60 protein-coding genes and 4 pseudogenes (1 of these 64 only partly in view) are annotated in these 54,380 nt (G+C 69.4%); 25 read left to right on the top strand and 39 right to left on the bottom strand.

What is annotated here, in order from left to right; all coding sequences use genetic code 11:
* Positions 1-473: 473 nt before the first annotated feature.
* Entirely contained in the window at positions 474-761 is a 288-nt protein-coding gene (locus tag OHT74_RS39615; RefSeq protein ID WP_328623061.1) for a hypothetical protein, read from the bottom strand.
* A gap of 612 nt (positions 762-1,373) precedes the next feature.
* Here OHT74_RS39615 and OHT74_RS39610 point away from each other — a divergent pair.
* Complete coding sequence (locus OHT74_RS39610; RefSeq protein WP_328623060.1) at positions 1,374-1,649, top strand: isoamylase early set domain-containing protein; 276 nt, start codon at positions 1,374-1,376, stop codon at positions 1,647-1,649.
* Positions 1,650-1,845: 196 nt separating this feature from the next.
* A complete protein-coding gene (locus tag OHT74_RS39605) occupies positions 1,846-2,247 on the top strand; it encodes a cofilin family protein (protein WP_266674738.1) in 402 nt (133 codons plus the stop codon).
* Positions 2,248-2,374: 127 nt separating this feature from the next.
* Here OHT74_RS39605 and OHT74_RS39600 read toward each other — a convergent pair whose 3' ends face one another.
* Positions 2,375-2,824 (bottom strand): SRPBCC family protein, encoded by a 450-nt coding sequence (locus OHT74_RS39600; RefSeq protein WP_328623059.1) that lies wholly within the window; start codon positions 2,822-2,824, stop codon positions 2,375-2,377.
* A gap of 999 nt (positions 2,825-3,823) precedes the next feature.
* Here OHT74_RS39600 and OHT74_RS39595 point away from each other — a divergent pair.
* Together OHT74_RS39595 and OHT74_RS39590 are read left to right on the top strand one after the other, a co-directional pair.
* A complete protein-coding gene (locus OHT74_RS39595; RefSeq protein WP_328623058.1) occupies positions 3,824-4,165 on the top strand; it encodes a hypothetical protein in 342 nt (113 codons plus the stop codon).
* Positions 4,166-4,774: 609 nt separating this feature from the next.
* Positions 4,775-5,380, top strand: a complete 606-nt coding sequence (locus OHT74_RS39590) for a GNAT family N-acetyltransferase (RefSeq protein ID WP_328623057.1) — start codon at positions 4,775-4,777, stop codon at positions 5,378-5,380.
* A gap of 348 nt (positions 5,381-5,728) precedes the next feature.
* Here OHT74_RS39590 and istB read toward each other — a convergent pair whose 3' ends face one another.
* The 5 genes and pseudogenes from istB to OHT74_RS39565 form a co-directional block, all read right to left on the bottom strand.
* Entirely contained in the window at positions 5,729-6,526 is a 798-nt protein-coding gene (istB, locus tag OHT74_RS39585) for an IS21-like element helper ATPase IstB (RefSeq protein ID WP_193469777.1), read from the bottom strand.
* Positions 6,523-8,161 (bottom strand): annotated as a pseudogene (gene istA / locus OHT74_RS39580) (IS21 family transposase). The gene istB and the pseudogene istA overlap by 4 nt, the downstream one beginning before the upstream one ends.
* Before the next feature lie 487 nt (positions 8,162-8,648).
* Positions 8,649-9,986 carry an IS630 family transposase gene (locus OHT74_RS39575; protein ID WP_328623056.1) on the bottom strand — a complete coding sequence of 446 codons (1,338 nt, stop codon included), beginning with the start codon at positions 9,984-9,986 and terminating at the stop codon, positions 8,649-8,651.
* Positions 9,987-10,031: 45 nt separating this feature from the next.
* Entirely contained in the window at positions 10,032-10,643 is a 612-nt protein-coding gene (locus OHT74_RS39570; RefSeq protein WP_328623055.1) for a hypothetical protein, read from the bottom strand.
* A gap of 55 nt (positions 10,644-10,698) precedes the next feature.
* Positions 10,699-11,430, bottom strand: coding sequence for a DUF4839 domain-containing protein (locus OHT74_RS39565; RefSeq protein ID WP_328623054.1), 732 nt, complete (start codon positions 11,428-11,430; stop codon positions 10,699-10,701).
* A gap of 390 nt (positions 11,431-11,820) precedes the next feature.
* Here OHT74_RS39565 and OHT74_RS39560 point away from each other — a divergent pair.
* Positions 11,821-12,153, top strand: a pseudogene (locus OHT74_RS39560) (transposase family protein); the annotation flags it as partial.
* 553 nt (positions 12,154-12,706) lie between these two features.
* On the opposite strand, the gene OHT74_RS39555 reads toward OHT74_RS39560, so the two are convergent.
* The 5 genes from OHT74_RS39555 to OHT74_RS39535 all read right to left on the bottom strand — a co-directional run bounded on the left by OHT74_RS39555 (position 12,707) and on the right by OHT74_RS39535 (position 16,004).
* A complete protein-coding gene (locus tag OHT74_RS39555; protein ID WP_328623053.1) occupies positions 12,707-12,910 on the bottom strand; it encodes a hypothetical protein in 204 nt (67 codons plus the stop codon).
* Between the two features lie 72 nt (positions 12,911-12,982).
* Positions 12,983-13,861: a Scr1 family TA system antitoxin-like transcriptional regulator gene (locus OHT74_RS39550; protein ID WP_328623052.1), complete on the bottom strand. Its 879-nt coding sequence runs from the start codon at positions 13,859-13,861 to the stop codon at positions 12,983-12,985.
* A gap of 14 nt (positions 13,862-13,875) precedes the next feature.
* Positions 13,876-14,406 carry a DUF6879 family protein gene (locus OHT74_RS39545; RefSeq protein WP_328623051.1) on the bottom strand — a complete coding sequence of 177 codons (531 nt, stop codon included), beginning with the start codon at positions 14,404-14,406 and terminating at the stop codon, positions 13,876-13,878.
* Complete coding sequence (locus tag OHT74_RS39540) at positions 14,375-14,620, bottom strand: hypothetical protein (protein WP_328623484.1); 246 nt, start codon at positions 14,618-14,620, stop codon at positions 14,375-14,377. The genes OHT74_RS39545 and OHT74_RS39540 overlap by 32 nt, the downstream gene beginning before the upstream one ends.
* 820 nt (positions 14,621-15,440) lie before the next feature.
* Positions 15,441-16,004, bottom strand: a complete 564-nt coding sequence (locus tag OHT74_RS39535) for a hypothetical protein (protein WP_328623050.1) — start codon at positions 16,002-16,004, stop codon at positions 15,441-15,443.
* 54 nt (positions 16,005-16,058) lie between these two features.
* On the opposite strand from OHT74_RS39535, the gene OHT74_RS39530 reads away from it, so the two are divergent.
* On the top strand, positions 16,059-16,316 hold the full coding sequence (locus OHT74_RS39530; protein ID WP_266671858.1) for a hypothetical protein: 258 nt from the start codon (positions 16,059-16,061) through the stop codon (positions 16,314-16,316).
* A 214-nt stretch (positions 16,317-16,530) separates the two neighbouring features.
* Here OHT74_RS39530 and OHT74_RS39525 read toward each other — a convergent pair whose 3' ends face one another.
* The 3 genes from OHT74_RS39525 to OHT74_RS39515 are packed head-to-tail and all read right to left on the bottom strand — an operon-like array spanning position 16,531 to position 19,733.
* A complete protein-coding gene (locus OHT74_RS39525; protein WP_328623049.1) occupies positions 16,531-17,385 on the bottom strand; it encodes a PEP/pyruvate-binding domain-containing protein in 855 nt (284 codons plus the stop codon).
* A complete protein-coding gene (locus OHT74_RS39520; protein ID WP_328623048.1) occupies positions 17,382-19,091 on the bottom strand; it encodes a PEP-utilizing enzyme in 1,710 nt (569 codons plus the stop codon). Before OHT74_RS39520 ends, OHT74_RS39525 begins: the two co-directional genes overlap by 4 nt.
* A gap of 18 nt (positions 19,092-19,109) precedes the next feature.
* Positions 19,110-19,733 (bottom strand): TetR/AcrR family transcriptional regulator, encoded by a 624-nt coding sequence (locus OHT74_RS39515; RefSeq protein WP_328623047.1) that lies wholly within the window; start codon positions 19,731-19,733, stop codon positions 19,110-19,112.
* A gap of 132 nt (positions 19,734-19,865) precedes the next feature.
* Here OHT74_RS39515 and OHT74_RS39510 point away from each other — a divergent pair.
* Positions 19,866-20,006: pseudogene (locus tag OHT74_RS39510) on the top strand (transposase); the annotation flags it as partial.
* On the opposite strand, the gene OHT74_RS39505 reads toward OHT74_RS39510, so the two are convergent.
* The 5 genes from OHT74_RS39505 to OHT74_RS39480 form a co-directional block, all read right to left on the bottom strand.
* Positions 19,950-20,750, bottom strand: coding sequence for a hypothetical protein (locus OHT74_RS39505; RefSeq protein ID WP_328623510.1), 801 nt, complete (start codon positions 20,748-20,750; stop codon positions 19,950-19,952). The pseudogene OHT74_RS39510 and the gene OHT74_RS39505 sit on opposite strands and share 57 nt — an antisense overlap.
* A gap of 514 nt (positions 20,751-21,264) precedes the next feature.
* The gene (locus OHT74_RS39500) at positions 21,265-21,801 is read right to left on the bottom strand and encodes a GNAT family N-acetyltransferase (RefSeq protein WP_266671846.1); all 537 of its coding nucleotides are present in this window, start codon (positions 21,799-21,801) and stop codon (positions 21,265-21,267) included.
* A gap of 298 nt (positions 21,802-22,099) precedes the next feature.
* A complete protein-coding gene (locus OHT74_RS39495) occupies positions 22,100-22,864 on the bottom strand; it encodes an SAM-dependent methyltransferase (RefSeq protein WP_266671844.1) in 765 nt (254 codons plus the stop codon).
* A 334-nt stretch (positions 22,865-23,198) separates the two neighbouring features.
* Positions 23,199-23,411 (bottom strand): winged helix-turn-helix transcriptional regulator, encoded by a 213-nt coding sequence (locus OHT74_RS39490; protein ID WP_266671842.1) that lies wholly within the window; start codon positions 23,409-23,411, stop codon positions 23,199-23,201.
* 1,121 nt (positions 23,412-24,532) lie between these two features.
* Positions 24,533-25,639, bottom strand: a complete 1,107-nt coding sequence (locus OHT74_RS39480; RefSeq protein WP_328623046.1) for a mechanosensitive ion channel family protein — start codon at positions 25,637-25,639, stop codon at positions 24,533-24,535.
* A 182-nt stretch (positions 25,640-25,821) separates the two neighbouring features.
* Between OHT74_RS39480 and OHT74_RS39475 the strand changes: the two genes are divergently transcribed.
* The 6 genes from OHT74_RS39475 to OHT74_RS39450 all read left to right on the top strand — a co-directional run bounded on the left by OHT74_RS39475 (position 25,822) and on the right by OHT74_RS39450 (position 30,025).
* Positions 25,822-26,010: a hypothetical protein gene (locus OHT74_RS39475; protein WP_266671836.1), complete on the top strand. Its 189-nt coding sequence runs from the start codon at positions 25,822-25,824 to the stop codon at positions 26,008-26,010.
* A gap of 4 nt (positions 26,011-26,014) precedes the next feature.
* Positions 26,015-26,764, top strand: coding sequence for a restriction endonuclease (locus OHT74_RS39470; RefSeq protein ID WP_266671834.1), 750 nt, complete (start codon positions 26,015-26,017; stop codon positions 26,762-26,764).
* A gap of 392 nt (positions 26,765-27,156) precedes the next feature.
* Entirely contained in the window at positions 27,157-27,522 is a 366-nt protein-coding gene (locus OHT74_RS39465) for a PRC-barrel domain containing protein (RefSeq protein ID WP_328623045.1), read from the top strand.
* Positions 27,523-27,604: 82 nt separating this feature from the next.
* On the top strand, positions 27,605-27,778 hold the full coding sequence (locus OHT74_RS39460; protein ID WP_328623044.1) for a CsbD family protein: 174 nt from the start codon (positions 27,605-27,607) through the stop codon (positions 27,776-27,778).
* Positions 27,779-27,958: 180 nt separating this feature from the next.
* Entirely contained in the window at positions 27,959-29,209 is a 1,251-nt protein-coding gene (locus OHT74_RS39455) for a cytochrome P450 (RefSeq protein WP_328623043.1), read from the top strand.
* Positions 29,210-29,308: 99 nt separating this feature from the next.
* Positions 29,309-30,025, top strand: coding sequence for a hypothetical protein (locus tag OHT74_RS39450; RefSeq protein WP_328623042.1), 717 nt, complete (start codon positions 29,309-29,311; stop codon positions 30,023-30,025).
* 36 nt (positions 30,026-30,061) lie between these two features.
* Here OHT74_RS39450 and OHT74_RS39445 read toward each other — a convergent pair whose 3' ends face one another.
* Together OHT74_RS39445 and OHT74_RS39440 are read right to left on the bottom strand one after the other, a co-directional pair.
* Positions 30,062-30,472, bottom strand: a complete 411-nt coding sequence (locus tag OHT74_RS39445) for a DUF5133 domain-containing protein (protein ID WP_328623041.1) — start codon at positions 30,470-30,472, stop codon at positions 30,062-30,064.
* Positions 30,473-30,972: 500 nt separating this feature from the next.
* On the bottom strand, positions 30,973-31,401 hold the full coding sequence (locus tag OHT74_RS39440; protein ID WP_266671824.1) for a CBS domain-containing protein: 429 nt from the start codon (positions 31,399-31,401) through the stop codon (positions 30,973-30,975).
* 275 nt (positions 31,402-31,676) lie between these two features.
* Here OHT74_RS39440 and OHT74_RS39435 point away from each other — a divergent pair, with 275 nt between their 5' ends.
* From OHT74_RS39435 to OHT74_RS39425, 3 genes are all read left to right on the top strand, one after another.
* The gene (locus tag OHT74_RS39435; RefSeq protein WP_266671822.1) at positions 31,677-31,850 is read left to right on the top strand and encodes a CsbD family protein; all 174 of its coding nucleotides are present in this window, start codon (positions 31,677-31,679) and stop codon (positions 31,848-31,850) included.
* A gap of 116 nt (positions 31,851-31,966) precedes the next feature.
* Positions 31,967-33,088, top strand: a complete 1,122-nt coding sequence (locus tag OHT74_RS39430) for a glutamate--cysteine ligase 2 (protein ID WP_328623040.1) — start codon at positions 31,967-31,969, stop codon at positions 33,086-33,088.
* A gap of 184 nt (positions 33,089-33,272) precedes the next feature.
* Positions 33,273-34,100, top strand: coding sequence for a ribonuclease BN (locus OHT74_RS39425; RefSeq protein ID WP_328623039.1), 828 nt, complete (start codon positions 33,273-33,275; stop codon positions 34,098-34,100).
* Between the two features lie 711 nt (positions 34,101-34,811).
* Here the strand turns inward: OHT74_RS39425 and OHT74_RS39420 are convergent.
* From OHT74_RS39420 to OHT74_RS39380, 9 genes are all read right to left on the bottom strand, one after another.
* A complete protein-coding gene (locus OHT74_RS39420; protein ID WP_328623038.1) occupies positions 34,812-35,498 on the bottom strand; it encodes an HAD family hydrolase in 687 nt (228 codons plus the stop codon).
* 70 nt (positions 35,499-35,568) lie between these two features.
* Complete coding sequence (locus OHT74_RS39415; RefSeq protein WP_328623037.1) at positions 35,569-36,366, bottom strand: TIGR03557 family F420-dependent LLM class oxidoreductase; 798 nt, start codon at positions 36,364-36,366, stop codon at positions 35,569-35,571.
* Positions 36,367-36,442: 76 nt separating this feature from the next.
* Complete coding sequence (locus OHT74_RS39410) at positions 36,443-36,931, bottom strand: flavin reductase family protein (protein WP_328623036.1); 489 nt, start codon at positions 36,929-36,931, stop codon at positions 36,443-36,445.
* Positions 36,932-37,072: 141 nt separating this feature from the next.
* Positions 37,073-38,440 (bottom strand): mycothione reductase, encoded by a 1,368-nt coding sequence (locus OHT74_RS39405; RefSeq protein WP_328623035.1) that lies wholly within the window; start codon positions 38,438-38,440, stop codon positions 37,073-37,075.
* 78 nt (positions 38,441-38,518) lie between these two features.
* Positions 38,519-39,640, bottom strand: a complete 1,122-nt coding sequence (locus OHT74_RS39400) for an LCP family protein (protein ID WP_328623034.1) — start codon at positions 39,638-39,640, stop codon at positions 38,519-38,521.
* Positions 39,641-39,914: 274 nt separating this feature from the next.
* Complete coding sequence (locus tag OHT74_RS39395) at positions 39,915-40,268, bottom strand: PRC-barrel domain-containing protein (RefSeq protein WP_266671811.1); 354 nt, start codon at positions 40,266-40,268, stop codon at positions 39,915-39,917.
* A 34-nt stretch (positions 40,269-40,302) separates the two neighbouring features.
* Complete coding sequence (locus OHT74_RS39390) at positions 40,303-40,626, bottom strand: plasmid stabilization protein (protein ID WP_328623033.1); 324 nt, start codon at positions 40,624-40,626, stop codon at positions 40,303-40,305.
* 85 nt (positions 40,627-40,711) lie between these two features.
* Complete coding sequence (locus tag OHT74_RS39385; RefSeq protein ID WP_328623032.1) at positions 40,712-40,939, bottom strand: hypothetical protein; 228 nt, start codon at positions 40,937-40,939, stop codon at positions 40,712-40,714.
* Positions 40,940-41,216: 277 nt separating this feature from the next.
* Positions 41,217-41,456, bottom strand: a complete 240-nt coding sequence (locus tag OHT74_RS39380; protein WP_328623031.1) for an STAS domain-containing protein — start codon at positions 41,454-41,456, stop codon at positions 41,217-41,219.
* Positions 41,457-42,089: 633 nt separating this feature from the next.
* Between OHT74_RS39380 and OHT74_RS39375 the strand changes: the two genes are divergently transcribed.
* The 4 genes and pseudogenes from OHT74_RS39375 (at position 42,090) to OHT74_RS42305 (ending at position 43,646) form a co-directional block, all read left to right on the top strand.
* Positions 42,090-42,365 carry an isoamylase early set domain-containing protein gene (locus OHT74_RS39375; RefSeq protein WP_328623030.1) on the top strand — a complete coding sequence of 92 codons (276 nt, stop codon included), beginning with the start codon at positions 42,090-42,092 and terminating at the stop codon, positions 42,363-42,365.
* 165 nt (positions 42,366-42,530) lie between these two features.
* On the top strand, positions 42,531-42,758 hold the full coding sequence (locus OHT74_RS39370) for an ectoine synthase (protein WP_328623029.1): 228 nt from the start codon (positions 42,531-42,533) through the stop codon (positions 42,756-42,758).
* Between the two features lie 289 nt (positions 42,759-43,047).
* Positions 43,048-43,425, top strand: a pseudogene (locus OHT74_RS42310) (phytanoyl-CoA dioxygenase family protein); the annotation flags it as partial.
* A gap of 62 nt (positions 43,426-43,487) precedes the next feature.
* Positions 43,488-43,646, top strand: a complete 159-nt coding sequence (locus tag OHT74_RS42305; RefSeq protein WP_331736505.1) for a hypothetical protein — start codon at positions 43,488-43,490, stop codon at positions 43,644-43,646.
* A 211-nt stretch (positions 43,647-43,857) separates the two neighbouring features.
* Here OHT74_RS42305 and OHT74_RS39360 read toward each other — a convergent pair whose 3' ends face one another.
* The 3 genes from OHT74_RS39360 to OHT74_RS39350 form a co-directional block, all read right to left on the bottom strand.
* Positions 43,858-45,129 (bottom strand): IS256 family transposase, encoded by a 1,272-nt coding sequence (locus OHT74_RS39360; protein ID WP_328623005.1) that lies wholly within the window; start codon positions 45,127-45,129, stop codon positions 43,858-43,860.
* Positions 45,130-45,197: 68 nt separating this feature from the next.
* On the bottom strand, positions 45,198-46,160 hold the full coding sequence (locus OHT74_RS39355; protein WP_328623028.1) for a 3-oxoacyl-ACP synthase III family protein: 963 nt from the start codon (positions 46,158-46,160) through the stop codon (positions 45,198-45,200).
* Entirely contained in the window at positions 46,157-47,044 is an 888-nt protein-coding gene (locus OHT74_RS39350) for an SDR family NAD(P)-dependent oxidoreductase (RefSeq protein WP_328623027.1), read from the bottom strand. The genes OHT74_RS39355 and OHT74_RS39350 overlap by 4 nt, the downstream gene beginning before the upstream one ends.
* A 530-nt stretch (positions 47,045-47,574) precedes the next feature.
* Between OHT74_RS39350 and OHT74_RS39345 the strand changes: the two genes are divergently transcribed.
* The gene (locus tag OHT74_RS39345; RefSeq protein ID WP_266671798.1) at positions 47,575-48,039 is read left to right on the top strand and encodes a hypothetical protein; all 465 of its coding nucleotides are present in this window, start codon (positions 47,575-47,577) and stop codon (positions 48,037-48,039) included.
* A gap of 258 nt (positions 48,040-48,297) precedes the next feature.
* Here the strand turns inward: OHT74_RS39345 and OHT74_RS39340 are convergent, their stop codons facing one another.
* Entirely contained in the window at positions 48,298-48,591 is a 294-nt protein-coding gene (locus OHT74_RS39340; RefSeq protein WP_328623026.1) for a hypothetical protein, read from the bottom strand.
* Between the two features lie 738 nt (positions 48,592-49,329).
* The gene (locus tag OHT74_RS39335) at positions 49,330-49,746 is read right to left on the bottom strand and encodes a RidA family protein (RefSeq protein ID WP_266671793.1); all 417 of its coding nucleotides are present in this window, start codon (positions 49,744-49,746) and stop codon (positions 49,330-49,332) included.
* Between the two features lie 224 nt (positions 49,747-49,970).
* On the opposite strand from OHT74_RS39335, the gene OHT74_RS39330 reads away from it, so the two are divergent.
* The 3 genes from OHT74_RS39330 (at position 49,971) to OHT74_RS39320 (ending at position 52,085) form a co-directional block, all read left to right on the top strand.
* Entirely contained in the window at positions 49,971-50,840 is an 870-nt protein-coding gene (locus OHT74_RS39330; RefSeq protein ID WP_266671791.1) for a TauD/TfdA family dioxygenase, read from the top strand.
* 30 nt (positions 50,841-50,870) lie between these two features.
* On the top strand, positions 50,871-51,674 hold the full coding sequence (locus tag OHT74_RS39325) for a PAS domain-containing protein (protein ID WP_328623025.1): 804 nt from the start codon (positions 50,871-50,873) through the stop codon (positions 51,672-51,674).
* Positions 51,675-51,941: 267 nt separating this feature from the next.
* The gene (locus OHT74_RS39320) at positions 51,942-52,085 is read left to right on the top strand and encodes a hypothetical protein (RefSeq protein WP_328623024.1); all 144 of its coding nucleotides are present in this window, start codon (positions 51,942-51,944) and stop codon (positions 52,083-52,085) included.
* A gap of 3 nt (positions 52,086-52,088) precedes the next feature.
* Here OHT74_RS39320 and OHT74_RS39315 read toward each other — a convergent pair whose 3' ends face one another.
* A complete protein-coding gene (locus tag OHT74_RS39315) occupies positions 52,089-52,271 on the bottom strand; it encodes a transposase (protein WP_328623023.1) in 183 nt (60 codons plus the stop codon).
* A 373-nt stretch (positions 52,272-52,644) separates the two neighbouring features.
* On the opposite strand from OHT74_RS39315, the gene OHT74_RS39310 reads away from it, so the two are divergent.
* The gene (locus tag OHT74_RS39310) at positions 52,645-52,983 is read left to right on the top strand and encodes a hypothetical protein (RefSeq protein ID WP_266671775.1); all 339 of its coding nucleotides are present in this window, start codon (positions 52,645-52,647) and stop codon (positions 52,981-52,983) included.
* A 209-nt stretch (positions 52,984-53,192) separates the two neighbouring features.
* Here OHT74_RS39310 and OHT74_RS39305 read toward each other — a convergent pair whose 3' ends face one another.
* Both OHT74_RS39305 and OHT74_RS39300 read right to left on the bottom strand, forming a co-directional pair.
* A complete protein-coding gene (locus tag OHT74_RS39305) occupies positions 53,193-54,029 on the bottom strand; it encodes an alpha/beta fold hydrolase (protein WP_328623022.1) in 837 nt (278 codons plus the stop codon).
* A protein-coding gene (locus tag OHT74_RS39300) for a TetR/AcrR family transcriptional regulator (RefSeq protein ID WP_266671771.1) crosses the window boundary here: on the bottom strand, positions 54,026-54,380 show its 3' portion. 239 nt of this gene lie beyond the right edge of the window; only the last 355 of its 594 coding nucleotides appear in the window; the start codon falls outside the window, past its right edge; its stop codon occupies positions 54,026-54,028. The genes OHT74_RS39305 and OHT74_RS39300 overlap by 4 nt, the downstream gene beginning before the upstream one ends.

Here is a 54,380-nt window from a genome sequence, read left to right as displayed (position 1 = left end):
GCCGTGGCGAGGCCGGCCCAGCGACCGACGTCAGGCCGTCCGGCAACGTTCTGAGCGACCGCGTACTGGAAGCATGTGAGGGTCAGAAGGGCAACCTGCGTCAGGACCCGCAGCCAGGTTTCGACGACTTCTGGGGGCTCTTCAGGGCCCGCGAGGATCCCCAGGTAGACCAGGACCCTCTTACCGGGGTTCAGGCGCGGCTCTTCGGGGCGCGTCCGCGCGGTGGGTTCCGGTGCCGGGAGGAGACGCGCGGGTCCGGCCCTGTGGAGCACGCGTGCCACAGATGCCAGTGCAGCTCGCCGGTGGGCATCCGTGCTGGCAGCCGGCTTGTCCAAGACGATATTGGACGCGGATTGGCCAAGGTCCGCAACCGAAACGGCAATACCGACCACACGACCTCGTGAAAAGGCTGCCCGAGCACGCGACGGGATCTAGAACGGCACGTGTCCCACACCGTCCCGGCCTGGCTAGGCTCACGGGGGACCAGCTCGGCGGTGGCCGTCCGCGGCCGGTGGAGGGTGATGCTTCGGCCCCGTCACGCGCTCGGACAGATCATGGCCCGTGACCGCGCGGGCGTAGGCGTACAGGGCGGCGATCACTTCGGTACGGGTACGGCGGCCGGCGAGGACCTCCATCTGGTAGCCGTCCTCCATAGCGACGAAGCTGGCGGCGAGCAGGCGGGGCGGGTCCTGGAGGACGAAGTGGCCCTGGGTCTCGCCCTGGACCAAGATCCCTGAGCACACGGCGATCTGACGCTCCATCAGCGTGCTGTCGAGTGCGGCGGCCTTGGCGTCGCGCAGGCAGCGGGGCCAGTACTCGAGGAGCAGCCGGGTCAGTGCGTCGTCGGGTCCGCTGGCGACGCGCCCTTGCGACCCGGCACCACCCGGGCGCTGCGTAAGACGACTTACGCACCCCCCTCACCCCCAGCGCCGCCGCACCCCTGTCCTCCGGCTCAGATGCCTCGGGCCGACCGCCGGCAGGTGCGTAGCGACCGGGCAGAACCAGCCCCACCAGCCGTGCTTTAGAGTTCAGCCCCGTACGGCCGGATGACTCGCGGCCGTTGTCGACCATGGCCCGCCGCGCACCCCGCCCGTGCGGTGGCCCTCCCAGAGGGGCCGGCCGCCAACCCCGTGCGCGGCCGACCCCCACCTTCGCGGCGCCTCAGCCGGTCATCCGCCGCTACCGCCCCGATCGGCCTGGCCCTCCTGTCTGCGCGCTCGATGGCGTGCCAGACGACGTTGCGGGAACAGGCTGCTCCGCGACCGGGCGGGTGACCTGCGCCCCACCGACGGCCGTGTACCGCGGAACCCGGCTCGCGTACGCGCAAGGATGCATGGACTCGTTCCCCGTCTTCTTCGCCACTGGAGTGTTCAGTGCTCGAACGCAAGCAGACCAAGGGCCACACCCAGGTCACCTTCATCCTCCCCGAAGACACCCCTGACGGGCCGGTCAGCGTCGTCGGAGACTTCAACCACTGGAACCCCGCCGCCCACCCCCTCGAGCCCCGCGGCGACGGCACCCGCGCCGCCAGCGTCACCCTGCCCGCCCACAGCACCCACTCCTTCCGCTACCTCGCCGCCGGCGACTACTGGTTCAACGACGAACACGCCGACAGCCACGACGGCACCAACAGCCACATCCGCACCTGACCAACGACCCAGACCTACCCGTCCCCGGCCGGCCAGGCGCAGCCGGCGTTCCGGGGCGCCTGCGCTCTCGTCGTTGCACCAGTCGTCACTCGGGGTCCAGGTAGCAGAAGGAGCCGTCTTCTCGCTCCGCATGACCACTGTGACCCTCCGCTTACCGCCTTGATTGCCAGGCCCTGACCACCGAGGTGAGACCCCTGTGAGCAGACCGGTTGGTCTTTCGGAAGGCAGCCTTGCTGCCCTGCAGCATCTGAGGGAGACGCGGGAGATCAACACCGTGATCCTCCGCTACGGGGACGTCGCCGGTGTCCTGGTCCCGGAGGTTGCGGGCAACCTGACCCATGACGAGCTGCTGGCGTCCTTGCCTGCGGACGAACCGCGGCTGATCGTCCATGAGCTGTCCTTCGCCAGCCCGGAGGGCACGCGAAGGAACGAGCGCCTGCTGATCTTCTGGATGCCGCCGGAAGCCAGGGGGCAGGAGGAGACGTACACGGCCGGGTACACCGCGCTGAAGGAGTTCCCCACCGACGCTCACGTCCACCTCACCGCCAGGCGGGCAGACCAGCTGGAGTATCAACGGCTCGTCGCCCTGGCCGACTGAAGGCTCATACGGCTGCCGGGGCCGGGCGCCCGGCACGACCGCGGCCGCCGCGCCGGTTACTGCGCGGCGGCCGCCAAGCCTTCACCTCAATCGGAACACATCCCTCCGGTCGGCTCGAGGAGCCGGGTCAGACCTGGCCCCGCCACTGTCCGGTGGCGGTGCCGCGGTCTTCGATGAAGTGCTTGAAGCGCTTCAGGTCGCCCTTGACCTGCCGGTCGACGAAGCCGAGCTTGTCGCCGATGTTCTCCGCCATCCCCTCGGGGTCGAAGTCCATCATCAACGTGACCTGCGTATGGGTGGGATCGATGCGCTGGAAGGTCACCAGGCCGGACTGCTCGCCCTCGCCTGCGACGGTCACCCACGCCACCTTGGCGTCCGGGATCTGCTCCGTGATCTCCGCATCGAACTCCCGCTTCACACCGCTGATCTTCGTCACCCAGTGCGTGAGCGTATCCGTACGCTGCTCGATCCGCTCCACCCCGACCATGAACTGCGGGAACGACTCGAACTGCGTCCACTGGTCATACGCCGTACGCACCGGAACCTCGACCTCGATGGACTCCTTGACCTGAGACATGACGCGTCTCCTTTGATCTGGGGCGGTGAAGCGGGAACCGGGCGGTCTCGGGCCTGTCCGACCCCCGCAAGGGCACCCGCATCCGTGCCCGCTCACCGCGCGCCTGCCCCGGCAACCAGGTGGTGACTCACCGAACGAGTCCACTTCCCGGACCAGGCAGACCCCAGCAGTCGCGACCCGGGCGAGATCAGGCGGTCCGTGGTTCCACGTACTACCCCGCACGCCGCCGACCACTAAACGGTGGTTTGCGCACCCTGGCAGCGGCGACGGTCAGGAAGGCGGGTGCCGCCGGCCGGGGCTGTGCGGCGGCGACGCGTGACGGCGGCCGCTGCTGCCCGACCGGCAGCACCACAGGGAAGCCAGGAAGACACCGACGTGGCAGGTGCGCTCCTCGCCCTGCCATCACACTCATTCCGCCCGCGATGACCACCACGACCCGCCCCACACCGCCCGGAACCACCCGCACAGACCAACATCTCCCGGTCCGCACCTGCCCCAGGCGCGCCGTCCGTCCGGCCGGCCGCGGGCAGCCGGCCCGTGGTGTCGTGGAGGCCGAGGACGATGAGCTGCGATCAGTGTGCCCGCACCATAACCCTCAGCATCCGTGTCCCCAGCCTCCGTGCGGGGACGGTGCCCGCTGCCCCCTATTGGCGAGGAGTGAGCGCAGCGGTGGGGACTTCAGTGGGACCCGCGGCCTGTACAGCGTTGTCCCCGACACGGCGCCCGCCGGTGGCCGCCTTCGGGTCCTCCATCGCGTGGGCGGCCCGCCGGGGATTCGGTGGGCAGCACCCCTTGCCTCGCCTTCCTGCGGCACATAGCTCACGCATCCGTCTTTGTCGAGACACGTCTTCTCGGGGCATGACCAGAGTCGTCCACTCGGGCCTACTTGAGATGTGCCCATTTCCAGTCCGCGTGGCACACCGCGAGGCCGAGCCCGGATCTCGCCGTCACATCTGCAGGGCGGGCTTCACTCCGCCGGCACTACGAAGGACCACTGCCATGAATTACAACTTCGGCAATTCGACAAGTTCCGAGCACAGGCACGGCTGGAAACTCGGTATCAGGATGGGCCTGGTCCTGACCACCCTGGCATCCGGTGCGATGCTCGCGACCTCTGCTTCCGCTGCCATCGCCGCCCCCGCCTCGGCGGTCACCATGGTCACAGACGACGATTCCGGCAATATTCCGCGCAAGTCCTTCCAGAATCCGAACGTGAATTCGACGAGAAATCTCACCTACTACAGCCCCCACACGATCATGCCGCCGAACGACCCGTTTCCCCCGGTATGCGACAAGAAGCCCTACCTCCCCAATTGCCCGCTCGGAACGGTAATTCCGTAGCCGCACCCGGAAGGAAACCAGGCGGCGCGCCCGCGCCGGCTGCCCGAGCGTGGCTGATCAAGCACGGCGAGGCCAGCCAGCGGTCCGGGCGGGACGGCTTCGCGTCGCGCAAGGTGACGTGCGAGCCTGCGCCTAGCGTTGTCCCCGCCGTGGACGAAACACTCCATCTGCTAGCCACATTGCTCGACAGCGTGACCGAGCCACGGCTGAAGCTCATCAGCGAAGACTAGGCCCGCGCGCTGATGGTGCTCCTCGGGCTGCTCGAGGACACTGAGCAGAGCGATGACATCCGCCGGGCCGCAGGCGAGATGCGGTTCCGTCTCAGCTCATGCCTCGCCCGCCTCTGACACCACGCCGTCTGGGACTACGGGCACCGGCTCCACTCGAAGGTCCCTCTATGTGGCTTCGTTGATGTCTGGGGACAGCGTTTATCGACGGCTTCCGGAGGCAGTTAGTGATCAACGAGCTCGGAGATGTCGAGGAGAAATGACGGCACTGCCGTGTCCGCGAAGCGGGATGTCGGCGCAACAGGTCAACGTGTCCCACTGGGTACAGCCGAACGTGCACAGGTCCAAGGCGACGCTCAGGGATGGATCTCGGTTGTCCCGCATGTCGAGCGTCTACGATCGGCGCCATGCCCCGTGGCACGACGGCTCGTTCGCCCGTGAGATGGTTGCTGTCATGACTGTTGGCGCGCCGGGCAGCGAGGTTCTACTCGAGACGAGTCGGCTGCTGCTCAGACCTTGGCGGGTAGACGAGGCTGTCGTCCAGCGTGAACTGTGGACCGAACGTGATCCACGAGTGCCGCCGCACCGCCGAATCGACGCGGACGGACACCCCACGGTCGCGGAGCTCGAGGATTCGATCCGCACCAACAAGGTGTGGTCGACCGGGTTGCTGGCGGTCGAACGGAAGTCGTCTCGTGACGTCATCGGCTATTGCGGGCTGGTCGACAGCGGGCGAGGATCGGTAGGGGAACCGGAACTGGCATTCGAGCTGCTACGCCGAATTTGGCGTCAGGGATACGCGACCGAGGCCTCGTTGGCGGTTCTGGAATGGGCGCGATCGTCTGGGTACGAACGTCTGTGGGCCACCGTCTGGGACTGGAACACTGCTTCTCGCAGAGTGCTGGCCAAGGTCGGGTTCACCGAGACCGATCGGAAGGAAGTGGACGCGGTACACGGGACCACCTTGTTCACCACGAGACGGCTCTGACACACCCGACGTTTGACCTTGCGGACGGATCCGTGCAGGGCCGCCTGGCGACAGGTGTCCCCATTCGCGTCGGCAGGCAGAAGCGGATGCGGCACACACTCCACGCCAGGGCGCTGGGGACGGAACATCACGGTGCCCGGCCGGGCCGTTCTCATGGGTCTCGCCGAGCCCGGTGATCGGATCGCGGTCGGCTGAAGCGTCGCACCTGTCTCCGCCCGTCTCATCGTCAATCCGCACGACGCTGTGCACGTCAGCTGTACTCGGGGGTGCACGTTGACCCGCACGCCGACACGGGACGGCCAGCCGCCCGTCGGGACGGCTGGCCGTCGAGGCAGGTAGCGGCAGGGGTCAGCCAGCCTTCGCGGGTTCTTCGGCTCGTGCTCGGGTGCTGGCGAGGCGGTAGGAGTCGGTGCCGGTCTCGATGATGGTGCCGTTGAACGTCAGCCGGTCGACGATGGCCGCGCACAGCCGCGGATCCGTGAACGTCTTCGTCCAGCCGCCGAAGGACTCATTCGAGGCGATTGCGACGCTGTTCTTCTCCTCGCGTTCGGTCAGGACCTGGAAGAGGAGTTCGGCGCCGTGGCGGTCGAGTTCCATGTAGCCGAGTTCGTCGATGCAGAGCAGGTCGACGCGGCCGTAGCGGGCGATGGTCTTGTTCAGCTGCTTTTCGTCGGCGGCCTCGACCAGCTCGTTGACCAGCTTCGTGGCGAGCGTGTAGCGGACGCGGTAGCCCTTCATCGCGGCCTCGGTGCCCAGCGCGATGAGCATGTGGGACTTGCCGGTGCCGGAGTCGCCGATGAGGCAGAGGGGCTGGCTCTTCTTGATCCACTCGCAGCTGGCGAGGGTGTGGATGGTGGCCGGGTCGATGTTCGGGTTGGCGTCGAAATCGAAGGACCGCAGCGACTTCTCCCGAGGGAAGCCGGCTGCCTTGATTCGCCTCTCCGACCTGCGGCGGGCTCGGTCGTCGCACTCGGCCATCAGCAGTTCGGCGAGGAAGCCGCGGTAGGTCATCTGATCCTTCATCGCCCGGTCGGCGATGTCGGAGAACTCGTTGCGGATCGACGGCAGCCGCAGCAAGCGGCAGGCGGAGTCGATCGCGGCGTCGGCGGCCTGCTCGGTCAACCCTCGCTGTCGGGGCATGGTCACTGCGCTTCTCCCTCACGGTGGCCGCTGCCGCTGGTGCGGCGGCGTCGGAGCAACTGGTCGTAGTGAGACACCGAAGGCAGCGGCCTGGTGTCCGGCGGAAGATGCGCGAGCCGCCACTCGTGCAGGGACGTCACCGTCGCCGACGGCTGGCCGAGGGTCCGGGCATCCGGTGCGGGCTCGGTCTCAACCTGGGCGGCCTTGCGGGCCTCCAGCGCGACTGCATCCGCGGTCATGGCCCCGGCCCGCAGGGCCGCGGCTAGGCCGGCGACGACATGTTCGTGTGTCATATGGCGTCCGAGTAGCAGCACCTCGATGAGCGCGCGGGTGCCGTCCCGCTCACCGTGGATCTTCATGGCCTGGGTCCACCAGGCGTCGTGGACCGGGGTGAACTTGCCGGCCGAGCGGGCCTGTTCGAGAGCGGTCGAGCGGGGGAAGGCACCGGGCTTGCTGGACCAGGACCTCCAGGTAGTGGTCCAGGTCAAGACGGACGGCGCCTTTGGCGATCAGCCGCTCGTGCCGGGCCACCTCCACGTTCTGGTCGTAAACCACCAGGTGAGAGGCGTGAAGGATGACCCTCACCCGCTTGCCGATCAGCCGGATGGGGACCGAGTAGCGGTTCGTGCGGACCGGGATCTGGCCGTAGCGGTCGACTCGCGGGGTGAACAGCCGCCCGGTTTCGAACGGCTCCTGAGGCAGCGGCATCAGCAGCGGTCGTTCGAGCGCGAAGTCCTCGGCGATGGTCCGGGACCTGGAGCCGATCCGGCGGGCGTCGTCCTGCCGGTCCCACTGCTCGACCATCTCGTTCAGCTCGGCGAGCGAGGACACCTCGGGGACCGGGACGAAGTGGTTGCGTCGGAAGTAGCCGATCTGGCCCTCGACGCCGCCCTTCTCGTGGGCGCCCTCGATGCCCGGACGGCAGTAGAAGCTCTCGATTCCGTAGTGCGACTTGAACGCGATCCACCGGTCCGCCTCCACCCTCGCCCGGCTCAGCCCGAGCACGCGGGCAACGGCCGCCTTGAGGTTGTCGTAGCGAACCTTGCTCCGCGGGACCCCGACCAGCGTCCGCAGCGCGTGGACGTGGCTTTCGAAGAACGCCTCCTGGCCGCAGGAGACGAACATGCGATGGACGGCCTTGCCCGAATATGACAGGCGGAAGGAGAACAGGTAGCAGGTCACCAGCTCGCCGGCGAGGCGGATCGTCACGTCACCGAAGTCGACCTCCGCCTCGTGACCGGGCTGGTGGGTCTGCGGGACGAACGCCTCAAGCGGGGCCTTGCCCGACTCGACCAGGATCTCGGGCTTCCGGGCCGCGACGTAGTAGCGGACCATCCCGTAGGAGACATCGGCGCCGTGTTCCTCGACCAGCCGATGGAAGATCCGGGTGACCGTGTGCCGCTGCTTGCGCGGCGCGTCCAGGTCCGCCCGCAGGATCTCGTCGATCACCGGCTTGTAGCGGTCCACTCCGGTCGCCCGCGGCGGCAGCCTCTTGCGCGGCTCCGGCCAGGACGAGTCCAACGCCTTCCGCACCGTCCGCCACGTCACGCCGTGCTTGCGCTCAAGCTCCCGCATCGACATGCCGCCACGGTGGTCACGCCGGATCGCCGCGTACAGCTCGACCTTCGACATCCGCGGCATGACCAGCACCGTTCACCAGGAGCATCCCGACGCTGCCCTGGCAAGAACCCCGGTGCCTCCCAAACTCGTCGACATCACCCATCCGTGGAACAGGGCGCCTCCCAAACCCATCGACAAGCGACGTCGCTACTGCTCGATAAAGCCACCCTGTCCAAGCCCGGTTCGGAGACGGCATTCCTCTACGACGGGACCCCACTGAGGAGGCCGCGGGGCACCTACGAGTTCGGCTCCTCGCTCAGCCCGCAGTTCTGACGGTCCGCCGGGCGTCGCGGTGATCCGCCGGAGATCACGGGCGGCGCCCGACCCCCGTCATCCGGAGCCGCCGAGAACTCCCGGGGCGGTTCACTCCTCCTCTGGCCGGAAGACCGGCACCCACACCCCCTCCGCCGCCTCGCGGGAGGTGACGCGCAGGGGCCTGCCGATGCGGACGAATCTCTGACTCAGGTCACTAGTGTGATGCGTCAGAAATGGCGGCTCTAAGTAGCTGTCAGGTATTGGTGGTTGGCGGGCTGATTTTGGTGAGGTAGTCGGCGAGGGAGTGGAGGATCTCGTCGGCGGTCTTGGTCCAGGCGAAGGGCTTGGGGTCTTGGTTCCACTGCTCGATCCAGGCTTGGATGTCGTTCTCCAGTGCCTTGACGGAGGTGTGGACGCCACGGCGTAGGAGCTTGTCGGTCAGCAGGCCAAACCACCGCTCGACCTGGTTCATCCAGGAGGAGCCTGTGGGGGTGAAGTGGATGTGGAAACGCGGGTGTTTGCCGAGCCACGTCCTGATCTCGGGGGTGTTGTGGGTGGCGTAGTTGTCGCACACCAGGTGCACGTCGAGGCCGGTGGGCACGGCCTTGTCGATCCGGATCAGGAACCTCTTGAACTCGATGGCGCGGTGGCGGCGGTGGAGCTCGGATATGACGGTGCCATCAGCGATGTTGAAGGCGGCGAACAGGCTGGTGATGCCGTGCCGCAGGTAGTCGTGAGTGCGTCGCTCGGGCATGCCCGGCATCATCGGCAGCACCGGCTGGGAGCGGTCCAGCGCCTGGATTTGGGACTTCTCGTCCACGCACAGGACCACCGCCTTCTCGGGCGGGTTGTGGTACAGGCCGACGACATCGACGACCTTCGCGATGAACTGCGGGTCGGTGGAGAGCTTGAAGGAGTCCTGGAGGTGCGGCTTGAGGTCGAACTTCTTCCAGATCCGGCCGATGGTGGATTTCGACAGGCCGGAGTGCTGGGCCATCGAGGCTCGCGACCAGTGCGTGTCCCTGCCCGGGGTGGATTCCAAAGTAGCGGTGAGTACGTCCTCGACCCTGTCGAGCAGGATTGAGGGCGGCCGGCCGGGACGCGGCTCGTCCGTCAGCCCGTCCAGCCGCAGCCGGACGAACCTGGAACGCCAACGGTTCACCGTGTTGTGCGCGATACCGAGTTCGGCAGCGATCTCCTTGTTCGTCCCGCCTTCCGCGCACCGCAGCACGATCCTCGCCCGCAGCGCAAGGAACTGCGCTGTCTTCGCCCGCCGCGTCCAGCGCGTCAGCTCCGCCCGCTCGGCATCGGACAGCACCAGCTCCGGCTTGCGCCGGCCCGGCCGCGGCTCATCCATCAGCCCCGCCATCCGCCGGGCCGCGAACCGCGAGCGCCACTTGCGTACCGTCTCCGCGGACACCCCGGAGCCTGTCGCCACAGAGGTATTCGACTTCCCCTCCGCACAGGCCAGGACGATGCGGGCTCGCTCCGCGGCACGAGCCGACACCTCGCCGTCCGCCCAACGCAGTAACTCAGCACGTTCCTCAGCGGACAGTACGACTTCGACAGCACGAGGACCTCGACGCGACATAAGATCAGGCTACAGACTTAGAGCCGCCATTTCTGACGCATCACACTAGATGTACGTCGGCACCTCCGGCGGGGCTGCGGCTTCGGTCAGGTACGGCCAGTCCAGCACGGTGCCGGCGCGTTCGGCCGCTGCACGGCGGCGATGTAGCGCCGTGCAGCGGATACCGCCGCCGGGGTGCCACTCCATCACGGGTGCGATGCCCCCGTGTTCCTCGCACCAGACCGCCAGAACCAGGCCGCCGCAGTCCTGCCGGCGGCACACGCTCCTGGCCCGGCCGGGCGTACGGCACGCCGTGGCGGCGCCCCGCAGGCCGGCTGGCCAGGACAGCGTCACCCGCAGACCGCCCGACCCCGGCCGGAACCGCTCCACCATCCTCACGTCACCCAGCACCGCCAGAGGCCGCGTGCCCGGCACGGTCAGCCGGCGCACCGACGCCCCCCACTCCCGGCCCGTCAGCCCCCGCAGCGCCTCGGCGTCCTCATCAGTGGACCAGCCCGACAACCGGTCTTCGCCCTCGGGATCGTCGGCCAGGAGCAGCCACGGGTCCTCGAGGCGGAACCGGTGCGTACCGCCACCGGGGACGGCCAGCACGAGCGAGGCTATCGGAACCCCCGCAGGAACGTCGATCTTGTGATGGGCCAGGAGCCAGGCGACCACCGCGCGCCGGTCGAACTCAGGTTGGTCACTTTGCCGAAGCCCTGGCCCGTCTTGACTACCGGGTTTCCGTCGAGACGGGGTCGAGGGCGAAGAGGCACTGCTTCGCGTTGAATTCGCCCACCTCGGCGACGAAGCGGAACTTATCGCCCGCGCGGACGGTGGCGGGGGTGTTCCGGCCGGTCAGCTTCAGGTCGAGGATGTTGACGTCCTCGTACTTGAAGGCCGGGCCGATCCCCGTGTTCGGTCCCTTGTCGCCTGGGCCCAGGAGAAGGTCGTAGCGGGTGTCGTAGTCACCGTGGGGCGCCATGTGCACGATCGAACCATCGAACGCGACCGTCTTGCCCTTGTACTTGGTCGCGAAGTCTGGGTTCGCGTTGTCGCACGAGTCCGGCGTCTTCAGCAGCGCCGCGAACTCCGGGTTGTTCTGAGGCGTGATCACCTCAGCGGCAGCCGACCTGGCCGCGGTCGGAGCCGACGTGGCGGAGGGCTCTGTGATCGCAGTGGCCGCCGTCGGCTTGTTCGACTCGTCCTTACTCTCGCCTCCGTCCTCGAGTGCCGCGGCCACGCCGATGACGATGGCGAGGATCACGAGGCCGCCGACCGCGGTGCCGATCAGGAGCCGCGGCAGCGGCTTTTTCGGCCGGCGGAAATCGAGGGTGGAGCGCAGCATGCCCTGGGCTTGTTCGACGAGCTCCCAGCCGTCCTTCTGCATCTTCGCGATCACCAAGCTGTCGGTGCCGCGAACTGTCTGCACGGTCTTGTACTCGTACTTGATCTCGTCGGCCATGCGGCTCCGCCCCCGAAATGAACTGTTCATACCAACTGCCTCGCGAGCATAGGGGACTCCACGAGGAACACGGCATACCCGACGTCACCCTCGGCCCCGAGCTGGCGCTTCGGACCAAGGAGCACTCGGTCGGAGGCAAGCCGGCTCGCCAGGTCGAACGCTACTCTGTGACGATTGTGGCGCCGGACACCGTCGATCCCGCACTTGCCGCCCAGCCGGATGCGATCCGTGCCTGGCGCTGGTGGACCATCACCGACATCCGCAGGACCTCGAAGACAATCTGCCCTGTCGGCTTCGCGAATCTCGTCTCGCACTTCCTCCAAGACCATGCCAGTCGTGGAACTCCGCTCGCCAGATTCCAGGTCCGGGTATGCGGGAAGCGCTACTCGGAGCGCCCGCCCGGCCCCGGGGAACAAGGCGGACGCACACGTCTGGCGTGAGTCCGGCCTGCCGGCCGCGGCGGCTGGCACGACGGTCATCGCGGACGGCGCCTACCTGGGCACCGGGCTGATCGTCCCGCACCGCAGAAGGGCCGGACGTCCCCTCCTGCGCGGCCAGGAGGAGGACAACGCCGAACACCGCCGGGTCCGTGCCCGCGTCGAGCACACCTTCGCCCGCATGAAGAACTGGAAGATCCTCCGCGACTGCCGCCAGAAAGGAGACGGCCTCCACCACGCTGTCCAGACCGTCGCCACCATGCACAACCTCGCCACGGCAGGGTGAAACAGCAGGCCAAGAACTACTCCGGCCTGCCCGAACCGAGCCTTCTGCAACACCCTTTAGAGGTGTTCGATTCGGTCGCGGTGTGACACGAAAAGGGTGGAATTTCATCTGATGCATCATTCGATTTTGTCGAGTGACGGCGTCTGACCTGCTCGAAGGCCCGCAGAGGGCAGTCCCTTCGGGTGAAGAGAACGGCTCTGACCTGGCGGGAGTCCTCCTGACGCCACGAGGTTGCGTTGGACGCAACCATGAACCGGCAGCAATCCGAACGCGGCGACTGGCCTGTCGCGGGCTGCCCCGGTGTCGGCAGCCCTACCGTGCGGGCATGCCTGACGCCCTGCCCTCGCGGAAGCGGTCGGCCCTGCTCGGCCTCCTGCGCAACGGACAGGACGTCGCCGCCGCCACGCAGGCCGCGGGTGCGGAGGTTCGGGATGCGTTCACCGCGGCCCGTGCCAGCGCGCCACGAGTGGGGAGGGGTAGAGGCCGACGACGCGGCCGTGGGCCTGGCGGTCGCGGTCGAACACTGCCTGCCCGACGGCGTACCGGCGGGCGGTCACGGGTGGCCGGCCCGCGCGCAGCGCTTCATGAGGACCTGCATGTCCGTGACGACCGTGCCGCGCAGATGGCCGGTGGCGGTGTCGCGACGGTCCGCGTAGGCCCGGCAGCGGGCACAGGCCGGCGGGGGCTTCAACAGGGCCGGCGGGAACAGCTTGAGGGCCTCTTGGCGGGCGCGGCTGTAGTCGGCGATCTCTGCCATCGAAGGGACCTCTCGTGCGCGGCATGCCGGGGGTGCTGGCTCTTCGACGCTAGAGATCCGTAGTGAGCGTGCTCAATGTTCTTGCGGAAAATTGCGTGTGGGTCGCTGGCATGCCGTACGGGCCTGCTCGATGCGTGCGCGTGCCGCGGGGCCGTAGGCGGCTATGGCGGCGAGTTGGGCGAACGCTTTCTCGTAGAGGGCGAGCTCTCCGGGTGCGGTGATGGTTACGCGGGCTGCCAGGAGCTCGATGCCGACCTGGGCGGTGTCGTAGACAGTGAAGGACTCCATCGCCCACAGGGGTCTGGGGGTGCCGGCAGGGATGATGCCGAGGGATACCTGGGGCAGGGCCATGACGTCCAGGAGGTGGTCGAGCTGGGCGGCGGTGGTCTGCGGGTCGGCGATGCCGGGGCGCAGGGTTGTGTCCTCCAGGAGGAAGGCGAAGGTGCGTCCGCGTCGGGTGAGGAGCTTGGCGCGGGCGGTGCGGGCCCGGGCCGCGCTTTCGACGTCGGTGTCGGGGGTGTGGTGGAAGGTGCTGTAGGCGGTGATGACGGTGGTGGCGTAGTCGTGGGTCTGCAGGAGGCCGGGGACGACGTTGGAGCAGTAGACGCGGAAGGTGCGGGTGCGGTCCAGGAGCGGGGCGATCTCCTGCTGCAAGCGGGTCAGGCCGGCCCGGTTGAGGCGTTTCCACTCCATGTACATGGAGCTCGCGGTGCGGGAAGCGGCGATCAGATCCGCCTCTTGATCGGCGGCGCCGCAGGCATCGGTCCAGAGGCGGATGTCGGTGTCGGAAGGGGGTGCTTGGCCGCGTTCGATGCGGGAGGTCTTCGCCGGATGCCAGCCGCAGCGCGCTGAGAGCACGGCGCCGGTCAGGCCCGCGTCCAGGCGCAGGTGCCGCAGCCGCACCGCGAGCGCGGTGCGGGCCTCCTGGGCGCTGGACAGGGGCGAGGACATCGACAGGTTCCGGGTCAGGCTTTGTAGTCGGCCAGCGGGGTCGCGCACTCCCACACCGCCGTGAACGCCGTCGCGCAGAGTGCGGCTGCGGCGGGGTCGTCGGACATCTCTCCTTCGGTGGGGGCGCCGTTGCCGCTGAAGTGGTTCCACCGGATCAGCCGGCCGTCGATCAACCAGAAGTCGTTGCCCGGTAGCGCGATCTTGGAGGCGTGCCGGCGCGGCAGGTAGCGGATATCCTCGCCCGTGGCCGCGTTCACCGCGGCGCCGGCCAGGCCGTAGCGGGCGTAGTCGGACAGCGGCTCGGAGACGATCCGGGCCCGGCGGACGACTACGCCGCGGGCGACCGTACGGCGCACCAGGTCCACCCAGAACCGCCAGTAGTCCGATGCGGGGTCCATCTCCCGGGTGCCGGTGGCCAGCCAGTGGGCGAAGGCCGGGGACTCGGCCGGCACACCGTAAGCGTCGCGCATCTCCAAATGCAGCGCCGAGGCCTGGGCACCGTCGAGGAGTTCATCAAAGCCCGGCACGACGTCGCTCCGCGTCATCACACGCCTCCCTCAACAACTCGACCATCCGAGCGGGCAGACGAACCACGGCCTCCGTGTCGGGGATGTCCCCCGCCTCGAGGCACTCGGCGATGACCGCCGGCTCCGCTTTCCAGCCCTGCACGAGCACATCACCCGACGCCTCGTCGACCCACACCGACGGACACTGCCCCGTATCGGAGTCCGGGTCCTTACCCACGAACCGTAAAGCCACGACCGCCCCCTCCATCACACCGATTGCGGAAAATTGCGAGCCTGACACCAGAGAAGCAGCACAGCCCGGTGGCGGTCCAGACACCTCGTGGACATCTTTTGGGGGAAGTCGGTCCGCTCCGTGCAGGAGCGCGCCCGGTGCACGCCGGTACCGCCTACCCGCTCCGGGAAGCCGCCGTGTCGGCGGCGCCAGGTCACCGCGGCGGCCCGGCTCACCCCGGTGATCCGATCCCCCTCCGCTGTCGGCGGGCGGCATGGTCTGGGGCCGGAGGGAACGTGCCGGTCAAGCAAGGTGGGCAAGGCCCACGTCGCGCGAGGCGGCGACCTGGTCCGGGTGGACGTCGGGGAAGTCCACCTCACCACCGAGGCAGACGAAGAGACCGGCCCGGACCGAAAGGTCGGCGCGTACGCGGGAGCCCCCCGGGGCAAGCGGTGGTTGAGCTGGTACACGGCGCGGGCGTCATCAGGCAAGAGGGCGGCTTTTACGTGGCTTGCCGCAGGGCTGGCGGCTGCCGGGCTGATGTCACTGCGGTTCGACCCGCGGGTGCACGGGGCGAGCGGCAGCCTGACGGGGGAAATCACGATGGCCGAGTTAGCACCTCACCCCCACCAAACCCGGACACCCCTGGCAGGGACGCCGCTTCACGATCCTTTTGTAGCCGGGTACCAGGCCGGCTGCGTTCGCGTGCGCTCGGAAGCCGCAGTGACTGCCGGGTCTGAACGGGAGCTGCGTGCTGCCTCCGGGCGCCGTGAGGGGGAACAGGCAGGAGGCGAGGCGAGCGTTCTTGTCGCCGCAGCTCTGCGGCTCGGGGTGAAGCGGCTCACCTGCCGTTGCAGACCCGGTTGAAGGCGCGGTTGGCCGCCTGGGTCCAGGCCTGCCAGTAGGCGTCGCTGTGCTGCTGGCCGGACTTGTCCGCCACCGGCTTGGTCTCGCAGCTCTTCTTGGCCGCCGCGGCGCCCGCCTGGGTGCCGGCCTCGCGGCCCTGAGCAATGTCCCGCCGGGAACCCGGCTGGACCGGGGGCGTGTTCTGCGGGTTCTGAGGCTTCGGTGTCGCCGCCGAGCCCACCTTCTTGCAGTTCACGAAGATGAAGTTCTGGTCCTCGTTGACCGCGAGGACCGTGTAGTCGACGTTCTTCTGGAAGCGCTGCACGCGGAAGGTTCCGTCCGGGCCTATCGCCAGGTCCACGGTGCTCTCGCCGTCGTTGAGCTTGCGGGGTCCCGTGAACCCCTCGCCGGTGATCACGACGTACGTGTCGTTCGGCCCCGGCGTGACCGTACAGCTGGCGGCCGGAACTGCCGCGCCAGCGGCCGGTGCGAAGACGACGGCACCGCCGCATACGAGGACACCCTGGTACATCGGGAAGAGATCGCCGCCCGCATACACGCCACCGATTCACAGTTCGAACGGACGAAGGGATACATCCGCGACCACATCACCATGGAAAAGGGCAAGGCCTTCCTCGCCTACCGCGGCGGTTACCTGATCACAACCGATCCGGCAAAGATCGCCGAGCCCAGTGGACCGAGGAAGACATCGTCCGCTGACAACGGCACCTTGAAGAGGCGGGTCCGAGAACTGGCCGCGGAGAACAAGTCGCTGATCGGCAAACTGGCCGCGTCCCGCGACAACATCCGGTTCGCCGACAAACGGATCGCCGAACTCGAGACCCAAATCCTCGAACACCAACGGACCTGAGAAGCCCTACCTCAACCGATCTTGGAACGTAGGTCGAACATTCCTGATCACCTTCGACGGCCGACTCCCAGTGGCCCGTCAGTAGCCCCAACCACCATGGTCACACCGTTCGGCTGACCCTCTCTGGGTCGTGCCCCATCTGGGACGCCGCCAGCATCTTCAACCACAAGCAGTCCACGCTCGTCCCGAGCTGAGGTGGGTGGCTACGCAGGGGTCAGTGCGGGGGCACGGCCCCGGTCATCGGCCGGCGCTGGAGCAGACGGAGACGGTCGGCGACGAAGGCCCACTCCAGGTCCTGCGTCCCGCCGAAGACCTGCTCGCAGCGGGCGGTGAGTTCCCGCAGGCTCTCCAACCGCGTCTCGTCGAGGCAGAGTCGGTGAATTCGGTCGGCGGGGACCGGGACCTGGCTCGTTCCGCCGGCCAGCGCGGGCTCCACGGCCAGGTCCTTCATGCCTGCCGTGCGCTCGATCACCCGGCCGTCGCGGCGGACCCGGTAGTGATCCGGTACGACCAGGCCGCTGACCACGGCTTCGCCCAGGCCCCAACTCGCCTCGATCACCAGGACGTCGGAGCCGTCGAGGGGGTCTCGGGAGAACAGGACTCCGGCGCACTCGGGTACCACCAACTCCTGTACCACCACTGCCACTCTGGGCAGGCCGGGCAGCCCGAGCCGCTCACGGTAGGCGAGCGCGGCGGCCGAGTGCGCCGAATCTCTCACCGTTCGGACCGCCTCGGTCAGCCCGTCCGGACCCCGTACGTTGAGGCAGGTGAGGTGCTGTCCGGCGAAGCTCGCCGCGGCCGAGTCCTCGCCCAGTGCGGATGAACGCACGGCCAGCCCGCCGCCCTGCAAGTCGGTGGTCGACACGTGCAGGGCGGCGAGCGCCTCGTCGTCGCCTTCTGCGACGGCGTCGACAAACAGCCATTCCAGGGCGATTCCTTCCGGTACCGGTAGACCGGCCCGGGCGGCGGCCGCGAGCTGTGAGGCCTTGCCGCCGTACCGGCTCTCGTCGGTGGCCAGGCGGAGCGGCACCGGGGCGGACCACGTGCTCGGCGACAGCGGACCGGTCATCGGACCACCGCCGCCTCTCCGGCCCGGCCGTCGACCCGCACCCAGGCGCCGTCGGGTATCACTGCCGTGGCATCCGTGCATCCGACGACGCCGGGGATGGCGAACTCCCGGGCGACGATGGCGGCGTGGGAGAGCGCCCCACCGCGATCGGTGACGATCGCGCCGAGCAGTGGCAAGACGATGTTGAAGGCCGTGGTGGTCGCGCCGGTGACCAGGACGTCCCCGGGCTGGATGCGGTCGAACTCGGGCACGCCGCTGATCACCCGTGCCGTGCCCTCGTACACGCCCGGGCTCGCGCCGAGCCCGTGCACGGTCCGCCCCTCGGTCCGCGCTGCCGGGTTGCTGAACATGGCAAGGACGATGGCCCCGAGGGCGCGTTCCAGGCGTGCCGCGGCGGGCGGCAGCCAATCAGGCGGCAGCGGGTCGCCCGGGGGTGGACCCAGCATCGGCGGCGCGTCCGCGTACCGGGCGTGGTCGCGGTAGTGCGCCCGGGCGGCAAGTTCTGCGGCGTCGGGCCCGGAGCCCGTACGGACCAGGGCGCGTAGCTCGGCGTAGCCCGCCTCGGCCAGATGGGCGGGTGCGTAGATCCGGCCCTGCTCGGTGAGCCGTCGGCCGGCCGCCAGGATGGCGCGCCGGGTGAGGCCGATGGCCGGCAGGTCCGCGCACGACCCGCGCTCGTCGCGCAGCCGGGAGACCAACCGCGCCTCGGCGAGCAGCTCGTCGAAGCGGGAGCGGTGCGGCGCGGGTACGGCGGCGCGAAGGTCGGCCGCCGCGTCGGCGCACTGGTCGGCGCGGGCGTCCGCCGCCTGGGGCCTCGTCGAGGAGGAGACCGCCGAGCGAATGGCCGCGAGCACGACGGCGGGCAACTCCGCCACGCAGGGATCGCCCACGTCCTCGCCATTGACGGGGCGCCAGCCCGCCGACTCCAGGTACTCGGCGAGGGCGGTACTCGTACGTCCCGCGACGGCCCCCAGCGACGCCAGCACCTCCTGGGGTCGCGCCGGGGAGGCAAGCAGCTCGCTCGCCCGGGGGTCCGCTGCTACGGCGGCGGCCAGCTCGGCCAGTTCCTCCCGGTCCGCCAGCGGGTCGGGGCTCGATCCGGCCAGCGGGGCAAGGATCTCGCCGGTGGTACGCCCGGTCCACTCCTGACAGTGTGCGAGCAGATCGCCCATCGGCAGCAGTGCCGGCATGTTGAACAGGTGGTGCAGGTAGCCGGCTCGGCGCTGGTGCTCCCGGCACCGGTCGAGGTACGCGAGCAAACTGCCGGTATCGAGGAGACCGGGCTCGACCTGCTGTAGTTCGCGCCGCTCGCGCTGTAGCGCGGGTCTGACCTCCTCGTCCCAGCGGCACAGGTCCTCGCGCCACAGCTTGCGCTCGAAGACGGTCGCGCTGGTCGCGAGCCTGGTGCGGATCTCGGGATGATCGGCGGCAAGGCGTTCCCAGACCTCTCTCGGCGGGTGGTCCGTGGCGTCCGGCGGGGCCCCCAGCGGCTGGGGATGGTAGTAGCAGAAACCGTTGACGAAGGCCCAGTCCAGCCGTTCGAGCAGCGACCCGTACCGGCGGAGGCTCTCTCCGAAGCCGCGGTGCATCTCCTCGATGAAGATCTCGGCGTGGAACCTGGTCACCGGGCGGGTGAAATGGGTCGGGTCCAGGAACCAGGTACCCGGCCCCGGTGGAGCGAAAGTGCGTTCCGTGGCGATGCTCATGGCTCTCCTCCTCGCCGGTCATCCGCTCGGGTGGCGTAGCGGGCCGTCCGGGTCTCGCCGCAGCTCGTCCGTGAGCACCCGCACCGCCCAGGCGGCGGCCATGCCTGCCTCCGCCCCGTCGAGCCCTGCCTGCAGCCGCATGGCCTGCCAGGCCGGGGCGCTCACCAGCAGGTACAGCACGGCGACCGCGCGGCGGCGGGCTACCGGGTCGGCCTCCGCCGTGAGCTCGGCCAGCGCCGCCTCCACCGAGTGGAACCGGTCCCTGCGGCCCTGCTCCCGCAGCGGCCGGGCCGCCTTGGAGTTCAGCATGGCGAGGATCAGCGGTGCGTGCTCGTCGTACGAGCGGTAGAGCTCCGGCGCCACGCGGCGCAGCCCGTCCAAGGTGTCCGGGTAGGACTGCGTGAGCACGTGCAGATTCTCCTGGGCCCACCCGCTCCAGGCCGCGAAGAGCGCCTCCCTGGTCGGGAAGTGCCGGTAGACGGTGCGGACGGCGACGCCTGCGCGCTCCGCCACGAGCGGGATGGTCAGCTCCTGGACGGTTTCGTCGGCGATGGCCTCGGTGAGCGCGGCGAGGATCAGCTGCCGGGTCTGCTCAAGCTGGCCGGCGCGCAGCGGACTCTCGTACGCGCGCTTCTCTTTCATGGCACGTCGACAGTACTCCAATTCACGCTAAACTGTCAAGAAACGGTAATAATCTCCCCCCAAGGAGGGATGGAGGCTGAGAGAGACGTTGGACGGACATCCGGCTCTCACCGGCTGCGTGGGAAGGTCGGTGAGCGCGAGGGCCGGGAGGTGGAACCGAGCGCGGGGATCATCGACGCGCAGTCGGTGCGGGCCGCCGCGTCGGTGCCGGCCGCCTCACGCGGCTACGACGGCGGCAAGAAAGTCCCGGGCCGCAAGCGGCACATCATCACTGCTGAACATCCCCGACGCCTCCTGGACCAGCCACCCTCGCTCCGCCAGGCGCTCGGCCTTCGACCGCACCCCCTCGACCTTCGCCGGTGTCGGCTCCAGCCCCAGCACCACCACGCTCTCCCTGTCCCGCACCGGCTGTTGACCCGGCCGGCCCAGCACGCCCAGGATCCGCTGGTAGTCCAGCGCGAGAACTGTCGCGGGCAGCCCTTCCCGCCAGGGCGGCACGGTCGTCCCCGGCAACGGCACCGGTGCGGGCACGGCTTTCCCCTCACCCCCGGTCTCCATCACGGCGGTGGTTTCGGCAGCGGACACGGCCAGAGCCTCGACGAGCTCCTCCCGCAGCTCGTTCGGGTCGTCCGCGACGTCCGGGGGCACCAGCGACATCGCCGCCTTGGAGCGCTCGCCGTCACCGAGGCGGGCAACGGCATGGTCGGCCCTGCCCTCGTTTCCAGGTTCCATCGCACCGAGCAGGCCGAGGAGGTTGAGCAGTTCCTGCTGCTGCACCTCCGCGGTGAACAGCTCCTTCTCCTCTGGTTCCAGACCGAGCCGGAACCGGCCGCCGCTGGCCTTCACGTATTCGCGCACGACCTCCATCAGGGGGCCGAACTGCTCCTTGGGCATCCGGGCCCGGAGCGTCTCCACCCAGACCTTCCGCCCGCCGGTCTGGGTTACGCCCGTCTCGACCCCGCCCGGCCGCCGCGTCTGGGCGGGGGTGTACTGTGGCGAATGGTTGAACGTGTTCAATTTCAAGATCGCCCGGCACTCCCGGAGCGAGCAGGGGGAATGCGCAGTGGTGCGGAAGATGACGGGCAGGCGGACCCTGTGCGTCGCGGGGTACGCGACAACGGCCCAGTACGCGGCCATCGGCATCGTCCTGATCGCACTGTCCCTGGTCACCGAGGGGCTGCCCATCGAGCGCAGCGACTGGAGAACGCCACCTGGCCGGTGGTTCAGCCGGGCTGGGCCGGGAGGCGGCGCATGGCTGTGGACAGCCTTCGCCTGCCCGCGAAAGCCGCACACACGCGACGTACACCGTCATGGGTGGAGCCCCGCCCGCAACGGTGCCCGACCCCTGTAGTGGCTTCGCTTCCCGGAGTACTGGAATGCCGCGTGAAGCCGTTGCTCGATTCGCTCCCCAACCCCGCAGGGATGGGCGATCTCGGTGGTGGTGACCTGCGAACAGCTCATCAGGTTCGCGATTCCCCCGACGCGAAGGTCATGCCGGTGAGCCGGCGGGGGTGCCGCCGGCTCAGGGCGTCTACTTGCCGAGGTTGTAGTGCCGGGTGACCGCGAAGCGGGTAAATCCTCCGGCGTCTTCGGCCGTAGTGATGTACCGCTCGAAGCCGGCCTTCTCCAGGACGCGGACGGAGGCCGGGTTCGGCAGTTCCACACCGGCGGCCACAGTGTGGACAGCGGGCGCGGTGAGGGCGAAGGCGGCGAGTGCCCGGATGGCGTCGGTGGCGTAGCCCCGGCCGCGGCGGGAGGCGACGACCCCGTACCCGAGCTCGAGGACCCCCTCGGTGGGCGGCCAGAACAGGCCGATCGATCCGACGACGAGACCGCTGTCCCGTTCGATGATCAGCCGATGGCCGTACGTGCCGAGCCATGCGGGGTTGTCGCCGAGGAGGCTCGCGATGACGCTGTCGCCTTCGGAGGGGAAGTCTCCGGCCCAATCGGCCGGCCGGGTGCCGCCCGCGCAGTCGAGGACAGCCGCGGCTTCGGCCGCGGTCCAGGTACGGAGGACGAGCCGCTCGGTGGTCAGTTCGGTGAGGTCCTTGGAAAGGGAGGAATGCACGTGTGACTCCTGGTCATTGGAACGACCCGGACCGCGTCGCGTCGCTTCAGCGCGCGGACCGGAAAAGGGCATGCTGAGGAAGGCCACTGAGGGCCATATTCATCAACCTCCCCGGACCAGGGTCGTGTTCGCGCGTTGTCCGCGCCGAGGCGACCGTAACAGACCAAGTGGAGAGCTCCGGGCTCAGGCCGGATTACGTCAGTCCCGGTCCTGCTGGGCGGGCTTCCCCACACTCGCCCCGGCCCTGAAATCGCTTCGATTCCGAGGACATTCGAGCGCTGCCGGCGGCTGCTGCGTCCTACCGCTTGCGTGCGGTCACCAGTGCGAAGGAGAGGTGCTCCCCACCGTCCTCAGTGAGCATGTCGATCACCGGCCGGTTTGCCTTCTCGCCGTCCGGCTGGTGCTCGGCGCAAGCACGCGCCCACAAAAGCCAGTCCCGCCAGGCGTCCTCCTGGAGTCGCGCGGAGGTGACGTCCACCAGTTCGGTGATCTCCCACTGGAACCGCCACCACTCCGCCGTGTGCCACGCGACGGCCTCCCAGCCGACCACGCGCTTGATGTGGGGCGGGATCACGCCGAGGTCGCGGACCTCACGGGTCATGCCGGGAGTGGCCACGCCGAGTTGACCGCCGGGACGGAGGAAGTGGGCCAGATAGGGCAGGTAGCCGTCGGCAGTGCCGAAGTACTCGAACGCGTCGATGCTCACGATCGCATCGAAGCTCTCCGCCTCGAACGGCAGGGCGTGTGCCTCCGCCCGTACCGCTGTCACCCGGTCGCCGACCCCCGCCTCCCCGAAAACGGCGGCCGCGTCCTCCGCGGGTATCCACCAGTCGGCAGCGACGACGTCCACACCGAACTCCCGGGCCAGGAAGACGGACGTGGCGCCCTTGCCGGAGCCGAGGTCAAGGACCCGCATCCCGGGCCGGAGATCGAGGTCCCGAACCAAGTCCTCCAGGAGCCACAACGGGTTCGGGCCCATGTCGAGGCGCACAAGCCAGGCCGGGTCGTAGCGGGAAGAACGCGGGTAGCGGTCGGGCCGCACAAGATCATTCAAAGCAGTCACGGACGAACTCAAACCGCCGCCCCGCCCGGGCGCAACTGCTTTCCTGTGTAAGTCGACGATCCCGGCCGGGACATGGCGGCCGACTTGCGAGCCGCCGAGGACTGGTCGTTGGAAACCTTCGACCAGGCCCAGACCTGGGCGCGCACGGGAACACCAGCCGACCGCGATCCCGACCTCAACCGCTCGGGTTCACGAGGTGCCGGTCCGCACGTTCCCGCGAGAGGTCGCTGTGATCCAGCGACGGCATCGTTTCGTGATCCGGCTACCGGTCTACTGGACGATCAGCGGTGGCCGTCGGCGCGGGCGACCTCGTATACCTCAGACGTAGAGGTTGTCAGCGGGTGTCGAAGCGGTCCTGGGATGCCACGACGGTGTCCGCATAGCGTGCGGCCCAGGTGCCCATCGCGCGGATGGGAACCAGCAGGGCTCTGCCGGCCTCGGTGAGGGTGTAGTCGACGCGCGGTGGCACTTCGGCGTAGCGGCGGCGGTCCACCAGGCCGTTGTACTCCAGTTCGGCTGGCCGACCAGCACGGCATCCGGGGCTCACCCCCAGCGCGCCGAACAGCGCTGGAGTCGCTCCGTGTCGCGAGAGCGCAGCGGCCCTTGACGTCCTCTCAGAACTGTTGGAGTGGATGGCGTTTGGGGCTGGGAGGATGGGTTAGACGCGTCGATGTCGGAAGCGCACCTGGGGGGTGGGCTTCCGGAGCGAGCCCCGCCGCATGACGCCCCTTCCCCCCGGCGTCATGCGGCAGGCCCGCCCGCATGACGGGCTGCCGCCCGGATCCGTACGGCACCCGGACACCACCGAACCCCGGCCTCCTCCCGGCCGAGGAACCGGGGCCGTCCGGCGAACCCCCGGCGCCGGCGCTCAGACCGCCGCCCCCGGGCAACGGACCCGACGGCAGCAGCCCGACGCATGATCAATATCGAGGAAGTCCGGAGCCGCCGGCCGTTCGGGGCCTCACCTTCCCCTGCCAGGTGGCTCAGGAGCAGCGCCGTGTAACGGATCCCACCACCGGGATGCACTCCACCACCGCTCAACTCCGCTTCGCCCGACCGGACAGCGACGAAGAGCCAGTACAGCAGTCCTGGCCGATCACCACAGGCTCCATTCCAGGCGCCCCACGCCCCGTTGCCTCACCATCGGGCGCAACCGGCCTGAGACCGGCCACCAGGCGCTGTCCGCCGGGGCTCCGGCGCCCGCTCGGCGCTTGCCTGCGTTGGCAGACAGGGAGCCGAAGCTCATCGCCGAGACGTTGAGCAGGGGCATGTCGTACGGCTCGGTGCAGCCGGAGCCGCCGACCCGGATCCGGGGCGGATCGGCCCGTACCGGGTGCGGGGGCCATGGACGGGGTGAGGTGTTCGCTGCCGGGCCGGTGGAGGTCGAGCTCGGTACCGAACGGCTCCTCTGCGTCGGTGCCCTTGGCCCGCTCGTAGACGATGCGTTGCAGGAGGTCGTACGAGGCAACCAGGACGAGCGGCAGCAACGGTACGGCCACGGCCCACCACCAGGGCGAGAGGAGGACGGCAGCAACCGCGGCGAGCGCTGCTGCGGCGCCGGGCAGGATCAGGGTGAGTGTCTTCAGCATGCTCCGCTTGTGTCCCGACGACCGCGTGCCAAGCCTTCCCGGGGGTGCCGGGGTCGCGCCGGCACGTGGGAGGCGTGGTTCACCCCGCCGCCTGCGGCCGAGCGCGCGCGGCTCCGGCGGCGTCCGGCGCGGGCGCCTGTTCCGGCACCGGTGCCGATACCGGGTCCAGCACGATGCGCGGCAGGGCATACGGGTGCTTCTCCGCAAGCCAGGCGACCAGTTGCTCCCGTACGGCGCAGCGCGCCGTCCACAGGTCGTCGGGGTCCTTGGCCGTGACGATGACCCTCACCACGATGGTGGAGGGCGTCGTCTCGGTGACGACGAGGTCCCAGCCGCGGCCGTCCCACTCCTTGCAGTTGTGCAGGATCTCCTCGGCCTTGTCACGCATGAGGTCCACGGGTGCGCGGTGGTCGCAGTGGAGGAAGACGGTGCCGGTCATCTGGATGCCGCCGCGCGACCAGTTCTCGAAGGGGCGGGTCGTGAAGTACGAGACGGGCATGGTGATGCGGCGTTCGTCCCAGGTGCGTACGGCGAGGAAGGTGAGGGTGATGTCCTCGACCACCCCCCACTCGCCCGCGACGACGACCGTGTCGCCGATGCGCACCATGTCGCCGAAGGCGATCTGGAAGCCCGCGAAGAGGTTTCCGAGGGTGGATTGGGCGGCGACGCCGGCCACGATTCCGATGATTCCGGCGGAGGCCAGCACGGAGGTGCCGAGCGCGCGGAAGCTCGGGAAGGTGACGAGCATCGCGGCGACCGCGATGACGGCCACGAGGACCGTCACCACCCGCATGATCAGGGTCACCTGGGTACGGACGCGGCGCAGCCGGGCCGGGTCGCGGGTGGAGGTGGCATAGCGGGCGTACCCCGACTCGACGACGGCGGAGGCCACGGCCACCAGCAGCCAGGCCCCTGCGCCGATCAGGGTGAGGGAGAGCGCCCGGCCCACGGCGGCGGCGTGGTCGTGCAGCGGTGGCCACGCGATCTGCCGGTAGGCACCCCTGAGCAGCGCGGCGAACAGCACGATCAGCAGGGCGCGCCGGCACCGGCGCAGCAGGTTCCACAGGGGCGTCTCGGGGTGGCGCGCGTCGGCCCGGCGCAGCAGCAGGTCGACGACCCAACCGGCCGCGAGGGTGAGCAGGAGAGAGCCGCCCAGGACGGTCAGCACACGAAGAGCGCTGTTCATATCTCCTCAACGGATGTAGGCGACATGGACGTTCACGCCCCTGCCCGCTGGGAGGGAGCTGACACAGGAGACCTGGGTTCGCTTCCGTTTCTCCGCGGCACAGCGAAGTCCTGCTGGAGCAGCCACTCATGATCCGGCCCGCCCGGGGAACACGGCCGTCATCCACCGAAAGGGGCATGGACATGCTGGGCATCACCGCCGCAGTGCTGTTCTTCATCGCGTTCCTGATCAACGCCGCCAGCATCAACACGAACGAAGCGTTCAGCTCCACCAACTTCATGCTGATCGGTCTCGCCGCGCTCGCGCTCCACGTCGCAGGCACCGGCCACGGGTGGGCGGCCCGCGGACGGGGCCGGGGTCGTAGGCGCTGACCCCATGGCGTCGAGGGAAAGCAGGAGCAGGGTCCCGCGGCGCCGCGCGCCGCTCGGGCGAGATCTGGTGCTCGCCGTGGGGCTCGCCGGTACGGCCGTGGGCGGACTGGCCGTCTTCGTCAAAGCCACCTCGGCGGCCGGGACACGGATGCCGGTCCTGCCGCTGGCAGCCGCTGTGGTGCTGCTGCTCGGCGTGGCGTTCGCCGGATGGAGCGTGTCCCCCGTCAGGCCTCGCCCCACGGCACCGCCCGACCCGGGCGTGCGCGCCGCGACGGGCGTGCGGCCTGCGACGGATCTGCCGGATGTGGGAGCTGACGCGCTGGACCATGCCGCGGTCGATGCCGACGGCTTCGAGCACACCATCGCCGCTCTCTGCGTACGCGACGGCTGCACCCCGGTGGAAGTGGTGGGCGGCGCGGGCGACCTGGGCGCCGACGTGATCGCCACGACCCCGGACGGGCTGCGCGTCATCGTGCAGTGCAAGCACTACGCCGAGGACAACCGGGTCGGCTCGCAGGACCTGCAGCGTTTCGGCGGGACGTGCTTCGCCGTCCACGACGCCGACGTCGCGATCATCGTCACCACCGGCCACTTCACTGCGCCTGCCCTTGAGTACGCCGCCACGTGCGGCATCGTCTGTGTCGACGGCGAGGCCCTGGCGGCCTGGACCGAGCCGGGCGTACGGCCGCCGCCCTGGGAATCGGACACTGTCCACTCCGACGACTCCACCGACGGCGTCCGGGCCGGCCACTGAGCGGGGGCCGGCCTGGTCACCGGGCACTGAGGGGGGACCGAGCGGGGCGACAGGCAGAGGCCTGGTCGTGAAGAGCCGTGGCACGGGACCAGGGCACGCAGGAGCCCGGCCGCGTGATGGCGGGGGGATGCCACCACGCGGCCCGGGTCCGCTGGGGAACCCGCGCCGCTCACCGTCGCAGACTCCCGTGACCAGCCTTATGGCCGGTTTCCGTCGGCCCAAACGGTCGGAGCGGACTTCTTTCTCGGAGTGGGTCGACGGTCCCGCACACAGGGGCGTGGAAGCGCGGGTCTGCGGGCAGGCGCACCGTCGACGCAGATCCCTCCGCACCCGGGACCACGGGGGCGGAGGGCCCACAGTTCCGATCGAAGGAATCGAAGGAGTTGTTTCGCATGACGGAGAACGTCTGGGCCTACCGCGTCGGCGTCGACTACCTCGCGGCCGACCTCACCGGCTACGCGGTCGAGGCGCTCGACGGCAGCATCGGCAAGGTCGACAAGCACTCCGACGAGGTCACCGACGCCTATCTGGTCGTCCACGCCGGCATGTGGCTCCTCGGCAAGGACGTACTGCTGCCGGCCGGCCTGGTGACCCGCATCGACCATGCAGCGGAGAAGGTCTACGTGGACCGTACGAAGGAACAGATCGAGGCCGCCCCGGAGTTCCGTCGTGACCGGCACCTCGGGAACGCGGACCATCGCGAGGCCGTGGGCACGCACTACCTCTCCGGCATGCCGTTCGGCGTCCCGCCCGCGTGACCTGATGCCGACGTTTGGCGGCCACGAACGCGGTCAGACGCGGAGAGCAAGGCAGTTCCCGACCCCCAGGGAGTGATCAGCTGTGTCGCAGGACGAAAAGGGCCAGGCCAAGGCCGAGCAGGCAAAGGGCAAGCTCAAGGAAACGACCGGCCGCCTGGTGGGCAACGAGCGGCTGACCGCCGAAGGCCGCGCCGAAGGGGCGAAGGGCGATGCCCGCCAGGCCAAGGAGAAGATGAAGGACATCTTCAAGCAGTGACCTGACCGCTCCGCAGAGAGCGTGTCTCGGTCCCGAACCCGTCGAAGGTTCGGGACCGAGACACGTCCGCCCTCACCGACCGGCACCGGGGATGAACACTTCGAAGGTGTCCGACCCGGCCGAAGTCGACGGCCCCGCTGGTCGTTGTGTGCGGCACGCCCTATCGGGCAGGCGCAGGACATGACCCTTTTGAGACATCCCGTAGCCCCCTGGCACGACAGCACGCTCGCCCTGATGACGCAGGGCTACGCGTGGCTTCCCGACCGTATGCGGGTCGCCGCAGACGGCACGGTCAGAACCCACCTGCTGGGCCGGCCGACGATCGCGCTGCGCGGTCCGGAAGCGGTCGCCTTCTTCTACGACGAGGACCATGTCGCAAGGGCCGCTGCCCTGCCGGACCCCGTTCTGGACACCCTGTTCGGGCACGGCGCCGTCCATACCCTCGACGGCCGGGCACACCGGGTCCGCAAGGCCATGTTCCTCTCGCTCCTCAAGGAAGCGGACGGTGTGGCAGCACTGGGCGCGCTCGTCCGGGGGCGTTTCCTGGCGGCCGTGACCGGCCGGCCGTGGGAGCGCCAAGTCCTCTTCGACACCGCCGCCGAGTCCCTCGCCCTGGCCGTGTGCGACTGGGCGGGCCTGCCGCTGGCCGACACAGCGGTTGCGGACCTGTCCCGTGACTGCACGGCCATGGTGGACGGCTTCGCGTCCCCCGGCCCTCGCCACGTCCGCGCCCACCGGGCCCGGGCCCGGCAGGAGCAGGCCCTCGCGAAACTGGTCTCCGACGTCCGCGCAACGCGGGCCGACGCGGTAACCGAGGGATCCGCTCTCGGCGCCGTGGCCCGGCACCGTGACGCCGACGGCGCTCTCCTCGACCCGCGGATCGCTGCCGTCGAACTGCTGAACGTCATCCGACCCACGATCGCGATCGCCTGGCTCGTCACCTTCGCCGCCCACGCGCTGCACCGCTGGCCCCACCACTGCGAACTGCTGCGCTCCGGCACCGACGGCGGCTACGCCGTCGCGTTCGCCCACGAGGTGCGGCGCTTCTACCCGTTCGCCCCCTTCGTGGGAGGCCTCGCGGCCCGCGACCTGACCTGGCGGGGCGAGGAAATCGCGAAGGACACCCTGATCCTGCTCGACCTCTACGGCCAGAACCACGATCCCGCCCTGTGGACCAACCCGTACCGGTTCGACCCGCACCGCTTCACCGGACCGCACAGCCCGCTCGACCTCCTGGTCGCCCAGGGCGGCGGCGACCCCGCCCACGGCCACCGGTGCCCCGGGGAGGACATCACCGTGACCGCCCTCGCGGTCATCGCGACGGAACTGGCCCGCCTCGACTTCGACGTCCCCGAGCAGGACCTGGCGATCCCCCTGTCGCGCATTCCGACCCTGCCCCGCAGCGGCTTCGAGCTGATCCTGCGTCCGTAGGGGGCACGGGTCCGGACCGCTGCGATGTTTGTCCCGCCGCGCCAAGGGCACGCGCCGACCGGGGTCCGTCCGTCCCGTCCCCACGGAGGCGCGAGATCCATGACGTCCTTCGGCTACTTCCTGTCTTCCGAGGAATTCACCCCGCGCCGGCTGCTGGACCAAGCCCGCCCGGCCGAGGACACCGGCTTCACCCGCCTCCCGCCTGGCAGTCACCGGATATCCCCGATCGGAGGTTTCACCATGCGCGACATCAAGTTCCCGGCAGCGCCGGGGCCGTCCTTCCTCACCGTGTACCTGAACGATCACCTCACCGGCTCGGGTGCCGGCGTACGGCTCGCCCGGCGACTCGCCAAGCGGCACCGCCGCACGGACGGAGGCCCGGAGCTTGCGAAGCTGGCGGAGCAGATCGATGAGGACCGGCAGAGCCTGCGCCGCGTCATGCGCGACCTCGACGTCCCCGTACGACGCGTACGCGAGGTCGTGGGGAGGATCGGGGAGTCAGCGGGGCGGCTCAAGCCGAACGGGAGCCTCGTGCGCCGCTCCCCGCTCAGCGATGTCGTCGAACTCGAGATGATGCTCCTGGGCGTCGAGGGCAAGGCCGCGTGCTGGCGGGCACTACGCGAACTCACCGCGGCCGACGACCGCCTCGACGCCCCCGACCTCGACCGCCTCCTCGCCCGCGCGGACACACAGGTCCGCACCTTGGACGACCTGCGCCGACGTCGCGCGGCCGAGGTCTTCGCGGCGGAACTCGGGGTGACGGCCGCGGTGCGTGCGTCCGGTGGACCCCTCCGTCCGGCGGCCGGGCACCGGTAGGGCTCGTCCACGCGGGGTGAGCCGCTCCGGCCGCCGCTACGGTGCCGACGAGAACAGGCGCGCCTCCGCTGCCAGGACGGCTTCGTGCACGGTGGCTCTGCCCATGAGGACGCACAGGGTGTAGCCGGCGTCGTCCATGGCCCGCAGGGCCACCGGGTCTTCGGGCGCAGCAGCGAGGCGGGCCTGGCAGCCGCGCAACCGCGTCAGGACCTCCTCGGTCCTGGCCCGGGCCGGAGTGAGAACGCTCCCCCGCCCCACACTCGGTACGGGGCTACGTCCCGCATCCATCGCACGGTGCAGCGCCCGCTCGATGTGCACGGGAACGGGTGTGCCGCGGGTCCCGGCCGCCATGGCGGCGGCCAGTGCGTCGGGAGTGGTGTGCGCGAGATGGGCGGCGACCTCGAGGATCCGCCGCGCGTCACGGGCCGTGCACGGCGTCGCGGCCATCAGCATCCCTACCGCCCGTGCGATCGCCGGAGCACCGAAACGAGGTCCGCCGGAGGAATCGGCTGCGGCGGGCGGGGACGGGGGCGGGGGCTGACTTCCCACTGGAGGCATACGAGACCCCTTCAATCCAAGGCGGGAGAACGCGCAGGCGCACGCATGGAAGGTATTCCCACGGTTCCACTGGTCGTAAGCATGGCGCGCCGCCCCTTCGTACCGGCATGCGCCCGGTGCGGCACGGGCGGGCAGGTCGTGCACGCCGAACGACGGAAGAGCGCGCCGTGACGGGCGCGTTGACCGGACCGGCCACGCCTCCCGCCTCCGCGGGCATGTGCGTACCGGAAGGGGGCAGGCGCAGGCCGTGGCGAAGCAAATCCCGGCCGGCTGCCGACCGCATCACGGCGCCGTGGGTGTCGACCGGTGGGTTCCCACGGAGACCGGCTGGGACACCGCGGCACGGGTCACCGAGGAACCGTCATGACCGTTCCACGGGCAGCCCATGCCTATCGCTCGGCGCTGCCTTCCGCCGCCGCGATGGAGGCGAGCGGCGACCCCGGGTCCCGTTCGACCTCCAGATCGCCCAGGGTGACGATGCCGACGAGTTCCCCGTTCTCGGTCTCCACCGGGAGACGCCGCAGCGCGTGCCGACGCATCAGGTCCACGGCGCGGTCGACGAGGTCGTCGGGCCTGACCGTGAGCGGATCGGTGCTGCATATCGCCCGCACGGTCGTTTCGGCGGGATCCCGGCCCTCCGCCACCGCACGGACGACGAGGTCCCTGTCCGTGAGGATGCCGCGGAGCCGGCCCTGGTCCACCACCAAGACGTCCCCGATGCCGGCGTCCCGCATCACCCGCGCGGCCTCCGCCAGTGAGGTCAGGGGCTCGACCGTCACCGGATGGTCGGTCATCACCTCGTGCACTCGTCGGGTCATCGGTCCTCCCGCTGCTGGAACGGGTCTTCGGCGGGCGCCTACCCGCCCTCGTGCGGGGTAAGCGCGGGACCCCGGAGCCCGCGGGTCCTCCGGCCGGGCCCGGACGTATCCGGTGGCCAGGCGGCTGCGCACCCTAGCCGAGGCCCTGCGTGTCCGGACGACGACTCACCGTCCATCTCCCCTCGGCCCGGACGTCCCGCTGGTTTGGCAACCGGAATAGCGGTCAGAAGCAGCACGTACGGTTTGTCCCCCATCTCCCCAGGGAGTGATCAGCTGTGTCGAAGAAGGAGAAGAGCCGGGCCAAGGCCGAGCAGGCCAAGGGCAGGCTCAAGGAGACGGCCGGCCGTGCGGTGGGCAACGAAAGCCTGACCGCTGAGGGCCGCGCCGAGAAGGCGAAGGGCGACGCCCGCCAGGCCAAGGAGAAGGTCAAGGACGTCTTCAAGGGCTGACCCGCCGAGGTGTCCGTCGTGTTCCCGTCCCGGGCTCACGGCGGGCGCGGGCCCCGGCATGGACAGCAGGCGCGCCCAGACCGATACCTGAACGTGGAAGCGATGGACTGCGGCGGATGCGAAGCGTGGGTGTGGAAGAAGAGCTGTTGCTGGTGGACGCCCGCAGCGGTGAGCCCCTGGCCGTGTCCGGTGCCGTGCTGGCGGCCGCAGACCGGTCAGTCGGGCAGCAGCCACAGGGTGGCGGCGCGCCAGGGCACCCCTTCGAGAAAGAACTGCAAAAGGAGCAGGTGGAGTTCGCCACCAAGCCGGTGACAGACATGGGTGAACTCCAGGATGAGATCACCCGATGCCGCCACGAGGCACGCCGGCACGCCGCATCCGCCGGCGCGCTCGTGGCGGCCATCGCCACCTCGCCCCTGCCCGCCCGGCCCTCGTTGAATGCAGGGAAGCGGTACCAGTGGCTGGGGCGGCAGCTCGGCCTGACCGCGCAGGAACAGCTGACCTGCGGCTGCCACGTCCACGTATCGGTCGTGTCGGACGAGGAAGGCGTCGCGGTACTGGACAGGATCCGGCCCTGGCTGCCCGTGCTGACCGCGATGAGCGCGAACTCCCCTTTCTGGCAGGGAGAGGACAGCAACTACGCGAGTTACCGAAGCCGGGTGTGGAACCGCCTCCCCTCGGCCGGCCCCACGGATGTCTTCGGGTCCGCCGACCGCTACCACGAGCACGTCCGCGCCATGATCGACACCGGGGTGCTGCACGACGAGGGAATGATCTACTTCGACGCCCGGCTGTCGGCCTCCTACCCCACCGTGGAGATCAGAGTGGCGGACGTATGCCTCGAGGCATCGACACCCGTGCTCCTCGCCGCCGTGGTCCGCGCCCTCGTCGAGACCGCTGCCCGGTCCTGGCGCGACGGGGAGCCGCCCGCCCGCATCGGCACGAACCTCCTCAGGTTGGCGGCATGGCGGGCCGGCCGGTCAGGTCTGGACGGACCTCTCCTCCACCCCGAAACCATGAAGGAGACACCGGCAGCGGAAGCCGTGCGGGCGCTGCACGCCCATGTCCAGGAGGCCCTGGTCGAGCACGGCGACGACGAACGGGTTCGAGAAGGGATCGCCGGTCTGCTGGAGCGGGGCAACGGGGCTCGCATCCAGCGCGAGTTGTTGCGCACACAGGGCAGCCTCGCCGCCGTGGTCACCCACTGCGCGCGCATCACGACCGACTCCCTCTCCTGAGCCCGGACCAGATCGCCCCAAACGGTGGAGCCCCGCCCGGGGCGTCCTACCGTGGGAACAGCAGCAGCTGGAGCGGCCATGCTCGTCACGTCACTCCCGGACCCCGCATCCGGATCGCCACGCCCGGCAACGAGAACCCTGCAGTGCCGACCGGGGCGTCGGCGCCCGCGGGGGCCCTGTCGCGATGCCCGCATCTGAGCCGCCCGGACGGATGTCGCCCTTCGGGCGGCTGGGCAGCGCGATCCGCCGTGCCCGGGCCGGGCGCCGCTGGGGGCGCGTGCGGGAAGTGGACCTGTGGCAACGCGCCCTGGGGTTCGCCGCGCTCGGGTTCCTGACGCTGGTACCGCTGCTGATCGTCATCACCGCGGCGGACGCCGCCCGCGGGCGGGGGTTCGCCCAATGGCTCGGGGACGGACTCGGCGTGTCGGCGACCGCCCGGGTCGAGATCGAGCGGCTCTTCGCCCTGCCCGGACAAGCGTGGCGGACCACGACGGCATTCGGCCTCGCGCTGCTCGCCGTGTTCGGCCTGTCGTTCGGCACGCTGCTGCAGAACGGCTACGAACGGATCTGGGACCTTCCCCCAGCCCGCTGGTGGGCCAGATGGCGGCACGTGCTGTGGCTCGCCGTACTCATCGGCTTCCTGTACCTGTCGGCGTTCTCCCCGCCGTGGCGCGACTCCCCGGCCCGCGGCTACGTGACGTTCGGAATCGGCACGCTGTTCTTCTGGTGGTCCCAGCGACTGCTGCTCGCCGGCCGGATCCCTTGGACTGCCCTGTTCCCAGGGGCGGCAGCCACCATGATCGGGCTGCTCGGGCTCCGGATCTTCTCCCGGCTCGTCTTCTCGCCACTGATCGCCTCCAGCGCCGTCACGTACGGGCCCTTCGGAACCGTCCTCGTCATCCAGTCCTGGCTCGTCGCCATCGGCGTCGTCGTGTTCGGCGGCGCGCTCACCGGCCGATTGCTCCACGACGAGCTGCTGCGCCGGGCAAACCCCGCGGACGGTGGCCGCTGAGGAACCCTCGGCCGCACCCCCCGGGACGGAGGGCAGGACGGCGCAGCGCCCCCACCATCGGACTGGCCCTGTGGCCGCACCGGCAACACGTCTGCCGACAGCGTGGGCACGGCCCGTCGGGGAGGGCGCGCAGGTCGCGGGCGCTCCCGAGCTCTGCCGCCACACACTGTTGGCCCCGGTGGTGCAGGGGCCGTCGATTTCGCCGTCCGGGTCGGCACCGCCGGTCTGGAGCCCCGGGATGCCGTTGGTCTCCTCCCACAGCTGGAAGACGGCACCGGCCAGCGGATTGCCCGTGTCCCGGTCCTCCTTGATCACCGTGATCGCACCGGTGTCACTGATCGGCGCCTTGTTCGGGAACGGCTCTGCCGCCGCAGCGTACGAGGGGGTCACCAGCAGCGCCGCCGTCCCAGACCCTGCCCGCCGCGAAGGGAGATGCGCCCCGGTTTCATTTCCTCGGTCAGGACCGCATACGGGCTCAGTCGGGAGGTTCCGGCGGCGTCGGCCGTTCTGTGGTGGAAGGCTGCTCAGGGGCGTCGGCCGGGGGCGGCTTGTCTCCGGGGCCGGCGGGGTGCGGGTCGCGGGGAACCGGATCCGGTCCATCCGGAGTGGGCCCGGGGCCCTCGGGCTCCGGCTCGGTCGATCGTTCCATGTGGCTCACCTCGCGGTGCGGGTCGTTATCGTACGCACTGCGCCTACCCGGCAGGTCATCGCTCAAGCGGTGTGGTTCGGTGATCTGTGCCCGTCCGCGAACGGGCTGTTGTCGATGTGCGCGAGCAGGTCGGCGGGGTGCCGGTAGACGGCTCGAGCTCCAGCCTCTTCGAGGTCACGCCGCGGGATACCGCCGCAGAGCAGGCCCACGCACGCGACGCCGGCCCGGGAACCTGCCTGCATGTCCCAGACGGTGTCGCCGACGAGTACGGCGCCGTGCGCGGGCGCGTCGGCGAGGCCGAGGGCGTGGTGCACCGGATCCGGTGCGGGCTTGCCCTCGCTCACGTCGTCGGAGCTCGCCGTCGCGGTGATCGCGTCGTCTGCGTCGACGGCCCGTCTGAGTGCGTCGAGCTCGGCGTCCTGTGCGGAGGTCACGAGCACGACCCGCCAACCCCGTCGGTCCAGCTCGCGCAGGAGATCCGCCGCCGCGTCCAACGGGGGCAGCCGGTCGAAGTACGTGCCGTAGAGGGTGCTGTGCGCGGCGCTGAGCATGTCGTCCTCGCTCGTATCCCGGTCCTCGCCCAGCAGATACCCGAGGAGGTCCTCACCGGGCAGTCCGATCGAGCGGTGGATGTCGTGCATCGCAACGTCGTGGCCCGCCTGCCGCAAGGCCTCCCACCAGCAGACCACGTGCAGGTGATTGGTATCGGCGAGGGTGCCGTCGACATCGAACAACGCAGCGCGGTTCATGTCCGCCTCCCGCAAGCTCAGCAACCGAGCTCGTGCCCGAACCCGGCCTCGTTCACGGAGGGGGCCGTTGTCACAGCTCCCCCAGAGCCGGCAGCAGCTCCGTCTCGGACCAGTCCAGGAAGGACTCCTGCTGGTCGCCGCCGATCTGGATCAGGGCGATCTCGGTGAATCCTGCGTCGACGTAGGGGCGTACTGCATCGACGAAGGCGTCCACTTCGCCGCCGCAGGGTATGGAATCCGCGACGTCCTCGGGCCTGGTGTGCTGCGAGGCCTGTGCGAAGCCGGCGGGGCCGGGGAGTTCCTCGTTGACCTTCCAGCCGCCGAGCGCCCAGCGGAACTGGTTGTGCGCTCGGGCCACCGCCGCGTCGCGGTCGGGGTCGTCGGGGCGGTCCCAGAGTCTGGCGTTCTCGACGTCGAAGTGGGTGCCATGGTGGCTGACGTACCCGCCGGTGAACAAGGAGCGGATGATCCCCACGGCTTCCTCGAGCATGTCCAGGCGGACATGGGCGGCGGGCCAGCCCGCGCCGACGATGTGCTCGTTGAGGTTCTCTCCCGAGCCCAGCCCCAGCCGGAAGCGCCCCTGGGACAGGGGTTGCATCGTGGCCGCCTTCTGAGCGATCACGGCAGGGTGGTAGCGGAACGTCGGGCAGGTCACGTACGTCATGAGCGCAATCCGGGAGGTGGCCTGCGCGGCGGCGCCCAGCACGCTCCACGCGTAGGGCGCGTGCCCTTGGGCCTCCAGCCAGGGAAAGGAAGGGACCGAGATGACGGAGAAGTCGAATCCTGCCCGCTCCGCGCCCACCACGTGGCCGACCAGCTCCCGGGGCCCGGCCTGCCCGGTCATCATCGTGTACCCGATTCGCACCATGACCGGCGCCTTACCGCTTCGGTTCCGTTGAAACGCGCCCGGCCCGTGCAAGCGAGGAGAGCCGCGGCTCTTGGCCTCAGGCGGGGTGGCCGGGCTCCAAGTCGCGCAGCTCCCGGCACCGGAGCAGTGCGGGCGGCGAGCCCTCGGTCGGCGGGCACACTGCCACGGGAGCCAGGAGAAGGCCCACGTGGTCACCGCCCTCGATCCTCCCTTCGATCCGGCCGGTGAACCAGACGGGCACCTGCTCCAGGACCGGAGTGCCTGCTTCTCCCGGCCGCCAGGCGACCCGCGCGAACTTGTCCACCCGGTCGCCCGTCTCCCCTCCGAAGAGTTCGGCCAGCGCCCGCTCGTCCCGGTGGAGCAGGTGCACGGTGAGGTACTCGGCCTCACACGCGACGCGGTAGGTGTGGTTGGCGACCGACAGCCAGACGGCGAACCTCGGCGGGTCGATGGAGCACTGCGAGGCGAAACCCACCAGGCAGCCGGCCCGCTCGCCGCCGGACGCGGCCGTGACCACGTACATCGGGCCGTCGAGCCCGTCGGTGAAGGGGTCCAGCTCCGTCACGGCGCCTCCTCGTTTTCCGAATGGTCCAGTGGCCCTCAGGCGGCTGCCCGGGCGGTGATCGGTGACCCACCGGCGCTGCTCGACCCCGGCCGGGCCGGGCACACTGAGCCGGCCGGCCCTGACGTCGCTCGTCGGCGGGGCTCACAGACCGAGGTCGAGGAGGGCGTTCTCCACGACCTCCGTGAGCGCGGGGTGGATCCAGTACGGGGACCTGGCGAGGGTCGTGGCGTCGATGCCGAGGGTCGCCGCCAGGACGAGGGGCTGGATGAGGGTGGGGGCCTGCGGGCCCATGAGGTGGGCGCCGAGGAGACGGCCGGTGCCGGGCTCGGCGAGTACCTTGCAGAATCCGGTGGTGTCCTCCATCGCCCATCCGTAGGCGACATCGCCGTAACCGGCCGTGCCCACCAGGTAGTCCAGCCCCCTGTCGCGGCAGTCCTGCTCGGTGGCGCCGACCGAGGCGATCTGCGGCCGGGTGAACACCGCCGCCGGCACCAGTTCGTGGTCGGCCGCGATCAGGTCGTCCGGGTGTCGGAGATTGTGGGCCACGACCTCCGCCTCGCGGTTGGCCACGTGTTTGAGGGGTACCGGCGAGCAGATGTCCCCGAGCGCGAAGACGCCTTCCGCTGTGGTGCGCTGATGTCGGTCGACGATCACTCGGCCGTCGTCGTGGGTGGCGATTCCGGCCGCTTCGAGGTCCAGCCGGTCGCTGTTCGGGACGCGGCCCACGGCGACGAGCAGCATGTCCGCCTCGACCGTCGATCCGTCGTCCAGGTCGAGCCGCAGCGCGCCCGGCCGGCCGCCCACGGCCGTGACCTCCCGGCCGAGCCTGAGGTCGTAGCGGGAGCGGACCAGTTCGGTGAACCGCTCCCGGACCGTCTCGTCCTGCGGGCCGAGCAGATGCTCTTCCTTCTCGACGATGGTGACGGAACTCCCCGTCTCGGCGAACACATCGGCCAGTTCCGCGGCGATGTAACCGCCGCCGAGGATCGCCAGGTGCCGGGGCGGCGCGTCGATGCGCATGATGGTGTCGGACGTCTCGTACGGCAGGCCCGCGTCCGTGACGGGCCCGGGGACCACGGGCCGACCGCCCGCCGCGACGACGATCTGCGCGGCGCTGACGTCGACGGCCCCGTCCGCCCGGTCGATGCGGAGGGTCCTCGGTCCGGTGAAGCGTGCCCTGCCCTCGTACACGGTGACCGAATCCTGCTGCTCACGGCCCGTACGACCCTCGTCCCGTTCGGCGTCCAGCCGGGCGAAGATCCGGTCGCGCGCCTCGCGCCAGCGCACCGCTCGCAGCTCGGCGTCCACGTCGTACACCCTGGCTTCCCGGACAGTGCGGGCGACGTGCGCGGTGTAGGCGAGCATCTTGCTCGGGATGCATCCGGCGTTCAGGCAGGTTCCGCCGAACCAGCGCTCCTCGACGATGGCCACGTCCAGATCGCCGAACGAGTCGTCGACGACGGCGTTGCCGGATCCTGCACCGATGACGACAAGGTCGTGGTGACGCATCCGGCCAGCCTACGAGGCCCTTTGCCGAGCCGGCGCGCCGGCGCGCTGGTCACGTCGGCCTCTGCCCGGCGCCGCCGTTCACCGGCAGGGCGGCGCAGCCGCGGTGGTGCCCGTGAAAGCGGGGGCCGGTGTGGGGTCCCCGGTCGGCTCTGCGGACGGCCTGCCGTGGTCCGCCTCGGCTTGGACCACGTCCACCGGCTCGTCCGTGCGCAGCCGCTGGAACAGCCGGGCAGCATCCACACCGATCAGTTCGTCCCGGTTCGGGTCGGCGCGGTAGGGCTGCCGGGGCACGGTCAGGAACTGTACCCCGGCCACGGGGATGTCTCGCATGGTGAAGACCAGTTCGTACAGGCTGCGCAGGGAAGCGAGCTGCGGGTCGGTCGTCACGGCGGACGTGGCCGCGTCCAGTACCGCGTACAGGCGGGCGGGGTTGAACAGCACCCTGTTGCTCTGCACCTTCTTCACGAGTGAGGCGAGGAACTGCTGCTGGCGGGTCATCCGTTCGGTATCGCTGCCATTGCCCAGGCTGTAGCGGGCCCGCACGTAACCGAGCGCCTGCTCACCACTGAGGGTCTGGCGTCCGGCCTGCAGCCGAAGCTTCGCCTTGGCATCGTTCACCGGCTCGTCGAGGCAGACCTCCACCCCGCCGACCGCGTCGACCACCTTCTTGAAGCCCTGGAAGTCCACCACCACGTGGTGGTCGATCCGGATCCCGGTCATCTTCTCGACGGTACGGATCGAGCAGGCCGCGCCCCCGAACTGGAAGGCCCAGTTGAACTGCGCGAACTGCGCCTCGGTGCGGCTTCCGTCAGTCGTCAGGCAGGAGGGGATCTCGACCATCAGATCCCTGGGGAGTGAGACGGCCGTCGCACTCTTCCGGTCCGCCGCCACGTGCAGCAGGATCGCGGTGTCCGAACGCCCCGTTTCCCGACGCCGTCCGTACCTGCCGTTACCCGGGCCCGCGCGCGAGTCCGATCCGATGAGCAGGATGTTCAGCGCCGTGCGCACGACCGGTGCCGGGCGCTCCGCCTCGTGCCGTCCCAGCTCGGAGGCCGCGGGAACGTCGGCTGTGATGTTGCCGTCGAGCTTGCGGTAGATCCACCAGCCCGCCCCGGATCCGACCAGCAACAGCAGTGCCATGCCGAGACCGATCCAGCGCAGCAGCCGGCGCCTGTGCCGCCGGGCAGGACGCTTTCCCATGCCATCCCCTGCCGGGCCGTCCGCGCCCCGTCTGCCTGTCCTGTCCGACACGGCTGTGTCACCTCTTCACGGCGCCGACGGCGGCCGCCGGGTACCGACCGCGACCTGTGTCGATCATCTATCCGGATGACGGCAGGCGCTCGGGGGCCGAGGCCCCGAGTACGTCATGCGGGTGACGAGGTGGACGCCCCCGCTGCTGAGCGCTGTCGGCGCCCCGGGCGACAGAGCCGCGGGGCCCGCCGAACGGCCGGGCCCCGCGGCGCGGAGGCCCACGCTACATGTGCGGCTGGTTGTAGTAGTGGGCGAACTGCTCCAGGTAGGACGGCTCACCGCTGTACTTGGACTCGTCGAACTCGGGAGCGTCCTTGATCTGGTCCTTGGTCCGGTCGACGTAGACCGTCTCCTCCGCCACGTCGATCATCTTGATCGTCCCGGCGGGCAGCAGCACGTGCTTGCCGAAGATCCACACCCCGGTGTCCACGACAATGTGGGAGGCGCCGACCTCTTCGGAATGCTTGCTGATCTTGCCGATGCTGCCGTCCGTGGCCTCGACCTTGTAGCCGACGATGTCAGTGCCGGGCTGGTAGCCCGTGCCCGGACGGTATACCCAGATGTCGAACTCGGTCACAGCAGTCTCCTTTCCTCACGCCCGCCCGGCCGATTCAGTGGCCGAGAGCGCGCTTCAGCTCTGCCTTGTCCATCTTCGAACGGCCCTCGAGGCCCTTCTGCTTCGCCTCGTTGTACAGCTGCTCCTTCGTGGGGCCCTGCGCACCGCTGTGGGAGCGCTGACCGCCGCGCCTGGAGGACGACATGTCCTGGATCGAGGACCGGCTCGCGGTCTTCGACTCGCCGGAGCGGGCACGTTCCTTGTTCACGGTGCGGGCCGCGATCTCCTTGGCGCGCTTCGTACTCTCGCCGCGCTGCTCGGCACTCTCCTTGATGTGCTCGTACTGACGTTCCCGCTTGGGGCTGGAACCACGAGGCATGACAACCCTCCTCAGCTCGCGCTGCGGTCTCTGCACGGCGGCTGTGCCACCAGGCCTGTCCTGCGCCTTCCCATCCCGGGCCACCTCATTCAGACGGCTTGGGCGGGCCCTCCCCCATGTCCACCGACAGCCCCGCACCCGCCTTCCGGCCCTTGTCCTCCTTGCGGGCACGGTCCACGCGGTCCGGGTCGGCGGGCGGCCCGCTGCCCGGGCCGGTCCGGGACGGGACCCCTGACCGGCGGCCGTGTTCGTCCACCTCCGCGCCCTGATCAGGGAGCAGCGCCGGGCGCTGATCCTGCTTCTTGCCGGTCATCTCCACCACCTCTCACGATCGGGTGCGGCCGCGCCTGGGGCGCGTTGCGGGCGGCGGAAACGGCCTGGCGCAGAGCGCTAGGCGGCGGCCGGGACAGGTGCGCCGCAGGAGGCCTCGCGGCGCGGGGCCGGGGTCGTCGCCGTCAGCATGCCCACCGCCCAGGCGAGCGTCTGCTCGGGCGGCATGGGCATGTCGGGGGCATGACAGGCTGCCCTCGGGACCGCCGGCGAGCCGGGTGTACGCGGCCATGGAGATCACTTGCTTCCGGCGGGCACGGTCAGGTGAGCAGGAAGCGCGTGGCGGTGAGATCGAGGAGCCGCTCGACGCGGCGGCTGGCGGCAGTGACGTGCAAGGCACGGCCGTCTCGCAGGGTGGCGAGGCGGCCGGTCAGGACGGCGTTGAGGCCGGCGCAGTTGCAGAAGGTGACCCGGCTCAGGTCCAGGAGGAGGGTGCCACGGTGGGAGACCCGGGCGATCAAGGACTTCGCAGAACCCCGTAGACGTTCCTGACCAGTCACGCCCGCGTCCTGCCGGCCCTCGCGCAGGACCCGGGGTCCGCCTGCGGGAAGTCGCCGAGACCTGCGTGCTGACCGAGCGGAGCATCCAGTCGATCGTCGCGGACCTGGAGCACGAGGGGTACCTCACCCGGTACGCGAAGGCCGCCGCAACCACTACCGCCAGCCCCGGAGCCAAGTTCCGCCACCCGGCTGAGGCGGGCCACGACAGCGCGGGCCTGCTCGCCCTCCTCGCCGAGACCCCTCCCTGCCCCGGCCCGCGCCGGCCCCCTCGAGCCGCAACGGACCTGACGGACACCACAACGCGAACAACCGGGCATCCCCCGACCGGTCTACACGGCGCGCCCCACCGCGGGCAGCCCCGGCCCGTGCGTGGCACGGTGGCAGGGGAACGAGTGGTCCACGTACGCGGGGCCCGGCCGGTCGGCGAAGCCCCGGCCGGGCCCCGCCAACGCGTACCGGCACGCGCAACCGCCCGACTTCGGCCCGCGACGTGCCCGGGAGCACCTTTCTTCTCGCCCCGTGGACGGTTCCGGTCGGGTGAGCCACGCACGGCACGCCGCCCCGTACCACCACGGCCGCCCCGCGCGCGGGCAAGGATGCACGGGCCCACCCTCTTCACGGCAGGAGAACACTGTGCTGGAACGCAAGCACCTCAAGGACCGGACCCAGGTCACCTTCGTCCTGCCTGAGGACTCCCCGGAGGGACCGGTCAGCGTGGTCGGGGACTTCAACCACTGGAACCCCGCCGCCCACCCCATGGAGTCCAGGGGTGACGGCACCCGCGCGGTACGGGTGTCCCTGCCCGCGCACACCAGCCACTCCTTCCGCTACCTCGCGGCCGGCGACTACTGGTTCGACGACGAACACGCCGACCACCACGACGGCACCAACAGCCGCATCCACACGTGAGCCGGTAGCGCACCAGCCCGGCCCGCTCTCAGCGATCTACGTCCATTCATATTCGTGCGTTCAACTCCATCGGCCGCGACGTGGCGACCGGGCGGACCCATCCCTGCCGGCCATGCCTTAAAGTTCAACCCCGCACGGCCGGATGACTCCCGGCCGTTGTCGACCATGGCCCCCGCGCGGCGGCCCTCCCAGCGGGGCCGGCCGCCAACCCCGTGCGCGGCCGGCCCCGCCCACCCCCTTCTGCCCGGCCGCCTGTACTGCCTGGACCAGCACGAGGCGCACTGCCTGGTGGCCTCGCCCCACGAGGACCTCAGGCTCGTGTGTGTCTTCGTGCCGCCGCTGAGCGGCAATGAGGCGCACCGCGTCGACCCGGACGCCGCCTCTTCCTACTGACCAAGCGGGGGCCGGAACACCCGTCCGTGTGAACACCGCTGTGTGGCCGGCACTCACCGCCCGAGACCCCGGGCCCGGCGCTCTCTGCCCGCAGCCAGGGGCCGGGAGCGTCACCCGGATGCCCGGCAAGCGGCAGCGGGGCGCCGGGTACAAGTGCCATCGCGGAGCGCTGTGACGGCGCCGAGTCGAAGGGCAGGACAGGTGGACAGAGCGATGACCGCCACGGGAATTGACAGGTATCCGACCCGCGGTCGAGCCGAGACGGTCACTCCCGGGCCGACCCCGTGGTGTGGGCCGGGACCGCAGCGGCCGGTCCGCCGACCCCCGCCTGGTGGGACGGGCCCGGCAGATCCTCGGTACAGACGTCTACGTCCACCAGTCGCGCATCAACATCAAACGGGGCTTCGGCGCCGGCGGCTTCTACTGGCACTCCGACTTCGAGACCTGGCACGCAGAGGACGGCCTGCCCCCCATGCGCACCGTGTCCTTCTCGGTCGCGCTCACCGACAACGACGCGAACAACGGCTCGCTGATGCTCGTCCCCGGATCGGACCAGACGTTCGTGGCATGCGCGGGAGCCACCCCGAAGGACAACTACCGCACCTCACTGGCAGGTGCAGGAAGCCGGAACGCCCTCCGAAGTAGCCCTGCCCCGCCTCTGCGACAGCCGCGAGCCGTCCACCTGTGCACCGGCAGAGCCGGCTCCGCGGTCCTCTTCGACTGCAAACCATGCATGGCAGCGGCGACAACATCACCCCCTCCCCCAGAAGCAACGTCTTCATCGTCTACAACAGCATCGACAACACCCTCACCAAGCCCTTCGCCACCCCCGGCCGCCGCCCCGCCTTCCTCGCCGCACACGACTTCACCCCCCTGCCGTACCCCTGACCGAGTCTGCGTCCGCCTTCCGCGCGACGACGCCTGCCCGGGTACGCGGGACGGCACCGCCGGCCCGAGGCCTGCGTGTCACCAGCGCAGTAGCATCACCGCGCCACTGGCGCCGCTGGCCAGTCCGAAGAGCGCGACCGTGTCACCCGGGGCCAGCCGTCGGCGGCCGACGGCGTGGGCGTGTCAGCGATCTTGTGTAAGTCGGCTGATTTCATTGGATGCTGAGCCGGTCCTCGAAGAAGAGTGAGAACTGGTTCAGTGCCTCTTTCCAGTGTGCGGCGACGTGGTTCGCGTCGCGCGCTTTGGGGTTGATCTGTTCGCGGACCGCGAGGTAGAGAACCTTCAACGCGGCCTGCTCCGAGGGGAAGTGGCCGCGGTTGCGGGTGGCTTTGCGGAGGCGGGCGTTCATGGACTCGACCATGTTCGTGGAGTAGACCACCGTCCTTATGGCCGGCGGAAACGCCGGGTAAGGTGTGAACTCCGGCCAGGCCGACCGCCAGGTCCGCACGATCGCCGGGTAGCGTTCGCCCAGCTCAGAGGCCTCAAACACGTCAAGGGCCTGTTCGGCGGCCTGCTCGGTGGGGGCCGTGTAGATGGCCTTCAGGGACGGCACCAGTTTCGGGTGGTCCCGCACAGACGACAGCCTGAGCGAGGCTCTGGTCAGGTGGATCACGCACGTTTGGACGGTGGCCTTGGGCCAGGTCGCCGTGACCGCGTCGGGCAGGCCCTTCAACCCGTCGCAGACGACGATGCAGACGTCCTCGATGCCCCGGTTCCGCAGCTCCGACAGGACTGCCATCCAGGTGGTGGCGCCTTCGCCCTCGGCTCCGACCCACAGACCGAGGACGTCCTTGCGACCGTCCATGTCCACGCCGACGGCCAGATAGACGGGCTTCGAGGTCACTGAACCGGACCGGATCTTCACCCACAAAGCGTCGATGTAGATGATCGGCCAGACCGCATCCAGGGGCCGGTTCTGCCAGGTCACGAGCTCGTCGATCACGGCATCGGTGACCTTGCTGATCAGATCGGGACTGACCTCGACCCCGTAGATCTGCGCGAGGTGGGAGCGGATGTCCCGCACGCTCATCCCGCGGGCGTAGAGCGAGAGGATCCGGTCATTGAACCCCGCCAGCCGGCGGGCGTTCTTCGGGACCAGACGCGGTTCGAACTCGCCGTTGCGGTCCCTGGGCACCGCCAAAGTGACCGCGCCGGCATCGGTCAGGACCGTCTTGGATGACGTTCCGTTGCGCGAGTTCCCCGACCCGTGACCTGCGGAATCTCCACGCTCGTAGCCGAGATGTTCACTCATCTCGGCTTCCAGAGCACGCTCCAGAACAGCCTTGGTGACCTCCGTCAGCAGCCCGCCCTCACCCAGCAGGGCCGCCCCGGAGGCATCAGCCTTGTCCAGCAACCGCTGGACGACCTCATCGACCGTCTTGTCGCCGGCCACGGACGCGGCCGCTTCGTCTTTGTCCGCCATGACTCGTCCGATCCGCCCGGCCCAAGGGCCCGAGGCCGAGCCCCGGGCCAGGCTGTCACATCACGGACTTACACGATCTTTCTGACACGCTCCGCGACCGTGTCACCCGGGGCCAGCCGTCGGCGGCCGACGGCGTGGGCGAGTTGGAGGGGAAGGGTCGCGGCGGCGGCGTTCCCGGTGTGCGGGAAGGTGGGGATGATCTGCGCGGTGTCGATGCCCATGCGGGTGCGGAAGGTGTCCACGAAGGGCACGGACGGCTGGTGAACGCAGACGAGATCGAGGTCGCCGACATCGACGTGCTGTTCCTTGAGCCACTGGACCCCCTGGACGTCCAGGTCGACGAAGGAGCCCAGCAGCGCTTCCGAGTCGACGTGAAGGCCCTGAGGGTGGTCGGGGGCGTGGTGGGGGTCGTAGAGGGTTGCGGCATGCCATCCCGCGGAGTTCGCGAGAAACACCGATCCGGTGATGCCCGGGACGGGTGAGGCCTCCACCAGAAGGGCGGCGCCCAGGTCCGCACCGGTCAGCGAGGTCAGTCCGGTGCGCAGCTGGTCGCGGGTGAGGTTCCAGCGGGAGAGACGGGTGAGGGTCTCCCCGCAGGTGATCAGGACGCGGCGGTGCTGGCCGGTGCGGATGAGGGCGTCGGCGACCTGGAGGGCGTTGATGATTCCGTTGCAGGCATTGCCGATGTCGAAGGCCGGGCAGGACAGGCCCGTCTTCGCCGCGACGATGTGGGCGTTGGCGGGTTCGCGGACGTCGGCGCTGACGGCCGCGAAGAGGAGCAGGTCGATGTCGGCCGTACCCAGGCGGGCGGTGTGAAGGAGCTGGGCGGCGGCGCGGGCGGCGAGGTCGGAGGGCAGGTCACCGGGGTCGGCGACGGTGCGCTGCTCGAGGCCGAAGGTGCGCTGCAGGAGACCGGCGGGGAGTTTGAGGGAAGGGCTGTGGCGCCGCAGGAGTTGTTCGATCTCGGTGCCGCGCTGGCGTCGGACGGGCAGGTGGACTGCGGCATGAGTGATGCGGCTGTAGCGGCTCACGCCGTCTCCTTGGCGGCCGCGGCCTGCTCGGTGGGCTGGGGCGCCGGCGGGGCGGCGGGTTGGGGGGTGCGGGGAAGGCCGGTGACCGCGTGCTTGAGACGGTCGGTCCACGCCAGCGGCAGCAGGGTGTGGAGCGGGACCAGGAGACGGGCGTCGCGGCCGACGACGTAGCGGGGGCGTGGCCGACGGGCCGTCAGGCACGTCTCGACGGTTCGGGCCACCGGTTCGGGACCGGGTACGCGCCGGTCCAAGGAGGTGAACAGGCGTGTGGTGGCGGTGTAGCCGGGGTTCGCGGGGTTGCGGACGGTCTCGAGGTCGTCCAGGGCGCGGCTGAGCATGGGAGTGGCGAACGCGCCGGGTTCGACCAGGCTGACGCGGATGCCCAGGTGGGCTGTCTCTACGCGCAGGCAGTGGGTGAGGGCGGAGAGGGCGTGCTTTCCCGCGCTGTACCAGGCACCCATCGGCCACGGCACCCGGCCCAGCCCGGAGGAGATGTTGACGATCCGGCCGCCGCCGCGGGCGGCCATGCCCGGCAGAACCATCCGGCACAGCCGGGCCGGACCCAGCAGGTTCACCTCCAGCAGGCGCCGGGCCTGTTCGTCATCGACATCGGCGACCGCGCCCGCCTGCGGAATGCCGGCGTTGTTGACCAGGGCCCACGGGCCGTCACCGGTCATCTCGGCCGACTCCTCCAGCGCCTGGCAACAGGACTGCTCGCAGGCGACGTCCAGCCGCACCGTGCGCAGGGCCAGGCCACGCTCAGCGGCCTCCGCTACGAGGTTGCGGGCCTTGTCCATATCGCGTGCTCCGGCGATCACGTCCCAGCCCGCGGCCGCGAGACGGAACACGATCACCCGGCCGAACCCACCCGTCGCCCCCGTCACCAGCACACTCCGCCTATCCGACCCCGCCACCAACGCCCCCACACCCCTTCACCGCACGACAGTAAACGCCGCGGTCGGTCGGCCGCCCCTTCACCAGGCACAACGACAGCTCCTCACCAAAGATGTGGTCCGGCGCCGGGCCCGCGCGCCTGCGCCGCGCTGCTCCCTACAGGCCACAACTGGGCCTGTCGATACGGTCGCTGCGGGTGACCCTGCCGACGGCGATGGAAGCGAGCGCTCACGCGTGTGAACAACGCTGCGGTTCGGGCCCGCGGTGTCCTGGCACGGGTCCGCCTTGCCTGCCAGTGCCGACGCGGTGTGGGTCGGGCCTGCAGGGTGGCGACGGCCAGGGCGGCCGGGCCGCCCGCCGCCTCCCCCGATCTGGGTCATCCCGATGGCGGAGGCTCCTTGGTGTGCGGGCGCGCAGCCCCGGCTGGATGCCGATTGCCCGACTCTGCCGGGTAGACATCGCGTGCTTGTGAGGCGACATGGAACCAAGTACGACCAAGATGCATCTTTGAACATGTTCAGTGATCATCTTCCAGGAGGTTCCCTTGTCCACTCGACGCAGAAAGATTGCGATATGGCTCACGAGCGGAGCTGTCGTCACCGTGCTGACGTACATGGGCTGGTGGCTGCACGGGGCCAGTTTGGAAATGGACGGAAAGGCGCCTGTCTCGTGCGGCCAAGCCATCCGCTTCCTCCACACCAACCAGCCCCCCGAGACCGCCCGGAACAAGCGATGTACGAAGGGCCAGTGGCAGACCACTTGGTACCACATGGACTTCGAGGTCACGCGTGCGGAGGCGGAAGCGTGGCTACACACCACTTACCCAGACGCAGAGGTCAACCGCGACTGTCTGGAAGCAGATCTCTGCTCGTCGCCCGATGTCGATGTGGACGGCGACGGTCGCGCCGACCTCATGGACGTCGACATCCGCTTCAAGGAGCACGGCCTCGCGCACGTACGGGTCTCCGGAGGTACGACAGACTGACACGCCTTGGCGGACCGTCGAGGCTTCAACAGGTGGTGCCCGAGGCTCCTGCGACTCGTCCCCCGGCCAGAGCCTGGCATCGGTACCGTGAGCAGGCCCGCCGGTGGAATGCCGGCGGGTCGAAGACGCTGTTGACCGGCTGAAGAACTACCGGACCGTGGCAGCGCGGTACGGCAGGCGCTGCTATGTGTTCCCGGGTACCGTCACCGCTGTGTCACTGCCCATCTGGCTGGGGCATGACCGTTCGGCAAGCTCGGCCTACCGGTCGGCACGACGGCTGAGCCAGAACTTCTCCAGCTCCGACAGAGGCGGCTCGGGCACCGGTCCCGTGTCGTTGTAGACGGCGATCGGGTCATCGGGCGCCGACCACGAGCCCACCGTAACCAGCCGGTACACGAACTCGCCGCCCTCCGGAAGCGGAACAGCAACAGCCTCCGGCGCAGGCGGGCCGGGCACACACCGGCCGACGTCATCACCGTAGGGCCCGCCACCGAAAAGGGCATGCATCCAGCCCTGCGGCGGCGTTCCACTCAGATCGAAAACGTCCTCCATGCCCTCCCCCTCGTCGCGGCGATCGTACGCGACGAGGGCAGGCGGAACCCGCTGGCACCGGCCTTGCCGGCAGCAGTCCACCAAGAGATCACGCCGGCGGCCATCGCTTCCGGCCGCAACCCCAGGGGGCCGAGATCGAAGTGAGCCGCTACTTCCACGCGCGTAGGACACCGCGATGTCGTGGTGGTCCGGCGGGTCATGAGGGGTGATGGAAGCCCAGAAGGTTTCGGAGCGTTCGTCGTCGCGTGCGTGTCGGTGGGCAGGCATCATCCACAGGCCAGGGTTCGTTCGACGACCCAGCGGCGGCGAAGGACAACGAATCCGTCCAGAACAGCGGCCGCACACCAGTCACGTCAGGCGAAACTCAGAATCAGAAACAGGACACGACTCACGAGGCGACCCCCGGCCTCAGTGCCGGCTCACCAGGAACGGGCGCCACCCCCACAGCACCCCTGATGCGGGCTTGCCACTTCGCCGGAAGCTCGTAGTTCAACGATCAGCGTGTCGGGGTAACTCGCTTGCATGCAGAAGCAGTTGCATACCAAACCGCGGCACCGATCCGGCGGCCCCTGCAACCGAACGGATCCACTGCCCCCGAGGCCGATGAGATCCTCCCTCGGCAGACTCCCGCCCGTGGGAGCAGGGCGCACCGGCCGCCGGAGCGCCCTTCGGGCGTGAACTGCCGCGCACCTTCCGGTGCACGTCGCCGCGCGATGGCGCCCCGCCCGAGCCTTCTCGCTACGTCGTTGCGTCACCGGAGGCTACGGCGATCGCATCGACTGCAATCCGCTTGTCACCCATCAGCTGCACGACGGCCGCCGTTCTGGCCGGCGGATGGTCGGGGAAGAACTCGGCGAACACCGCGTTCACCGTCGGAAAGTCCTCTGCGTCCGAGAACAGCACGGTGGCTTTCACCACGTCACGCGCTGATGCACCCGCAGAAGCAACTGCCTGCAGCAGATTCACAAATGCTTGTTTGCATTCCTGGTCGAATCCCCCCGACGGGACCTCTCCGGTTACCGGATCGACTCCCGCTTGGGCTGAGACGAATACGAACCCTCCGGCGGTAACGGTAGGGGAGTAAGGGCCCAGCGGGAGGGGAGGCAATGGCTGGCAAGGGGAGGGGGCGCCTGAGTGATCGAACTTCGCACGCATCGGAGATCTTCCAATCGAGTGGATCAATTCAGCGACAGGGGGCGGGCAGGTCACGAGAGATCGCCGCCTGCATGGGATCCGCCGAGCGTGGAGTCTACCTCCGAAGAGACGACCCCGAGCCGGCCAACGGAAAAGTCATGCCCGGCGTCACCTCACCTGTCCCCCAGGGCAAAGAGATCACTTCGTCAGACGTTCACAGATCGACGAGACAAGGAGCAGGATCCGTGCGCGACTGGCTGGCAGAACAGGCAAAATCTTCCATCGAGCTCCCCATTCCGTATAAAAACGATCACGGATCTGTCGCTCGGCAAATATCCGACCAGTTGAACATCTACTTCGGCTTCGCCGTCGTGACGGGCCTCTCGGTGAACCCACTCGACCCCGAGGGCTCCGCCGAGGTCGCAATGGATCTCTTGAGCCGTCTGGGCCGACCCCTGCGTCAAGGACCACCCGCCGGCTCGTCCCTGAAGTGGCTTGTCCGCTATGAGGGAGTCGATCGCTTCCGCTCGAACGGCAGGTTTCAGCAAGGCGTCTACACCTCGAAATCGCGAGACGCGATCGACATTCACAACGACGGCGCAATGGAGCCTTACGGGCACCAGATCTACATATCGTCACTGCTCTGCGTCGAGGCCGCAGCCGAAGGTGGCCGCACCACGCTCGTCAGCACTCTCACCGTGATGAACATCGTGCGGCGAGAACATCCGCAGCACTTTGAACGCCTCTGTCGACCATTCGCGTTCGAACGCACACACGTCACCCCGGCCGGAGGAGACCCCGTATTCTTTGCACCTGTATTCGATCTCAGCCGTACCGACGTGAAGGTCCACTGGAACCGTCAGCGCATCGAAATGGCGGCCGAGATCACCGGCGTACCGCTAACACCCTCCGAGGTCGGGGCCCTCGACGCCCTGGACGCGGCGATCATGCGTCCTGAAGTTCAGCTCAACCACAGTCTTCGACCCGGCGAACTGCTCGTCATCAACGACGACCTGATCCTCCACGGGCGATCTCAATTCTCGGGCGCCGATAGGCGGCGCTGCCTGGTTCGAATGCTTTTCGCGCGCGACCCTAGCCTGCACCTCACCAACTGACGCGTCACCGGAAATCCAAGGGGGTAGCTCATGCTCACCGAAATTCTGAGCACGACGATCGGCGCCGTGGTGGGCGTTCTGGTAACCATGGCCATGACGGCGTGGCGACCATCCTCTGAAACGATCTTACAGGGGCGTCCGCTGGCCGAACTGGAGAATTATCCGGTCGGGGTCGGCGCGGACGGAAAAATCCATCTCGACATGGCCGAGGTCATCGCAGCCTGCAATTACTTGTTGAAAAATCGTGAGCCTCGAGCCGCCATCGACCTGCTGTACCTGGCCGAGCGCAACAGGAATGCCATTTCTCCCCCTGCGGCTCTCGCGATCGATCGGGTGCGCCGACGCTACCGCCGCCGGTACCGGCACCTGGTCGAACCCAAACAGCTGGGCGAGCAGCGCGAATACATACTGCGTCAGTTCGGCAAGATAACCGACGCCCTCGGGGAGACCTTCAGCGGTCTGCCGATCGAGTTCGTCCTCCATGACACCCGAGACCCACTGAACTCCATCCACACGATCAAGAATTCCATCACCGGCCGCCGGGAAGGTGACCCGGTCTCGGTTTTCGGTGAGGATGTCGTACGGGCATACGGGCGCCGCTGGACGGGACCCAAGGTCGCTTACAGGCTGCGGCAGCCCGCTACCGGACAAATCGTCAAGGCGACCACCATACCGCTGGAAGACAGAACTCTCGGACTGGTCGCGTTCATGTGCGTCAACATCGACATCGGGCGGATGTCGCCCGAGTCGAGCGAGCTGCGAGACCTGGCACAGCACATGGTGGCCACCCCGGCCGGATGGGGAACCCAGGTCTTCGCCGTTACGGACCAGTAGGGACCCCGCACACTTCCAGGGTGTTTCGCCCGCGTCCGCGTTCCCGCCGTGGCCGCCCGGGTCCCGCCGCGCCAAGGCCGTCGTCGCCGACGAGCGGAACCTGCCGGACGTCGAGATCGGGACGGAGCCGGTACGGCCGATCCGGGTTCCCAGCGGAATCGGCATCAGGTGAGGCCCCATCATCGAGACCGGCACCGGCTCCTGCCGCCTCGCAAGCACACGAGCCCGCGCCTACTGATCTTCTCGTAAGTTCGGTGGGTGTGGCGGGTGGATGATCAGGCCGGTGTGGGCGAGGAAGGACCATGGCAGTTGTGGGTTGTGGTTGATGCGGTGGATGCCTTGTTCGGTGGCGTCGGCGACATCGGCGAGGTGGTCGCCGGCGAGGTTGGCGAGTTCGCGTTTCTTGAGTGAGGACTACAGCAGCTCGACCGGGTTCAGCTCGGGAGCGTAGGCGGGTAATCGCTCCAGGGTGAGCCAGTCCTGGTCGGCGACCCAAGCCCGCATCGCCCGGCTCCAATGTGCGGACAGGCCGTCCCAGACCAGGACCACCCGCCCGCCGCGGTAGAACACGTCCGGCTGCGGCACGGTGACAGGCATCTGCCGCTGGCGCCCATCCCCGCTCCTCACCGCACTCCCCCGCCGCCTCGGAGTGCGTCTCCGTCCACCCTGTCCTACCCGCCCGTAGAGGCCTCCCCCGCCGCTGTACCGGCAGACCACAAAGCCAGCCGCCCTCGCCCTGCGCGGCACTGTGCCGCGCAGGGCGTCACCAGCCCCGCTGTCGCCCCGCTGTGCCACCAAACCCCCGGCCGGTGACCGGCCGAGTGGGCTGGTCTGTCAAGCCCCGACTTTCCGTGACGTGACCGCAGGCCCGTACATGGGGCGCAATGGAGTGACCGTTGACGCCGAAGACGCCGCAGGGGCGAAACCTGCCCCACCGAATTCCACGACCTCTCGCCAGGAGCCTTTCACCATGACCGCCACCCGGATCCGACGTACAGTCCCCCTCCTGATCGCCACCCTCCTGGCCGGCGGAGGCGTCTCGCTCTCCTCCACCGCTTTCGCCACTCCCACCACGACGACGGCAAGCGTCCACACAGACACCGACACCGACAACCTGCGCACGGTCAAGCGCCTCACCAAGAAGCCCAGGCTCGTGAAGAAGCTGACCCGCACGGTCGAGAAGGACGACGTCGGGGTCAGCCAGCCGAGTGGAGACCCTTACAACAACGTGAACGTCGACGGAACCACGCGGGTGCCGCAGTACCACACCACGCCCTGCGTAACGCTGGATTGCGTGCGGTCAACCTGATGAGCTCGGCCAGACGGAACTCGACCGCCTCGCCAACACACGAGCCCGCGCCGAGCGCGCTGGAGCGAACTGATTGGAGCCCATGCTGATCCGCTGCCCAAGAGGAAGCGGATCAGCATGACTGCGGCCACGAGGATGCCCCGGCCAGCTGCAGATGTGATGCCCAGTGACCACTTCGGGGCGCCGACCCGGGCGTGTCTGACTCGGGTCTAGGCTCGGAAGGCCTTGGCAAGGAGCTCGCCGAACTCGGCGGGGTGCGTGGTCAGGCCGGTATGGCCGCCGGGGAAGTGCAGGAGGTCCGTGCCGAGACGCTCGGCCAGAAAAGCGGCTGGACGGTAGGGCAACTCGCCGCGTGAGTCCTGGCCGCACGCGAGCACGAGCCGGTCCGACAGTGCTTCCAACCGCTGGATGTCGGGGGCGTAGGACATGAAGCTCGGCACGATGCGCCCAACGAAGAAGGGCAGGTTGGCCATCGTCCGCTCAACCCGCGCCGCTGCCTGCGGCGGAAGCTTGATCTCGGCCTTCTGCTCAATGCTGTCGCCGGCCTTCTTCAAGCCCGCGGCGAACACAGCCATCGCCGGCATGAGCCCCTCTGCGCGCAGTGTGGCCTGCACGCGCGCGATGAGCAGGCGATGTGCGGATGCATCCGGCAGGACCTCCACTACCGGCGGCTCATGTGCCACGAGGCGTTCGACGCGTTCGGGATGGGCCGTGAGCAGGTGAAGGGCGGCGATCGCGCCCGAGCTGGAGCCGAAAACACGCGCGGGCTCACCCGGCGACAGCAGTTCCAGTATCCGGAGGGCGTCATCGGCGTGCTCGGCCACTTGCTGCTCGGCCTCGGGGTCGTCCAGCGTGCTTCGGGACATGCCGCGCGGGTCGTAGGTCACAACGGTATATGCGGCGGCCAGGTCGTCGGCGATCCCGTCGAAGGAGGACACGCCGCCCGTCCCTCCCGGGACCAGTAGCAGGAGCGGTCCCTGGCCGCGCACTTCGTAGTGCAGGGTCGCGCCGTTCACACGCAGGCTGCCAATGGTCGGGCCAGTCATGCGGAGTCTCCTTCTTGGGACCGGGGCCAGTGCTCCAGGAGGGTGTGGAGGGCCTCGAGTGCGCGGACCCAGGACTGCTGCGGTGAACGCTCGTGTGCGAACCCGCCCGCGGCCTCCAAGGTGACGAAGCCGTGGAACGTGCTGCGCAGCAACCGGACCGCGTCGGTCAGGTCCGGTTCGGCCAGTCCGTAGCCGCGCAGCATGCCGTAGGTCAGCTCGACCGCGCGCCGTGGTCCGGACGCCTTCGCGGCCAGTTCGGGGTCGATCTGGATCGGAGTCTGCGTCGCCGTGTAGCGGCCCGGATGTGTGTGGGCGTACTCCCGCCAGGCGTTGGCAAACGCGACCAGCGCG

Source organism: Streptomyces sp. NBC_00354 (genome assembly GCF_036106915.1).
Taxonomy (GTDB): Bacteria; Actinomycetota; Actinomycetes; order Streptomycetales; family Streptomycetaceae; genus Streptomyces.
This window is presented reverse-complemented; position numbering and strand designations above follow the sequence as displayed.

What these genes read in the sequence shown, in the direction of transcription:
- OHT74_RS39455 (WP_328623043.1), top strand. Translation starts at nt 27,959, where the DNA reads ATGACCCTTTTGAGACATCCCGTAGCCCCCTGGCACGACAGCACGCTC.
- OHT74_RS39430 (WP_328623040.1), top strand. Translation starts at nt 31,967, where the DNA reads ATGCGAAGCGTGGGTGTGGAAGAAGAGCTGTTGCTGGTGGACGCCCGC.
- OHT74_RS39475 (WP_266671836.1), top strand. Translation starts at nt 25,822, where the DNA reads ATGCTGGGCATCACCGCCGCAGTGCTGTTCTTCATCGCGTTCCTGATC.
- OHT74_RS39520 (WP_328623048.1), bottom strand. Translation starts at nt 19,091, where the DNA reads ATGAGCATCGCCACGGAACGCACTTTCGCTCCACCGGGGCCGGGTACC.
- OHT74_RS39340 (WP_328623026.1), bottom strand. Translation starts at nt 48,591, where the DNA reads ATGGAGGACGTTTTCGATCTGAGTGGAACGCCGCCGCAGGGCTGGATG.
- OHT74_RS39465 (WP_328623045.1), top strand. Translation starts at nt 27,157, where the DNA reads ATGACGGAGAACGTCTGGGCCTACCGCGTCGGCGTCGACTACCTCGCG.
- OHT74_RS39310 (WP_266671775.1), top strand. Translation starts at nt 52,645, where the DNA reads ATGACCGCCACCCGGATCCGACGTACAGTCCCCCTCCTGATCGCCACC.
- OHT74_RS39325 (WP_328623025.1), top strand. Translation starts at nt 50,871, where the DNA reads ATGCTCACCGAAATTCTGAGCACGACGATCGGCGCCGTGGTGGGCGTT.
- OHT74_RS39555 (WP_328623053.1), bottom strand. Translation starts at nt 12,910, where the DNA reads ATGGCAGAGATCGCCGACTACAGCCGCGCCCGCCAAGAGGCCCTCAAG.
- OHT74_RS39405 (WP_328623035.1), bottom strand. Translation starts at nt 38,440, where the DNA reads ATGCGTCACCACGACCTTGTCGTCATCGGTGCAGGATCCGGCAACGCC.
- OHT74_RS39445 (WP_328623041.1), bottom strand. Translation starts at nt 30,472, where the DNA reads ATGGCCGCGACGCCGTGCACGGCCCGTGACGCGCGGCGGATCCTCGAG.
- OHT74_RS39575 (WP_328623056.1), bottom strand. Translation starts at nt 9,986, where the DNA reads ATGTCGCGTCGAGGTCCTCGTGCTGTCGAAGTCGTACTGTCCGCTGAG.
- OHT74_RS39450 (WP_328623042.1), top strand. Translation starts at nt 29,309, where the DNA reads ATGACGTCCTTCGGCTACTTCCTGTCTTCCGAGGAATTCACCCCGCGC.
- OHT74_RS39545 (WP_328623051.1), bottom strand. Translation starts at nt 14,406, where the DNA reads ATGACGCGGAGCGACGTCGTGCCGGGCTTTGATGAACTCCTCGACGGT.
- OHT74_RS39595 (WP_328623058.1), top strand. Translation starts at nt 3,824, where the DNA reads ATGAATTACAACTTCGGCAATTCGACAAGTTCCGAGCACAGGCACGGC.
- OHT74_RS39335 (WP_266671793.1), bottom strand. Translation starts at nt 49,746, where the DNA reads ATGCGTGCGAAGTTCGATCACTCAGGCGCCCCCTCCCCTTGCCAGCCA.
- OHT74_RS39420 (WP_328623038.1), bottom strand. Translation starts at nt 35,498, where the DNA reads ATGAACCGCGCTGCGTTGTTCGATGTCGACGGCACCCTCGCCGATACC.
- OHT74_RS39385 (WP_328623032.1), bottom strand. Translation starts at nt 40,939, where the DNA reads ATGACCGGCAAGAAGCAGGATCAGCGCCCGGCGCTGCTCCCTGATCAG.
- OHT74_RS39600 (WP_328623059.1), bottom strand. Translation starts at nt 2,824, where the DNA reads ATGTCTCAGGTCAAGGAGTCCATCGAGGTCGAGGTTCCGGTGCGTACG.
- OHT74_RS39425 (WP_328623039.1), top strand. Translation starts at nt 33,273, where the DNA reads ATGCCCGCATCTGAGCCGCCCGGACGGATGTCGCCCTTCGGGCGGCTG.
- OHT74_RS39615 (WP_328623061.1), bottom strand. Translation starts at nt 761, where the DNA reads ATGGAGCGTCAGATCGCCGTGTGCTCAGGGATCTTGGTCCAGGGCGAG.
- OHT74_RS39550 (WP_328623052.1), bottom strand. Translation starts at nt 13,861, where the DNA reads ATGTCCTCGCCCCTGTCCAGCGCCCAGGAGGCCCGCACCGCGCTCGCG.
- OHT74_RS39590 (WP_328623057.1), top strand. Translation starts at nt 4,775, where the DNA reads ATGTCGAGCGTCTACGATCGGCGCCATGCCCCGTGGCACGACGGCTCG.
- OHT74_RS39530 (WP_266671858.1), top strand. Translation starts at nt 16,059, where the DNA reads ATGGAAAAGGGCAAGGCCTTCCTCGCCTACCGCGGCGGTTACCTGATC.
- OHT74_RS39370 (WP_328623029.1), top strand. Translation starts at nt 42,531, where the DNA reads ATGGCCCCCGCGCGGCGGCCCTCCCAGCGGGGCCGGCCGCCAACCCCG.
- OHT74_RS42305 (WP_331736505.1), top strand. Translation starts at nt 43,488, where the DNA reads ATGCATGGCAGCGGCGACAACATCACCCCCTCCCCCAGAAGCAACGTC.
- OHT74_RS39440 (WP_266671824.1), bottom strand. Translation starts at nt 31,401, where the DNA reads ATGACCCGACGAGTGCACGAGGTGATGACCGACCATCCGGTGACGGTC.
- OHT74_RS39415 (WP_328623037.1), bottom strand. Translation starts at nt 36,366, where the DNA reads ATGGTGCGAATCGGGTACACGATGATGACCGGGCAGGCCGGGCCCCGG.
- OHT74_RS39315 (WP_328623023.1), bottom strand. Translation starts at nt 52,271, where the DNA reads ATGCCTGTCACCGTGCCGCAGCCGGACGTGTTCTACCGCGGCGGGCGG.
- OHT74_RS39480 (WP_328623046.1), bottom strand. Translation starts at nt 25,639, where the DNA reads ATGAACAGCGCTCTTCGTGTGCTGACCGTCCTGGGCGGCTCTCTCCTG.
- OHT74_RS39515 (WP_328623047.1), bottom strand. Translation starts at nt 19,733, where the DNA reads ATGAAAGAGAAGCGCGCGTACGAGAGTCCGCTGCGCGCCGGCCAGCTT.
- OHT74_RS39470 (WP_266671834.1), top strand. Translation starts at nt 26,015, where the DNA reads ATGGCGTCGAGGGAAAGCAGGAGCAGGGTCCCGCGGCGCCGCGCGCCG.
- OHT74_RS39525 (WP_328623049.1), bottom strand. Translation starts at nt 17,385, where the DNA reads ATGACCGGTCCGCTGTCGCCGAGCACGTGGTCCGCCCCGGTGCCGCTC.
- OHT74_RS39305 (WP_328623022.1), bottom strand. Translation starts at nt 54,029, where the DNA reads ATGACTGGCCCGACCATTGGCAGCCTGCGTGTGAACGGCGCGACCCTG.
- OHT74_RS39390 (WP_328623033.1), bottom strand. Translation starts at nt 40,626, where the DNA reads ATGCCTCGTGGTTCCAGCCCCAAGCGGGAACGTCAGTACGAGCACATC.
- OHT74_RS39400 (WP_328623034.1), bottom strand. Translation starts at nt 39,640, where the DNA reads ATGGGAAAGCGTCCTGCCCGGCGGCACAGGCGCCGGCTGCTGCGCTGG.
- OHT74_RS39565 (WP_328623054.1), bottom strand. Translation starts at nt 11,430, where the DNA reads ATGGCCGACGAGATCAAGTACGAGTACAAGACCGTGCAGACAGTTCGC.
- OHT74_RS39360 (WP_328623005.1), bottom strand. Translation starts at nt 45,129, where the DNA reads ATGGCGGACAAAGACGAAGCGGCCGCGTCCGTGGCCGGCGACAAGACG.